The sequence below is a fragment of the Streptomyces novaecaesareae genome (assembly GCF_000716875.1).
In the GTDB taxonomy this organism is placed as follows: Bacteria; Actinomycetota; Actinomycetes; order Streptomycetales; family Streptomycetaceae; genus Kitasatospora; species Kitasatospora novaecaesareae.
Genome location: NZ_JNWQ01000085.1, coordinates 1 through 56,748, shown reverse-complemented (window position 1 = coordinate 56,748; position 56,748 = coordinate 1). Strand labels below are relative to the sequence as shown.

The 56,748-nt window shown below is 73.9% G+C and carries 45 protein-coding genes, 3 tRNA genes and 3 pseudogenes (1 of these 51 only partly in view); 19 read left to right on the top strand and 32 right to left on the bottom strand.

Annotated features, from left to right (window positions below):
* Positions 1-707, bottom strand: partial view of an ABC transporter permease gene (locus OP86_RS26715; RefSeq protein WP_030060231.1) — the 5' portion only. The gene continues 274 nt to the left of window position 1, outside the view; only the first 707 of its 981 coding nucleotides appear in the window; it begins with the start codon at positions 705-707; the stop codon falls past the left edge of the window.
* 373 nt (positions 708-1,080) lie between these two features.
* Between OP86_RS26715 and OP86_RS26710 the strand changes: the two genes are divergently transcribed.
* Positions 1,081-2,787 carry an ABC transporter family substrate-binding protein gene (locus tag OP86_RS26710; protein WP_030060230.1) on the top strand — a complete coding sequence of 569 codons (1,707 nt, stop codon included), beginning with the start codon at positions 1,081-1,083 and terminating at the stop codon, positions 2,785-2,787.
* Between the two features lie 472 nt (positions 2,788-3,259).
* Positions 3,260-4,489: a low temperature requirement protein A gene (locus OP86_RS26705; RefSeq protein ID WP_051830704.1), complete on the top strand. Its 1,230-nt coding sequence runs from the start codon at positions 3,260-3,262 to the stop codon at positions 4,487-4,489.
* Here OP86_RS26705 and OP86_RS26700 read toward each other — a convergent pair.
* Positions 4,486-5,460 (bottom strand): LysR family transcriptional regulator, encoded by a 975-nt coding sequence (locus tag OP86_RS26700; protein ID WP_234435093.1) that lies wholly within the window; start codon positions 5,458-5,460, stop codon positions 4,486-4,488. The genes OP86_RS26705 and OP86_RS26700 overlap by 4 nt on opposite strands.
* Positions 5,461-5,787: 327 nt before the next feature.
* Here OP86_RS26700 and snpA (OP86_RS26695) point away from each other — a divergent pair, with 327 nt between their 5' ends.
* The 4 genes from snpA (OP86_RS26695) (at position 5,788) to OP86_RS26680 (ending at position 10,417) form a co-directional block, all read left to right on the top strand.
* Positions 5,788-6,438 carry a snapalysin gene (gene snpA, locus OP86_RS26695; RefSeq protein ID WP_030060226.1) on the top strand — a complete coding sequence of 217 codons (651 nt, stop codon included), beginning with the start codon at positions 5,788-5,790 and terminating at the stop codon, positions 6,436-6,438.
* Positions 6,439-6,753: 315 nt separating this feature from the next.
* Entirely contained in the window at positions 6,754-7,380 is a 627-nt protein-coding gene (gene snpA / locus OP86_RS26690; protein WP_199815236.1) for a snapalysin, read from the top strand.
* A 120-nt stretch (positions 7,381-7,500) separates the two neighbouring features.
* A complete protein-coding gene (locus tag OP86_RS26685; RefSeq protein WP_030060224.1) occupies positions 7,501-8,160 on the top strand; it encodes a pentapeptide repeat-containing protein in 660 nt (219 codons plus the stop codon).
* 199 nt (positions 8,161-8,359) lie between these two features.
* On the top strand, positions 8,360-10,417 hold the full coding sequence (locus OP86_RS26680; RefSeq protein ID WP_030260359.1) for a phosphocholine-specific phospholipase C: 2,058 nt from the start codon (positions 8,360-8,362) through the stop codon (positions 10,415-10,417).
* A 150-nt stretch (positions 10,418-10,567) separates the two neighbouring features.
* Here the strand turns inward: OP86_RS26680 and OP86_RS39270 are convergent.
* The 8 genes and pseudogenes from OP86_RS39270 to OP86_RS26645 form a co-directional block, all read right to left on the bottom strand.
* Positions 10,568-10,963, bottom strand: a pseudogene (locus tag OP86_RS39270) (GNAT family N-acetyltransferase); the annotation flags it as partial.
* Positions 10,960-11,781, bottom strand: coding sequence for a serine/threonine-protein kinase (locus tag OP86_RS26675; protein WP_234435092.1), 822 nt, complete (start codon positions 11,779-11,781; stop codon positions 10,960-10,962). The pseudogene OP86_RS39270 and the gene OP86_RS26675, both read right to left, overlap by 4 nt.
* Positions 11,769-12,425 carry a hypothetical protein gene (locus OP86_RS26670; RefSeq protein ID WP_030060221.1) on the bottom strand — a complete coding sequence of 219 codons (657 nt, stop codon included), beginning with the start codon at positions 12,423-12,425 and terminating at the stop codon, positions 11,769-11,771. The genes OP86_RS26675 and OP86_RS26670 overlap by 13 nt, the downstream gene beginning before the upstream one ends.
* Entirely contained in the window at positions 12,422-12,841 is a 420-nt protein-coding gene (locus tag OP86_RS26665; RefSeq protein ID WP_234435091.1) for a hypothetical protein, read from the bottom strand. The genes OP86_RS26670 and OP86_RS26665 overlap by 4 nt, the downstream gene beginning before the upstream one ends.
* Positions 12,842-12,965: 124 nt before the next feature.
* Positions 12,966-13,814: a helix-turn-helix domain-containing protein gene (locus OP86_RS26660; RefSeq protein WP_030060219.1), complete on the bottom strand. Its 849-nt coding sequence runs from the start codon at positions 13,812-13,814 to the stop codon at positions 12,966-12,968.
* Between the two features lie 16 nt (positions 13,815-13,830).
* Positions 13,831-14,349, bottom strand: coding sequence for a DUF6879 family protein (locus OP86_RS26655; RefSeq protein ID WP_033333517.1), 519 nt, complete (start codon positions 14,347-14,349; stop codon positions 13,831-13,833).
* Positions 14,330-14,599 (bottom strand): hypothetical protein, encoded by a 270-nt coding sequence (locus OP86_RS26650; protein ID WP_030060217.1) that lies wholly within the window; start codon positions 14,597-14,599, stop codon positions 14,330-14,332. Before OP86_RS26650 ends, OP86_RS26655 begins: the two co-directional genes overlap by 20 nt.
* A gap of 125 nt (positions 14,600-14,724) precedes the next feature.
* A complete protein-coding gene (locus OP86_RS26645; RefSeq protein ID WP_051830702.1) occupies positions 14,725-15,516 on the bottom strand; it encodes a phosphoribosyl-dephospho-CoA transferase MdcG domain-containing protein in 792 nt (263 codons plus the stop codon).
* A gap of 147 nt (positions 15,517-15,663) precedes the next feature.
* Here OP86_RS26645 and OP86_RS26640 point away from each other — a divergent pair, with 147 nt between their 5' ends.
* Positions 15,664-15,894, top strand: a complete 231-nt coding sequence (locus OP86_RS26640) for a hypothetical protein (RefSeq protein WP_030060215.1) — start codon at positions 15,664-15,666, stop codon at positions 15,892-15,894.
* Positions 15,895-15,978: 84 nt separating this feature from the next.
* Here the strand turns inward: OP86_RS26640 and OP86_RS26635 are convergent, their stop codons facing one another.
* Positions 15,979-19,185: a S41 family peptidase gene (locus OP86_RS26635; RefSeq protein WP_030260353.1), complete on the bottom strand. Its 3,207-nt coding sequence runs from the start codon at positions 19,183-19,185 to the stop codon at positions 15,979-15,981.
* Between the two features lie 170 nt (positions 19,186-19,355).
* On the opposite strand from OP86_RS26635, the gene OP86_RS26630 reads away from it, so the two are divergent.
* Complete coding sequence (locus OP86_RS26630) at positions 19,356-20,555, top strand: MFS transporter (RefSeq protein WP_033333514.1); 1,200 nt, start codon at positions 19,356-19,358, stop codon at positions 20,553-20,555.
* A 22-nt stretch (positions 20,556-20,577) separates the two neighbouring features.
* Here OP86_RS26630 and OP86_RS26625 read toward each other — a convergent pair whose 3' ends face one another.
* From OP86_RS26625 to OP86_RS26610, 4 genes are all read right to left on the bottom strand, one after another.
* The gene (locus OP86_RS26625) at positions 20,578-21,213 is read right to left on the bottom strand and encodes a DJ-1/PfpI family protein (protein WP_030061943.1); all 636 of its coding nucleotides are present in this window, start codon (positions 21,211-21,213) and stop codon (positions 20,578-20,580) included.
* Positions 21,213-22,214, bottom strand: coding sequence for a GlxA family transcriptional regulator (locus OP86_RS26620; RefSeq protein WP_030260351.1), 1,002 nt, complete (start codon positions 22,212-22,214; stop codon positions 21,213-21,215). Before OP86_RS26620 ends, OP86_RS26625 begins: the two co-directional genes overlap by 1 nt.
* 64 nt (positions 22,215-22,278) lie before the next feature.
* Positions 22,279-22,352, bottom strand: a tRNA-Lys gene (locus tag OP86_RS26615).
* 113 nt (positions 22,353-22,465) lie between these two features.
* Entirely contained in the window at positions 22,466-23,374 is a 909-nt protein-coding gene (locus OP86_RS26610; protein WP_030260350.1) for an NADP-dependent oxidoreductase, read from the bottom strand.
* A gap of 241 nt (positions 23,375-23,615) precedes the next feature.
* On the opposite strand from OP86_RS26610, the gene OP86_RS26605 reads away from it, so the two are divergent.
* A complete protein-coding gene (locus OP86_RS26605) occupies positions 23,616-25,199 on the top strand; it encodes a Na+/H+ antiporter (RefSeq protein WP_030260348.1) in 1,584 nt (527 codons plus the stop codon).
* Between the two features lie 195 nt (positions 25,200-25,394).
* The gene (pgi, locus tag OP86_RS26600) at positions 25,395-27,056 is read left to right on the top strand and encodes a glucose-6-phosphate isomerase (protein ID WP_030061949.1); all 1,662 of its coding nucleotides are present in this window, start codon (positions 25,395-25,397) and stop codon (positions 27,054-27,056) included.
* 41 nt (positions 27,057-27,097) lie between these two features.
* Here the strand turns inward: pgi and OP86_RS26595 are convergent.
* From OP86_RS26595 to OP86_RS26585, 3 genes are all read right to left on the bottom strand, one after another.
* Positions 27,098-27,171, bottom strand: a tRNA-Lys gene (locus OP86_RS26595).
* Positions 27,172-27,239: 68 nt separating this feature from the next.
* Positions 27,240-27,797, bottom strand: a complete 558-nt coding sequence (locus tag OP86_RS26590) for a bifunctional DNA primase/polymerase (RefSeq protein ID WP_033333534.1) — start codon at positions 27,795-27,797, stop codon at positions 27,240-27,242.
* A gap of 114 nt (positions 27,798-27,911) precedes the next feature.
* Positions 27,912-28,268 (bottom strand): hypothetical protein, encoded by a 357-nt coding sequence (locus tag OP86_RS26585; RefSeq protein ID WP_030061951.1) that lies wholly within the window; start codon positions 28,266-28,268, stop codon positions 27,912-27,914.
* A 234-nt stretch (positions 28,269-28,502) separates the two neighbouring features.
* On the opposite strand from OP86_RS26585, the gene OP86_RS26580 reads away from it, so the two are divergent.
* Positions 28,503-28,817 (top strand): hypothetical protein, encoded by a 315-nt coding sequence (locus tag OP86_RS26580; RefSeq protein WP_030260339.1) that lies wholly within the window; start codon positions 28,503-28,505, stop codon positions 28,815-28,817.
* 8 nt (positions 28,818-28,825) lie between these two features.
* Here the strand turns inward: OP86_RS26580 and OP86_RS26575 are convergent, their stop codons facing one another.
* The 3 genes from OP86_RS26575 to OP86_RS26565 are packed head-to-tail and all read right to left on the bottom strand — an operon-like array spanning position 28,826 to position 33,071.
* Positions 28,826-30,193, bottom strand: a complete 1,368-nt coding sequence (locus OP86_RS26575) for an AAA family ATPase (protein ID WP_030260338.1) — start codon at positions 30,191-30,193, stop codon at positions 28,826-28,828.
* Positions 30,193-31,809, bottom strand: a complete 1,617-nt coding sequence (locus tag OP86_RS26570; RefSeq protein ID WP_030260337.1) for an ATP synthase subunit B family protein — start codon at positions 31,807-31,809, stop codon at positions 30,193-30,195. The genes OP86_RS26575 and OP86_RS26570 overlap by 1 nt, the downstream gene beginning before the upstream one ends.
* The gene (locus OP86_RS26565) at positions 31,806-33,071 is read right to left on the bottom strand and encodes a hypothetical protein (RefSeq protein ID WP_033333512.1); all 1,266 of its coding nucleotides are present in this window, start codon (positions 33,069-33,071) and stop codon (positions 31,806-31,808) included. The genes OP86_RS26570 and OP86_RS26565 overlap by 4 nt, the downstream gene beginning before the upstream one ends.
* A gap of 233 nt (positions 33,072-33,304) precedes the next feature.
* Between OP86_RS26565 and OP86_RS26560 the strand changes: the two genes are divergently transcribed.
* Positions 33,305-33,961 (top strand): histidine phosphatase family protein, encoded by a 657-nt coding sequence (locus tag OP86_RS26560; RefSeq protein ID WP_030061957.1) that lies wholly within the window; start codon positions 33,305-33,307, stop codon positions 33,959-33,961.
* A gap of 16 nt (positions 33,962-33,977) precedes the next feature.
* On the opposite strand, the gene OP86_RS36130 is transcribed toward OP86_RS26560, so the two are convergent.
* A complete protein-coding gene (locus OP86_RS36130; RefSeq protein ID WP_030260333.1) occupies positions 33,978-35,615 on the bottom strand; it encodes an NsdA family TPR-like regulatory protein in 1,638 nt (545 codons plus the stop codon).
* Positions 35,616-35,880: 265 nt separating this feature from the next.
* On the opposite strand from OP86_RS36130, the gene OP86_RS38390 reads away from it, so the two are divergent.
* Together OP86_RS38390 and OP86_RS26545 are read left to right on the top strand one after the other, a co-directional pair.
* Positions 35,881-36,393 (top strand): hypothetical protein, encoded by a 513-nt coding sequence (locus tag OP86_RS38390; protein ID WP_234435090.1) that lies wholly within the window; start codon positions 35,881-35,883, stop codon positions 36,391-36,393.
* Positions 36,394-36,531: 138 nt separating this feature from the next.
* Entirely contained in the window at positions 36,532-37,440 is a 909-nt protein-coding gene (locus tag OP86_RS26545; RefSeq protein WP_030061960.1) for a spermidine synthase, read from the top strand.
* Positions 37,441-37,594: 154 nt separating this feature from the next.
* On the opposite strand, the gene OP86_RS26540 is transcribed toward OP86_RS26545, so the two are convergent.
* The 5 genes and pseudogenes from OP86_RS26540 to OP86_RS26520 form a co-directional block, all read right to left on the bottom strand.
* Positions 37,595-38,488, bottom strand: coding sequence for a hypothetical protein (locus OP86_RS26540; RefSeq protein WP_030061961.1), 894 nt, complete (start codon positions 38,486-38,488; stop codon positions 37,595-37,597).
* Positions 38,489-38,597: 109 nt separating this feature from the next.
* The gene (locus OP86_RS26535; RefSeq protein ID WP_030061962.1) at positions 38,598-39,044 is read right to left on the bottom strand and encodes a DUF4442 domain-containing protein; all 447 of its coding nucleotides are present in this window, start codon (positions 39,042-39,044) and stop codon (positions 38,598-38,600) included.
* Positions 39,045-39,187: 143 nt separating this feature from the next.
* Positions 39,188-39,263, bottom strand: a tRNA-His gene (locus OP86_RS26530).
* A 176-nt stretch (positions 39,264-39,439) separates the two neighbouring features.
* The gene (gene orn, locus OP86_RS26525) at positions 39,440-40,042 is read right to left on the bottom strand and encodes an oligoribonuclease (RefSeq protein WP_030061963.1); all 603 of its coding nucleotides are present in this window, start codon (positions 40,040-40,042) and stop codon (positions 39,440-39,442) included.
* Between the two features lie 686 nt (positions 40,043-40,728).
* Positions 40,729-41,898 (bottom strand): annotated as a pseudogene (locus OP86_RS26520) (helix-turn-helix domain-containing protein); the annotation flags it as partial.
* 529 nt (positions 41,899-42,427) lie between these two features.
* Here OP86_RS26520 and OP86_RS36920 point away from each other — a divergent pair.
* Positions 42,428-42,709, top strand: coding sequence for a hypothetical protein (locus tag OP86_RS36920; RefSeq protein WP_157849851.1), 282 nt, complete (start codon positions 42,428-42,430; stop codon positions 42,707-42,709).
* Between the two features lie 244 nt (positions 42,710-42,953).
* A complete protein-coding gene (locus OP86_RS26515) occupies positions 42,954-43,754 on the top strand; it encodes a GNAT family N-acetyltransferase (protein ID WP_051830700.1) in 801 nt (266 codons plus the stop codon).
* A 124-nt stretch (positions 43,755-43,878) separates the two neighbouring features.
* Here OP86_RS26515 and OP86_RS33975 read toward each other — a convergent pair whose 3' ends face one another.
* Positions 43,879-44,991, bottom strand: coding sequence for an HAD family hydrolase (locus OP86_RS33975; RefSeq protein WP_158707035.1), 1,113 nt, complete (start codon positions 44,989-44,991; stop codon positions 43,879-43,881).
* Positions 44,992-46,240: 1,249 nt separating this feature from the next.
* Between OP86_RS33975 and OP86_RS26505 the strand changes: the two are divergent.
* A pseudogene (locus tag OP86_RS26505) lies at positions 46,241-46,666 on the top strand (universal stress protein); the annotation flags it as partial.
* A 126-nt stretch (positions 46,667-46,792) separates the two neighbouring features.
* On the opposite strand, the gene OP86_RS26500 reads toward OP86_RS26505, so the two are convergent.
* The 4 genes from OP86_RS26500 to OP86_RS26485 form a co-directional block, all read right to left on the bottom strand.
* Positions 46,793-47,983, bottom strand: a complete 1,191-nt coding sequence (locus tag OP86_RS26500) for an acyl-CoA dehydrogenase family protein (RefSeq protein WP_030061969.1) — start codon at positions 47,981-47,983, stop codon at positions 46,793-46,795.
* A gap of 181 nt (positions 47,984-48,164) precedes the next feature.
* Positions 48,165-49,151, bottom strand: coding sequence for a hydroxymethylglutaryl-CoA lyase (locus OP86_RS26495; protein ID WP_051830696.1), 987 nt, complete (start codon positions 49,149-49,151; stop codon positions 48,165-48,167).
* Positions 49,148-51,451 (bottom strand): acetyl/propionyl/methylcrotonyl-CoA carboxylase subunit alpha, encoded by a 2,304-nt coding sequence (locus tag OP86_RS26490; protein ID WP_033333509.1) that lies wholly within the window; start codon positions 51,449-51,451, stop codon positions 49,148-49,150. Before OP86_RS26490 ends, OP86_RS26495 begins: the two co-directional genes overlap by 4 nt.
* A 139-nt stretch (positions 51,452-51,590) precedes the next feature.
* Positions 51,591-53,300, bottom strand: coding sequence for a carboxyl transferase domain-containing protein (locus OP86_RS26485; protein WP_030061974.1), 1,710 nt, complete (start codon positions 53,298-53,300; stop codon positions 51,591-51,593).
* 134 nt (positions 53,301-53,434) lie between these two features.
* Between OP86_RS26485 and OP86_RS26480 the strand changes: the two genes are divergently transcribed.
* Both OP86_RS26480 and OP86_RS26475 read left to right on the top strand, forming a co-directional pair.
* Positions 53,435-54,091 (top strand): TetR/AcrR family transcriptional regulator, encoded by a 657-nt coding sequence (locus OP86_RS26480; protein WP_030260312.1) that lies wholly within the window; start codon positions 53,435-53,437, stop codon positions 54,089-54,091.
* A 370-nt stretch (positions 54,092-54,461) separates the two neighbouring features.
* On the top strand, positions 54,462-56,748 hold a 2,287-nt coding region (locus OP86_RS26475), incomplete at its 3' end, for an ABC transporter ATP-binding protein (protein WP_245231830.1).

The window sequence follows — 56,748 nt, the reverse complement described above, 5'->3', positions numbered from 1 at the left end:
CGGGTGAGGCCCTTGGCCTCGGCGGTGCGCAGGTAGTCCGAGCCGAGCACGTCGAGCATGGTGCCGCGCTGGTAGCGGCTGTAGGTGGCGAGGCCGCCGAGGGCCAGCGAGATGGTGGGCAGCAGCAGGTGCAGCGCCCAGTCGGCCAGGTGGGTGCCGAGGCCGCCGGTGAGCCCGGGGGTCTCGTAGCCGGTGAAGGGGATCACGTCGTGGCCGGCCGCGTCCTTGGCGGCGATGGCGCCGTTCTTGAGGAACAGCGCGACCAGGAAGACCGGTGTGGAGAGCAGGACGAAGGAGAGCACGGTGAGCAGCCGGTCGGAGATCCGGTACTGGCGGACGGCGCTCCACGCCCCGACGGCGACGCCGAGGAGCATGCCGAGCACGCTGCCGAGCAGCAGCAGCCGCAGTGAGACCCAGACCCGGCGGCCGAAGTCGTCGGTGACCGGGGTGTCGTGGATGGTCCGGCCGAGGTCGCCGTGCAGCAGCCCGCCGGCCCAGTGGCCGAAGCGCTCGGCGACCGGGGTGCGGTCGTTCAGGTTGAGCGCGGTGAGTTGGCGCTCGACCGACTCGGCGGACGGGCGGGGGACCTTGGCGTCGAAGTAAGTGCGCGGCTGCAGGGCGGTCGCGGATATCGCGTACGCCAGGAAGACGGCGGCGATCAGCAGCACCGCGTAGTAGCTCAGCCGCTTCGCCAGGTAGCGGAGCATCAACGGCCGCCCGGGGTGGGGGCTTGGCCGACGCGTCTGGTGGGCATCGGGGTGGTGGCCTTCGGTCGGGGCCCGGTGGTGGGCATTGGACGGCGGTCGGGGCGTCGGATGGCGGTCAGGGCATCGGGTGGCGGGGCGTGCGCGGCGGTTCGGGAAAGCGCAGGTCAGAGTGAAGCACCGTGGCGCGGCCGGGGTGTTGCGGTGGTATTGCCGCGTGTGACTTCTGGATCAGGTGTGCGCTCCTCCCCCTGGTGGCGGATCTGATCCGCTGTTACGTTCTGCTCGCTGGTGCCGACTTGGCTGCCCACGCTCAAGCCTCGCCACACCTCGCGCGGCACAACTCCCGTACCGAAGACCTCACCAGGGGGACCTCATGGACGCTTCCACCACGGCCCGCCGTCTCGGCCGGGCGGCCGCCCTCGCCGTCGCCGTCGCGCTCGCGGTCACCGCGTGCACCTCGGGCGGGGGCGGTTCGGGCGGCGACGTGGCCAAGAGCGAGCCGCCCAGACAGGACTCCCAGGACATCAACGCCAAGCCGCTGGAGCAGGTCAAGGACGGCGGCGAGGTGCGCTTCGCGCTGGACCAGTGGATCACCCAGTGGAACCCGCTCCAGGTGGACGGCGGCTCCTACACCGACACGGTGAACCTCGTCCGCGCCCTGGAGCCCTCGCTGTTCGGCACCGACGCCTCCGGCACCTTCCAGCCGAACCCGGACTACCTGGTGGAGGCCGAGGTCACCTCGACCTCGCCGCAGGTGGTCACGTACAAGCTGAACCCCAAGGCCAAGTGGTCGGACGGCAAGCCGCTGAGCTACCTGGACTTCAAGGCGGACTGGCAGGCGAGCAACGGCAAGGACCCGGCGTACAACGGCTACGACCCGTCCGGCTACGAGCTGATCTCCGCGGTCGAGCAGGGCGCCGACCCGGGCGAGGTGAAGGTCACCTTCTCGGAGCCGTACGCGGACTGGCAGAACCTGTTCCGCCCGCTGGTCCCCGCGGCCGGCATCTCCACCCCGGACGACTTCAACAAGGGGTGGGTGGAGAAGGTCCCGATCACCGCGGGGCCGCTGAAGATCGGCGTGGCCGACAAGACCGCGCAGACCATCACCTTCGTCCCGGACCCGGCCTGGTGGGGCACCCGGGCCAAGCTCGACAAGATCACCTTCCGGGTGATGGACAAGGCCGCGAGCATCCAGGCGTACCTCAACAACGAGATCGACCTCGCCTCGGCCGGTACCGCCACCGCGTACGGGCAGCTCAAGGGCGCCAAGGACACCGTGATCCGGGCCGCCAGCCCGTGGGACGAGGTGCACATCTCCTTCGGCGGCACCGGCGCGCTGGCCGACCAGCGGGTGCGTCAGGCGCTGGGCAAGGCGATCGACCGCTCGGCGCTGATCAAGATCGCCAACAACGGGGTGCCGGTGGAGTTCAAGCCGCTCGGCAACCACATCATCATGCCCAACCAGACCGGCTACCAGGACAACTCCGGCGACTGGGCCACGTTCGACCTGGCGGCGGCGAAGAAGCTGCTGGACGAGGCCGGCTGGAAGGAGGCCGGCAGCGGCCAGCCGCGCACCAAGGACGGGCAGCAGCTGGAGCTGCACTGGGTGCTCAGCGACGGCACCGCGCAGGCCCAGGTCGACCTCGCCACCGCGGCGGCCGCGATGTGGCAGACGGCCGGGGTCAAGGTCGACCTGGACAAGGTCGCCGCCAACGACTACTTCGCCAAGTACGTGACCCCGGGCAAGTTCGACATCGCGAGCTGGCGCAACACCGACTCCTTCCCGAACTCCAAGGCCCTCGCCAACTTCCGCCTGCCGGTGGGCGACAACACCTTCAGCAACCCGTCCCGCCTGGGCACCCCGGAGATCGACGGCCTGCTGAAGAAGGCGGCCGGGACGGTCGACCCGGCGGAGGCCGCGAAGCTCTACAACCAGGCGGACGCGAAGATCTGGGAGCTCGGCCACACCGTCGAGCTCTACCAGCGGCCCGCCGTGGTGGCGGTTCGCAAGGGCCTCGCCAACTACGGTGCCTTCGGCCTCGCCCAGGAGGACTACAGCAAGGTCGGCTGGGAGAAGTAGCGGCCGCGGACGGCACCGGGCGGGCCGCACGGCAGGCGCTGGCGAGCAGCGCGGTGATCACGAGGCCGGTGGCGCGGACACGGGAAGGTCGGCTCTGCCGCCCCCGCTGTCCCGCCACCCGCCTTGACCTTCCGCGTTGCCCGCAGGCCGCCCGTGTCATGGGCCCCGCAGGGCCCGCTGTCATGGGCCCCGCAGGGCCCGCGCTCTTCCAACCGGGGACGAATCTAGCGGCGCGTTCCGGCGCCCCGCGGCGCAGCGCGCGGGGCGCGCCCGGAAACCCGCCGGGCTGTCACCCGGTTCGCGCACCGCAGCGTCAACTACGGCTGACGGCAAGGAGAAAAGGGACATCCAGGGACATCGCGACCCGGGGCCGTACGGGGTTCCCGGGCCGCGCCGGTGCGTGCGCCGGGCCCGGGCCACTGCCAGGATGCGCGGGACGACCAGCCCCTCCCGACCCCCCGGAGCAGCTCCGATGGCCAGTGATCCCGCCGCCGCGGCATCCCGTACGCGCCACCACGTCGACCCGCTGCCGGTCCGTCGGATGGTCCCGCGCGACCGCCACGAGCCGCACCGGGTCGCCACCCCGCTGGAGCTCTTCTTCGACCTCTGCTTCGTGGTCGCGGTCGGCCAGGCGGGGCGCGAACTGGCCCACTCCCTCGCCGCCGGGCACTACGGGGAGGGCCTGCGCGGCTACGTGCTGGCCTTCTTCGCGATCTGGTGGGCCTGGATGAACTTCACCTGGTTCGCCTCCGCCTACGACTGCGACGACGTGCCGTACCGGCTCACCACGCTGGTGCAGATCGCCGGGGTGCTGATCCTCGCCGCCGGGGTGCCGCGGCTGTTCGCCACCCAGGACATGGCGCTGTCGATCACCGGGTACGTGGTGATGCGCCTGGCGATGGTGACCCAGTGGCTGCGCGCGGCGGCCAGTGAGCAGGGCGAGGCGCGCCGGGTCGCGCTGCGCTACGCGCTGGGGATCACCCTCTGCCAGGCCGGCTGGGTGGTCCTGCTGTTCCTGCCGCACGGCGCACGTCCGTACGTCATCCCGATCGGCGCGCTGTGCGAGCTGGCCGTGCCGGTGATCGCCGAGCTGCGGACCCAGACCTCCTGGCACCCGCACCACATCGCCGAGCGGTACGGGCTGTTCACCCTGATCGTGCTCGGCGAGACGGTGGCGGCGGCGACCGTCGCGGTGCAGTCGGCGGTGGACGAGCACGAGGGGCTGGGCCGGCTGGTGCCGGTGGCGGTCGGCGGCCTGCTGATCTGCTTCGCCGCCTGGTGGATCTACTTCGCCCGGCCCGTCCACGAGCACCTGCGCTCCAACCGGCAGGCCTTCGCCTGGGGTTACGGGCACTACCTGGTGTTCGGCTCGGCGGCGGCGATCGGCGCCGGGCTGGAGGTGGCGGTGGAGTCGGCCGCGCACAAGGCGGAGATCTCCGAGCGGGCCGCCACCGCGACGGTCACCGTGCCCACGGCGGTCTACCTGGTCACGGTCTGGTTCCTGCACGCCCGGCACACCAAGCGGGGCGCGGCCGCCCAGGCGGTGGCGCCGACCGGAGCCGTCCTGGTGCTGGCCTGCACCGCGTTCGGCGGCCCCGGGGTGCTCGCGGCGGGCCTGGTCTGCGCGCTGATGGTGGCGGTGGGGGTGCTGATCCACGGCCGGGAGAGCCGGGCCTCGATCCGGGCCTCGATCCAGGCTTAGCCCCGCCCCAGCAGCAACGGTTGGTGCCGCGCCAGCCAGGCCAGGTAGGCCGGGTTGACCTTGGCCAGATCCAGGTAGGCGGCGCGCAGTTCGCCGTACAGCGCGTCCAGTGCGGGCGGGCTGAGCGCGCGCGGGCGCCAGGTGAAGAGCAGCCGGACGGCCAGCGGGTCCCCGTGCACCGGGCGGACGACCGTGCCGGGCCCGGGCGGTGCGGTCGGCTGGCAGGGGCGGACGGCCTCGCCGGAGGCGACCAGCTCGGCGGCGGTGGCGTTGTCCCGCACCTGCAGCACCCGGGGGTTGAGCCCGGCCCCGGTGAACACCCGGCGCATCGCCGCGTACTCGTGGTCGGCACTCGGGTCGACCATCCAGGTGTCCCCGGCGAGGTCGGTGAGGTGGACGACCGGGCGGGCGGCGGCCGGGTGTCCGGCGGCGAGTTCGACGAACTGCGGCTCACGGTCCATCAGCACCCGCTGCTCGGCCTCGGCCGGCACCCGCAGCGGGAAGCCCTCGCTCTCGTACACGAAGGCCACGTCCAGCTGGTCGGCGGCGACCATCCGCAGCAGTGCGCTGGCGGAGATGTCCACGTGGATGGTGGTGTCGGTGTCCGGCAGCCGCTCGTGCACCCGGCGCAGCCAGGCGGCGACCGCCCGGCTGCCGACGCTGCCGATGCGCAGCCGGCGCTGCCGGCCGGGCCCGGTCGCGTCGCGGGCCTCCTGGCGGGCGGCGGCCACCAGCGCGGCCATCTCGGTGATCACCGGCCGGGCGCGGGAGAGCACCGAGTGGCCGAGCGCGGTCGGTCGGCTGCCGGTCTGCTCGCGGGTGAACAGGGTGCCGCCGATGGCCCGTTCGATGCGGTGCAGCTGGGTGGTGAGGGAGGGCTGGGTCATGCCGAGTCGGAGCGCGGCCTTGCGGAGGCTGCCGGTGTCGGCGATCGCGCACAGCACCCGGAGGTGTCTCACGTCGAGCTCCACGTCCGGGAGCATAGACGCAGCCGAGCCGCCTCGCCAAGGACATGACATTCAATCAAGGGTGGTACGGCGAACGCGAGGCGAACGCGCAGCGGCGTGCGGCAGGCCGTAGGCACAGGCCGTACGGCGGGGCACTCTGCAGATCACCGCCGGTATGCGGCGGTGCTATCGCCGGTTGACATCATCCGCGACGGGCCCGGTCGGGTCGAAGCTCGGGGGCAGCAACCCGCCCCGGCCACCGGCCGAGGCGGCCCCCACCGTGCGCCGCCGCCGTTGCCCGGCCCCCACCGGCCCCGGCGAGCCGGCGCACCGCGAATCCGGAGCCCCCACATGAAGCGATCCGTGCTGTCCGCCGCCCTGGGCCTCGCCCTCGCGGCCGGCCTCGCGACCTTGCCCGCCACCACCGCCGTCGCCGCGCCGGCCGCCCAGGCCGCCCCGGCCATCCAGGGCTACATCCCGGCGGCGTACGCCGGTTCGGCCGCGGAGACCGCGAACAACCGGGCCTTCTTCCAGGCCGTGGTGGCCTCGGTCAAGGCCAAGCGGGCCGCCAACCCGTGGCTGCAGACCGTGACCGTCACCTACGACACCGCCAACGCGCCCTCCTTCACCAGCCAGATAGCCAGCGCCGCGCAGATCTGGAACGGCTCGGTGCGCAACGTCCGGCTCCAGGAGACCGGCGGCAACGGCGACTTCTCGTACTACGAGGGCAGCGACAGCCAGGGCTCCTACGCCAGCACCGACGGGCACGGCCACGGCTACGTCTTCCTCGACTACCAGCAGAACCAGGAATACGACTCGGTGCGCGTCACCACCCACGAGACCGGCCACGTGCTCGGCCTGCCTGACCACTACTCCGGCCCGTGCAGCGAACTGATGTCGGGCGGCGGCCCCGGCCCCTCCTGCACCAACCCCTACCCCGACGCCAACGAGCGCAGCCAGGTCGACTACCTCTGGGCGAACGGCCTTGCGGCAGTGAACTGAGGAGCCCCGTAGCCGAGTTGTGGCGCGGCGGACCGCCCGGCCGGAATCGGGCGGCCCGCCGCTCCGGGTACTTCCCCGCTCGGGAGCCTAGCCGCCACCGGAACGGAATGCCAGGGGCACGGTTGGGTCAAGGCCGGGAAAAGACAGCCCGAATCGGCGGCACGGCACGGGTATTGCACGGAGCTATCGCGGGTTGACATCATCCGCCCGCCCGCCGGGCTGCCCGAAGCTCTGGGGACATCACCCGTTGACCAGGTGTCCCCCAGGGCCGGTCCCCAACCGGCCACGGCACCACAGGAATCGGAGCACCCCCACATGAAGCGATCCGTGCTGTCCGCCACCCTCGGCCTCGCCCTCGCGGCCGGCCTCGCCGTGCTGCCCACCACCGCCGCCGCCGCCGCGGCACCGGCCGCCCCGGCCGCCCAGGGCTACACCGCCGCGACGTACGCCGGCTCGGCCGCGGAGACCGCGGACAACCAGGCCTTCTTCCAGGCCGTGATGGCCTCCGCCAAGGCCAAGCAGGCCGCCAACCCCGGCCTGGCCACCGTCGTGGTCACCTACGACGCCAGCTCGGCCCCGACCTTCCGCAACCAGATATCCCAGGCCGCGCAGATCTGGAACGGCTCGGTCTCCAACGTCCAGCTGCGCTCCGGCTCGGCCGCCGACTTCAGCTACTACGAGGGCAACGACAGCCGCGGCTCCTACGCCAGCACCGACGGGCACGGGCGCGGCTACATCTTCCTCGACTACCAGCAGAACCGGCAGTACAACTCGGTGCGGGTGACCGCCCACGAGACCGGGCACGTGCTCGGCCTGCCGGACCACTACTCCGGCCCGTGCAGCGAGCTGATGTCGGGCGGCGGCCCCGGCACCTCCTGCACCAACCCCTACCCGAACAGCACCGAGCGCAGCCGCGTCAACTCCCTGTGGGCGCGCGGCTGACACGCCCCTGACCCCCGGCCCGGCTGCACACCGCTGCGGCCGGGCCGCGGAGCGTGTGCCACGGAACTGTCAGTGCCGCGTGCGAGCATGCGGGGCGAGACCGTCCCGAAAGGTTCCGCCATGCCCCGTTCCGCCCCCGACCGGCTCACCGACCTGCCGTACGCCGAGCTGCTGCGCCCGCACACCGGGCCGCTGCGCAGCGACGCGCGGTACGACACCGCGCACTTCGACGGCGGCGAGCACACCGACGAGTCGGGCGCCGGTGCGGCCTTCCTGGAGTGCGCCTTCACCGGCGTCGCACTCAGCGGCGTCAAGCTGCGCCAGGCCCGCTTCAACGAGGTGTGGGTGCAGGCCGGCCGCTGGGTGGCCTGCGACCTCAGCGACACCGAGTGGCAGGACAGCTCCTTCGTCGGCGGCGTGCTGGCCGGGGTTGCCGGGTACGGTTCGGCGCTGCGCCGCGTGGTGTTCCGCGGCTGCAAGCTGGAGGCGGTCAACCTGCGGGCGGCCGTCCTGCGGGACGTGGTCTTCGAGGACTGCCTGCTGCGCGACGTGGACTTCGGCGAGGCGAAGCTGACCGGGGTGTCCTTCCCCGGCTCGACGCTGGAGGAGGTCCGGCTGCGCGGGGCGACCCTGAGCAAGACCGACCTGCGCGGCGCCGTCCGGCTCGGCCTGGCCGACGGCCACCAGGGGTTGCGCGGCGCGGTGATCAGCTCCACCCAGCTGCTGGAACTGGCACCCCAGTTCGCCCAGGCGCTGGGCATCGACGTGAAGGACCGCTGACCACCTCCCGTCTCCGTCCCTCCCCGGCGTTTCCGTCCTGCGTTCAGCCCGGCGTCGTTCGGTGACCCCCGGACGAACAGTCCGCCAAACCTGGTGCACGCATCTGGTGGCCCGCTCCACGCGCGGTGGAGACTTCTCCGCGATCGATGAGCCCCGACTTGTGTACACAACATCGCCAGTGAAGGGACGGGTTGGGCTGATGGCCGAGCTGAGTCGCAGGAAGTTCGTCACGCTGTCCGGGGCCGCCGCGGCCGGCCTCGCCGTTGCCGGCACCGGCACGGCGGGAGCCGCCCCGAGTGCGGCCTCCAGCACGGGGCTCAGTGCCACGGGCACCATGACCGACGTGCAGCACGTGGTGATCCTGATGCAGGAGAACCGCAGCTTCGACCACTACTTCGGCATGCTGCGCGGTGTGCGCGGCTTCGCCGACCGCAGCGCCATCCAGATCGCCGGCGGCTACAGCGTCTTCAACCAGCCCAACGGCCTGTTCAGCCGCCAGTACCCGTGGCAGTTCAGCCAGACCAAGCCGGCCGGCGGCGCCGACCCCGAGCGCCTCGCCCAATGTAATGGGGATCTCTCCCACGGGTGGAGTGATCAGCACAGCGCGTGGAACAGCGGCAAGATGGACAACTGGGTCGCCGCCAAGGGCAACGTCCGCACCCTCGGCTTCCTCACCCGCCAGGACATCCCGTTCCACTACGCGCTGGCCGAGAACTGGACCGTCTGCGACGCCTACCACTGCTCGGTGCTCAGCGCGACCGGCCCCAACCGCACCTACCACTGGTCCGGCCAGATCGACCCGGCCGGCACCGCGGGCGGCCCGGCCTACGACGGCGGCGACGAGAAGGGCCTGCGCTGGCAGACCTACGCCGAGGCGCTGGAAGGTGCCGGGGTCAGCTGGAAGGTCTACCAGAACGCCGCCGACAACTACGGCGACAACGCGTTGGCCTACTTCAGCCAGTTCTCGGGCGCCCCGGCCGGCAGCCCGCTGGCCGTCAAGGGCATGGGCTCGGTGCCCAAGGTCACCGGCCGGACCCCGGACGACATCGCCGCCGCGATCAAGGCCGACGTACTGAACGGCACCCTCCCGCAGGTGAGTTGGATCGTCCCCGACCAGGCCTCCTCCGAGCACCCGTACGCCACCCCGGCCGACGGCGCGCACTTCGTCCACATGGTGATCGACGCGCTCAACGCCGACCCGAACGTCTTCAACTCCTCCGTCCTGTTCATCAACTACGACGAGAACGACGGCTTCTTCGACCACGTCCCGCCGCCGGTCGCCCCGGCCGGCACCCCGGGCGAGTTCTACAACGGCACCAACATCGGCCTCGGCTTCCGCGTGCCGCTGATCGCCGTCTCGCCCTGGACCCGCGGCGGCTGGGTCAACTCCGAGACCTTCGACCACACCTCGGTGCTGCGCTTCCTGGAGACCTGGACGGCCGCCCTCGGCACGCCCGCGCAGTGCGTGAACATCAGCGACTGGCGCCGGCGCGTCTGCGGCGACCTCACCAGCGTGTTCGACTTCGCCAACCCGGTGTACGGCCTGCCCGCGCTGCCCGACACCTCCCAGACCATCGGCCTGTCCGCGTGCGGCCCGCTGCCCAACCCGGCCCCGGTCAACAACCAGCTGCCGGTGCAGGAGTCCGGCACCCGCCCCGCGCGAGCCCTGCCTTACCAGCCGAACGCCAACCTGGACCACCTGGAGTTCGGCTCGGCCGGGGTGATGAAGGTCTGGATCGGCATGGCCAACGGGGGCACCAAGACCTCGCACTTCGCGGCGTACGCCAACGCCTACCGCAGTGGCGGCCCCTGGCAGTACACGGTGGACCCGGGCGGCAGCACCAGCGACTTCTTCAACTGCGGCACCGGCTTCGGCGGCGGCCCCTACGACCTGACGGTGGTCGGCCCCAACCGCTTCCTGCGCCGCTTCAAGGGCGACGCGACGAAGGCGGGCAAGAACGCCGCCGTCACCGCCTCGTACGCCGTCGAGCCGGGCACCGGCAAGCTCGCGGTGTACTTCAAGCTGGCCAACTCCGGTAGCACGCCGATGACTTTCACCATCGCGTCGAACAACTACCGCACGGACGGCCCCTGGACGTACCAGGTCCCCGCCGGCGGCAGCGTCAGCGACTACTTCAACGCGGTCGCCTACACCAACGGCTGGTACGACTTCACCGTGACGGTCGACGCAGACGCCAGCTGGTCCCAGCGCTTCACCGGCCACCTGGAGACGGGCGCCCCCAGCGTCAGCGGCTGACAACCGCACTCGCCGCGCGGATCGCGAGGCCCCACGACCCGCTCCGGGTCGTGGGGCCTCGGGTACGTGCCGGAGGCCGCCGGCCGTTTGGGGCGGCCCGATCGCGTAGGTGGTGAATCCGGCGTGCTCGCCGATCGGGACGAACCCCGCCTTGAGGAGGACACGGCCGGAGGCAGAGTTGTCCGGGTGGTGCTTGGCGTGGATCTCGGGCAGCCCGAGATAGCCGAAGCCCAGGGCGAGAATCCTGCGGACTGCTTCGGTGGCGTGGCCCTTCCCCCAAGTGTCCGCGCGCAGGATGTAGCTGAGCGCGGCGACCGGGCGGTCCACGTGGAGCTTGATGATCCCGATCAGGTCGCCGTCGAGGTCGAGGCCCAGGGTGTAGACCGTGCGCGGGGATCGAGCAGCGGACGCCGCTGCGTCGCGTGCGGCGCGGCAGGCCTCGGCCGCATCCATCGGCCCTCGACCGAGGAACCTGGTCGATTCCGGGCTGTAGATCCGCTGGAGGGCGATGGCGTCGCCCAGGGTCAGCTCTCGCAGTGCGATCATTCGCCCACCACTTGCAGGAGGTCGGCCAGCTCGGCGGCGGTCGGCCGGTCGTCGGACTCGGCCAGCAGGACGAACCGCAGCCGGGCCTGGAGTGCGGGCCAGGGCATCGCGGCGGACATCGGGGCGGCCTTGGCGGCGATGGTCTCGCGAATTGCCTCCACCGACGCGCCCCGGCCGAGCCCGGCGGACTCGTAGTCCAGCGGCCAGTTGCCCGTGGTACAGGTCCACAGGGTGCCGGCGAGGGCGTAGACGTCGGCGGCCTGTGTCGTGTCGATGGGCTGGGGACCGCTGATGATCCGGGCCGCCAGTTCGGGGGAGGTGAGGTGGACCATCGTGCCGCTGAAGGTCGTCCACGGGGTGGTGCCGACCTGCCGGGACCAGGCGAAGTCGAGGAGACGGACCGTTCCGTCCGAGCCGTGGATGCCGTGCTGGGGCTGGAGGTCGCCGTGCACCCACCCTTCGGCGTGGAGGTCCGCCACGGCGCGGCACACCCCGACCGCGGCGGCGAGGGCTTCGTTCCGCCCTCCTTCGCCCTTGCGCACGGGGCGGAAGACCTGCCAGGTGGACGGCCCGACCAGCCACGGGGTGACGAACCAGATGCCGCCGTCGAAACGACCGACGGTCACGGTGTAGCCGGGGAGTTGGTCCAGTACGGAGGCTTCGCGCGCGGTGACCTCGGCGGCCTCGCCGGTGCCGAGCTTGATGCTCGCGATGCCCCGCGGGCCGGTCGCCTTCCATACCGCCGAGCCGCGCCGGTTGCTGACCTCCTCCAGCTCAAGCGGCCCGCAGATGGTCTCCGCGGCCTTCAGTGCCTGCACGGCTTCAGAAGCGAACTCGCCCACTCTCTCACTGCCTTCCACTCGCAAGGGATGTGCTCGAACACGTCGCGGCCGTCGTCAACGGCCCGGGCTACTGCCACCGCGAGGTCGGGCGTGCTCGTCAGGAACCTCGGGTCCAGGGGGCGGACGGCCGCGCGCACCGGGAGGAACGAGAACGGGGCCGACGGGATGCTGCGCCCGGCCCTGCTGCTCTCGGCGGCTCCCGTGACGAACTTCCCGAACATGACGCCGACCTGGCTGTAGAGGTTCTTCAAGGCCCAGTGCGGCCAGGTCAGCAGCCCGCGATGGTCGGCGTCGGCGCACTGCCCGAGCACCACCACGTTCTCGCACGCCAGCGTGCCGTACGGCCGGGTCATCAGGGGGCGAATCCACTCGGCGGCCTGCATGCCCGCGTAGAACAGCTCTGCTTCAACGGCGTAACGATGCGCGCCGGGCGCGATCTCGTAGACGGTCCACCCGGTCATGCCGTGCGCCGTGGAGGGCTGGAGAAACGGGCAGTGCTGCTGCATGGCAGCCAGATAGCCGCTCACATCCACGCTGGCCGGGTCCGCCGTCCGGGTCTCGGTGAGGCGGAGCGCCCCGGCGGTGGGCCGGGGCGCTCCGCCGGATGGTGCGGTGATCACCGGGTGGTCGTTGCCGGGGTGAGGTCGTCGCCATCGCTGGGCGCGGGCGAGCACCTCCACTCGGCCCAGACCTCGCCCTTCTCCCGGTAGTGGGCCAGGGCCTGGGTGTTGACCGTGCCGTCCGCGTTGGTGAACCAGATCTCCGGCAGGGGGCCGTACGCCTGCTCGTACGCGCTCACCCAGGAGATGAAAGCGACGCCGGCGCTCTCGACGTGCGTCAGCCTGCGTCCGGCGTGCTGGACGGCGAACGCCTCGTGCGCGGCCGGGTCGTCGACGAGCTGGTGCCACGCCGTGTCGATGGCGGCGGAGAACATCTCCGGCGCGGCCTGGCCAGTGTCGATCCGATGCGCGGCGATCGTGAAGAACTTGCCCAGCTCGTCCAGCTCGGTGCCGGACTTGACGGTGGCGGTGCTCACGAGCCTCTCCAATCGGTTGGCTCTGCTCGCCCGGGAGCGGACGAGCAGTGGTGGATCGACCGTAGGGAGGAGGCGAAGGAAACGCCCACGGGCTTCTATGAGATTCCACGCCGGTTTGCGCGGATCACGTGAGTGCGTCGATGGCCGCGGTGATCAACCCGCGTGCGGCAGCCCCGTGAAGTGCCAGTGTGGCCAACTCGGCGAAAGCCTCGGCGTAGAGCGAAATTTCGCTGGGTTGTGTGATGGTCAGATAGCCGGAGATCAGCTCGACGTTCACCTGTGCAGCGTCGTAGATCCAGAAGCCCTCGGTCGGCCAACGCATGCGATCGACGCCCGTGGGCACCACACCGAGACTGACATTGGGCAGCAGGCCAACGGTCATGAGGTGGTGTAGTTGATCCTGCATCACAGCGGCCCCTCCGATTCCACATCTCAGGACCGATTCCTCGATCAGGAAGGCGAATCGTCGATCACCTTCGTGCAGCACCCGCTGGCGCGCCATCCGGGAGGCCACTGCCGCCGCTACGTCGTCGGTCAGCCCTCGCCGCTGCTGGATCGCCCGAAGAGCCGCTGTGGTGTAGCCGGGAGTCTGGATCAGGCCGGGCGCCAGCCACGACGAGTAAGCGCGAAAGCGGTGGGTTCGCTCGTAGAGCGGTAACCGGGCCTCTTGTGCTTGTTTCAGGCCGGTGCGTTCCATCCTCCGCCACTCAACGAACATGCCCGCGACGGTTCGCAGCATGGCGATGAGGTCGGCGATCCGGCTCTCGGCACCACACGCGCGGCACCAGAGCCGGATGTCGTCTTCGGAGGGAGGGGTGTGCGCGTTCAACAGCCGGGACACCTTGGACGGGTACCAGCCGCAAGCGGCAGCCAGCTCAGTGCCCTTGAGACCGGCATCCCGCTGGATCTCGCCGAGGCGATCGGCGAGATCCTGGCGGGCACGTTGGACGCTTGACGACGGTGAGAGGGCCATGGTGTGGAGTGCCGACTCAGACGGGCTGGTACTCCGCGTGCGGAATCGCGCGCTCCCAGGCGGCCTCGTACGCCGCCAAGTACTGCTTCGCCAAGGCAGGGTCGGTTCGGACCTCCATGCGGGGCCCGGCCCACTGCCCATCGCCGGTGAAGTGGTGCAGGATCACGATCTGCTCGTCCATGACCCAGCCGTCCAGACCGGGCAGCAGGAGATCGCCGGCGCGGGAGCGGGGCAGCCAGCGGACGTCCTCGCCCGCTTCGACGTTGGGGAACGTCACGTCGTACTCGTAGCGGATGTAGTCGGTCACCGGCTCGGAGACGACCCGAAGGCGGCGCATGGTGACCCCGCGAGAGGTGGCGTCGACCACAACATCGAGCCACGAGCGCCACCACGACTCGCGGTTCGCGGGGTCGAGCCGCTTGCCGGCCTGCCACGCGATGAACTCGGGGTCGTCCAGCATGTAGCTGTCACGCATCTCCAGATGGACCGCCGAGTGCTGGGCCTTCGCCAGCTGCTCACGAACCGCTGTTACCACCGTCGTTGACCTCACTGTCCGACCGGGGAAGGAACTGGATCATGTTCGCGGGCAGCCGGATCACGGTCTCGTGGTCCGGCACGTCCGTGGAGTGCCCCGGGATGGAACCGACCTCCTGGGCCTCCCTGATGGTGGCCTCGTCCGCCTTCCAGGACTGGATCACCAGATCGCCGTTGGCTTCGTCCAGCCAGATGGTCGGCGAGCCGTCATCGGGGGTATTGGGGTAGATCCCGAGGAACTTGAGAGCCATTGTTGCCTCCGGTGCGAAGGGATTCCACACGGTTCCACGACCATGGCGTATCGGGTGATTCAGCGTCAATAGGCGGTTGCTCAGCGTCACCCGAGTTGGCTGCGATCGACGAAGCAGGAAGAGACTCAGCCAAAGAGTCGCTGAGGATCACGCAACGGGAACCACGGGTCGTGGACCTCCCGGGGGCCGTACGGTGTCAGCAGGGTGAGGGTGTGCTGCCCGGCCGCGTACTCCGTCAGCTGGACCGAGCCGTGCCTGGTCTCCAGTTCGGCCTGCACCGGCACGGGCAGCCTGCTCAGGGCCCGGCGCAGTTGCAGCGCGTCGCGGCGGCTGACCGGCTGCGGGGCGCGCAGGACCAGCCGCAGCGGGCTCAGTGGCCCGGCCACCGGGACTCCGCTGCCCAGCTCGTAGCCGGCGGCGCCGATCGGGCCCCAGGGCATCCGGTGGTCCGCCACCAGGCGGCCGACCTCCGGCAGCAGGGCGAGGGCGGGGATCCTGGTGAGCCGTTCCGGGGCCAGCCGTTCGCGCCGTCCGGCCAGTTGCTCGGGCCGCAGGGTCCGGGCGACGGCCGCCCAGGGCGCCAGCGCGTCCAGCCGCTGCCCGGGGCGCGGGCCGCGTACGGTCACCGGGAACCAGAGTTCGGGTGCCGCCTCCGGGTCCCGGGTGCAGCGTTGCGGGTGCGGCAGGTCCACCGGGGTGCCGACGACGGCGGGCGCCCGGCCGACCGTCACCCAGGGGTGGGCCCGCAGCACCGCCCGTGCCCAGTCCGGGAGCTCCCCGCCCGCGAGGGGCCGCAGCGAGCCGGGGCACTGCATCAGCAGCAGGTCGTGCGTGCCGGGCAGCCGCCCGCCCAGTGCGGCCAGCGGGCCGACCCGCCGGCGCGGTCCGTCGTGCAGTTCCTCGGTCGAGTTCCTCACACCGCCACCCTCCGCCCGCCGCGCGCCCCCGGCTACGGTCCTTCGACGCGTTCCGGCCGGGACCAAGGACTCAACGTGCGTCCGTCCGGAGCCGGTGTGAGAGTGGGGGCAGCCCGGTATCCCGACATTGCCTCCGGAGGAGGAGTCATGGGCATCTTCGACAGGTTGTTCCACCGGCCGCCGCAGCACGAGGCCACCGGCGAGGACGCCGCCCAGCGGGCCGCCCTCGCCCACGACGAGGCCGCCGACGCGTTCGGTGACGACGTCGAGCGCTCCCGCGAGCTGCAGGACCGGGCGGCCCGGGACCGGCTCGCGCAGGAGGAGGCCGACCGGCGCGCCGCCGAGAACATGACCGCCGAGGGAGACCCCTGGGACTGAGCCGTCCCCGAGGAAACCCCTGGGACCGAGACCGGCCAGGGACCGGGACCGGCCCGAGCAGCCCGCCGGGCCCGGCCCGACGGTTCACCGCGCCCGCGGCGGCAGCGGCGGGCGCCGCAGGTCCGGCCGGGGCGTGGACTCCGGCGGCGGCACGGCGGCGGGCGCGTCCTCCAGCAGCTCCAGGGCCAGCTGGACGGCGGTCCTCAGCTCGGGGTGGCGCCCCCGGGCCCAGTCGCGCGGGCTGCGCAGCACGTGCACGTCCGGTTCGACGCCCCGGTTCTCCACCGACCAGCCGAGCCCGCCGTCGAACCAGGAGGCGTTCTTCGGCACCGAGATCTGGGTGCCGTCGCCCAGGGTGTGCCGCCCGGTCATCCCGACCACCCCGCCCCAGGTGCGGCTGCCGATCACCGGGCCGAGCCCGAGCAGCTTGATGGCCGCGATGATCACGTCACCGTCGGAGCTGGTCGCCTCGTCGGCGAGGGCGACCAGCGGGCCGCGCAGCGCGTGCCGGGGCCAGCGGACCGGCTGGCGGTCCCGGGTGAAGTCCCAGGCGAGGACGTGCCGGGTGAGCTTCTCCAGGACGAGTTCGGAGACGTTGCCGCCGGCGTTGCCGCGCACGTCCAGGACCAGCGCGGGCTTGTCGAGTTCGCGCCGCAGGTCCCGGTTGAACTGTGCCCAGCCGGAGCCGCCGAGGTCCGGGATGTGCAGGTAGCCGCACCGGCCGTCGCTGAACTCCCGTACCAGGGAGCGGCGTCTGGCGACCCAGTCCTGGTAGCGGATGGGCCGTTCGTCGGTGAGCGGGGTGACGGCGATCCGCCGGAGGGGCCCGTCCGGGCCGCTGCGCAGGGCCAGTTCGACGGTGGTGCCGCCGGTGCCGGCCAGCAGCGGCAGCGGGCCGCGCACCGGGTCGACGGGCCGGCCGCCGACCTCGACGAACTCGTCTCCGTCGCGCACGCCCTGGGCGGCCAGCGGGGCGCGGGCGCGCGGGTCGGAGGACTCGCCGGGCAGCACCCGGTCGACCAGCCAGCGTCCCTCGGGGGAGCGGTGGGCGTTGGCGCCGAGCAGGCCGAGCGGCTGCTGGGCGAGCGAGGGCCCCTCGGCGCGGCGGGACGGGGTGACGTAGGCGTGCGAGGTGCCCAGTTCGCCGAGGAGTTCGCGCAGCAGGTCGGCGAAGTCGTCGGGTGAGCAGACGCGTTCCAGCAGCGGCTCGTACTGGGCGACCAGGGCGGGCCAGTCCAGGCCGGACATCCGCTCGTCCCAGAACTGGTCCCGGACGATCCGGGCGGCCTCGTGGTAGGCCTGGCGCCATTCGGCGGCCGGGTGGACGGTGTGGGTGATCCGGCGCAGGTCGACGGCGGTGCCGGCGGAGGGGGCGGCGACCGGGACGACCCGGAGCGTCCCGGCCGAGTAGACCGCGATGGTGCCGCCGTCACCGGAGACGGCGTAGCCGTCCAGCTTGTCCACCAGCGTGGTGCGGGTGCCCCGGGCCAGGTCGAAGTGCTCCAGCGAGGGGCGGCCGGAGGTGTCCTCCGGGCTGGCGAAGGTCTGCCCGAGGGTGCCCGAGATCGGCCAGCGCAGCCAGACCAGCCCGCCGCGCACCGCGTCGGTGGCCGAGTACTTGGAGGCGATCACCGGGAACGGCAGCAGCCGCTCGCCGATGCCCTCCGGGTCGACCCGGACGGTGCCGTCGCCGCCGTCCCCGGGAGGGGCGCCGTCCTCGACGGGCGCGGCGAACGGCGAGGGCGTGTCGGCGGTGAGCGGGACGAGGTAGGGGCGGCAGCCGAGCGGGAAGGAGAGGTCGCCGGTGTGCACGTCGTGGACGGGGTCGAAGCCGCGCCAGGACAGGAAGGCCAGGTAGCGGCCGTCCCGGGTGAAGACCGGCTGCTCGTCCTCGAAGCGGCCGTCGGTGACCTCGGTGGTCGGCGCGGGCGCGTCGGTGCGGGTGAGCCGGATGCGGCGCAGCGAGCGCCCGGCGACCGGCTGGGACCAGGCGATCCAGTGCGAGTCGGGGGAGAAGCGGGCGCTGGAGACCGGCCCGTAGCCGGAGGCGGCCAGCTCGCGCACCTCGCCGTCGGCGGCGGAGACCAGCAGCAGCCGTCCGTCGGAGGAGGCGGCGGCGAGGCGGCTGCCGTCGGGGGAGGCGGTGAGTTCCAGGACGCGGCCGAGCCGGCCGGCCGCGAGCACCCGGTGGCGGTGCCGCTCGGTCGTTTCGTGCCCGGGCAGCGGCATCACCTCGATCGCGTCGGCGCCCTGCGCGTCGGTGATCCAGGCCGCCTCGCCGGTGTGGCCGAGCAGCACCGGCAGCCGGGTCCGCACCCCGGGGGTGTCGGCGAGCGCGCGGGCCGGGCCGTCCTTGTGGGTGAGCCAGTACTGGCTGCCGCGCACGGTGACGACCCCGGCCCGGCCGGTCCGGTCGCAGGCGAGGTCCTTGACCTGGGTCGCGGCGCTGACCTGGTACGGGCGGCGGCCGGCCCGGGCGCCGCCGAGCGGGACGTGCAGTCGGCGGGGGGCAGGGGCGTCCAGGCCGTCGAGCAGCCAGAGGTCCCCGGCGTGCTGGTAGACGATCCGGGTGCCGTCGGTGGCGGCCTCGCGGGCGTAGTAGGAGGCGTGGTCGGTGTGCCGGCGCAGGTCGGTGCCGTCGGGGCGGCAGGAGTAGAGGTTGCCGATGCCCTCGTGGTCCGAGAGGAAGGCGACCCGGCCGGCGACGGGCATGGGGGAGGCGAGGTGTCCGGTGTGCTCGGGCAGGATCTGCTCGCCGTCCGCCCAGAGCCGGCCGACGGCGCCGCCCCGGTAGCGCTTCCAGGCGGCGGGCTCGTGCGGGGCGGCGCCGGTGAGCAGGACGGTCCGTTCGCGGCTCATCTGGGCGTCGCCGACCGGGCCCCAGGGCATCCGGCGGCCGGGGGAGCCGTCCGGCGGCAGGGCGTGCGCCCAGGTGTAGTGGCCGAAGGGCTCGTGGAAGGAGGTGACGGCCAGCACCTCGCCGTCCGGCAGCCAGCCGCGGACCCGGGTGTCCTGGCTGCCCCAGAAGCTGAGCCGGCGGGCCTCGCCGCCGTCGACGGGGGCGGTCCACACCTCGGGGGCCAGGCTCAGCCAGCCGGTCCAGGCGAGGGTGGTGCCGTCGGGGGAGAAGCGGGGGTGGCTGACCCGGGTGCGGTCGCAGGTGACCCGCCAGGCCCGGCCGGCGACGGCGCCGGCGGTGTCCAGCGGGGCGATCCAGATGTCGTCCTCGGCGGTGAAGGTGAGCAGGCCGCCGTGCAGGTGGGGGTGGCGGAGGTAGCCGGGCGGGGTCACCCCTCCATCCTTCGACGGGGTGTCACACCCGGCAACCGGGACGGGCTGCGGGGGCGTCCCGAATCGCGCCGGAGCATTGACACCGCAGAGCGGGATCCACACCGGGCCGGGCGCTGACCCGACGTCCACGGCGGCCACGGTTGAACCTCACACCCGTGTCAGGTCCAACCATGGTCCCCATGGCGACCACACAGCTCACCACCCCGGTATCCAGCAGGTCCTTCCCGCTCCCCGCCCTGCTCGCCCTGGCCACCGCCGTCTTCGTCACCGCGCTCACCGAGACCCTGCCCGCCGGCGTCCTGCCGGGGATGGGCGAGGCCCTCGGCGTCAGCGAGTCGGCCGCCGGGCAGACCGTCACCGTCTACGCGATCGGGACCGCCGCCACCGCGATCCCGCTCACCGCGGCCACCGCCGGCTGGAACCGCAAACGGCTGCTGCTCACCGCGATGGCCGGCTTCGCCGTGGCCAACACGGTGACCGCGGCCTCCACCGACTACACGCTCACGATGGCAGCCCGCTTCCTCGCGGGCGTCGCGGCCGGTCTCGCCTGGGCGCTGCTGGCCGGGTACGCCCGCCGGCTGGTGCCGGTCGAGCAGCAGGGCCGGGCGATGGCCGTCGCGATGGCGGGAGTGCCGGTGGCGCTGTCGCTCGGAGTGCCGATCGGCACCTTCCTCGGCCGGATGCTCGCCTGGTGGGTGCCCTTCCTGGCCATGACGGCACTGGCGGTCGGCGTGGTCGGCTGGATCGCGGCGCTGCTGCCCGGCCAGCCGGGACAGTCGGCGGGCGAACGCACCCCGGTCCGCCACGCCCTCACCGTGCCCGGCGTGGTGCCGGTGCTCGGCGTGACGGTGCTCTACGTGCTCGCGCACACCATCCTGTTCACCTACATCGCGCCCTTCCTCGACGGGGCCGGCCTCGGTGACGCCACCGGCACCGTCCTGCTGGTCTTCGGCCTGGCCTCGCTGGCGAGCATCTGGCTCACCGGGGCCCACATCCACCGCCGGCTGCGGCAGTTGACGATCGGCGGCGCGCTGCTGGTCGCGGTGACGGCGGGCGTCCTTGCGGTGTGGTCCGGCAGCGCGCCGCTGGTGTACGCCGCCGCGGCGCTCTGGGGCCTGGGCTGGGGCGGCGCCCCGACCCTGCTGCAGACCGCCCTCGGCGACGCGGGCGGCGAGCAGGCGGACGCCGCCCAGGCCGTGCTGGTGACGCTGTGGAACGTCGCGATGGCGGGCGGCGGGGTGGTCGGCGGCGTCGTCCTGAGCGCCCTCGGCACCGGCGCCCTGCCCTGGACGGTCCTCGCGCTGCTGTTCCCCGCCCTCGCCGTGGTCATCGGCGCCCGCCGCCACGCCTTCCCGCCGGTGCGCGGCTAGCGGGCATCCGGCCGGTGCGGGGTCAGCGCACCTCCAGCGCGTTCGCCTTCAGTCGGGCGATCAGGTCGGCCGACGCGGTCGCGGTGGAACCGGCCGAGTACGGCGGCTGCGGGTCGTACTCGATGACCAGCTGGATCGCCTCCGCGACCGCGTCCCCGGCCACCCGGCCGGTCAGCGACAGCGCGAGGTCGATCCCGGCCGAGACGCCGGCCGCGGTCGCGTACTTCCCGTCCAGCACGACCCGCTCGGTGCCGGTCGGCTCCGCCCCGAACCCGGCCAGCTGCTCCAGGCAGTACCAGTGCGAGGTGGCCCGGCGCCCCTTCAGCAGCCCGGCGGCGCCCAGCAGCAGCGAGCCGGAGCAGACCGAGGTGGTCCAGGTGGTGGTCGCGTCGACGGCCCGCACCCACTCCAGCAGGGCCTGGTCGGGCAGTTGGGCCTCCGTCCCCGGCCCGCCGGGGATCAGCAGCAGGTCCGCCGAGTCCACCTCGTCCAGCGCGAGGTCCGCGGTCAGCGCCAGGCTCTTCATGTCGGTGCGCACCGGGCCGCGCCGGGCGGCGGTGAACACCACCTCGGCGCCGGGTATCCGGGACAGCACCTCGTACGGGCCGACCGCGTCCAGGGCGGTGAATTCGTCGTACAGCAGGAAGGCGATGCGCATCAGTGTCCTCCGTCGTGACTCGGGTGGAAGCGGCGTCGGTACTCGGCGGGCGGGGCGGCCAGGGCCCGGACGAAGGCGCGCCGCATCGCCTCCGGGGTGCCGTAGCCGCAGTCGCGGGCGATCTCCTCGATGCCCTCGGCGGTGTCCTCCAGCCGTCGGCGGGCGGCCTCCAGCCGGACCCCGTCCACGTACCGGCCCGGGGTGACCCCGACCTCGGCGGCGAAGGCGCGGGCGAAGTGCCGCGGGGACAGCGCCGAGCGGCGGGCCAGCGCCTCGACCGACAGGTCGGCCTCCGGGTGTTCGGCGATCCACCGCTGCACCTCGCGCAGCGGCTGCCGGGCCGCCACCTGGGCGGCCAGCTGGGTGCTGAACTGGGCCTGGTTCCCGGGCCGGCGCAGGAAGACCACCAGGTGACGGGCGATCAGCAGCGCGGTCTCCCGTCCGAAGTCCTCCTCGACCAGGGCCAGCGCCAGGTCGATCCCGGCGGTGACCCCGGCCGAGGTGGCGATGTGCCCGTCCCGGACGTAGATCGGATCGGGGTCCACCTCGACGTCCGGGTACCGCCGGGCCAGCGCCTCGCAGTGCGCCCAGTGCGTGGTCGCCCGGCGCCCGGCCAGCAGCCCGGCCTCGGCGAGCAGGAAGGCCCCGGTGCACACCGACACCACCCGCTCGGCCCGTCCCGCCAGCTCCCGGATCCGCGCCACCAGTGCGCCGTCCGGGCGCTCGGTGGTCGGCCCGCCGGGGACCAGCAGGGTGTGCAGCGGCCCGATCCCGGCGGCCCCGGTCCCGCCCGCCCCGACCTCGGCGAGGTCCAGGTCCGGCAGCAGCCGCAGCCCGCCGGAGCTGCGCACCGGCCCGCCGCCCTGCGAGGCCGTGACCACCCGGTACGCGTCCGGCCGCCCGGAGGCGGCGCCCGCGCCCGTGAACACCTCCACGGGGCCGGTCACGTCGAGGCTCTGCACGCCCTCGTAGAGGACGACCAGCACGCTGCGTGCTCTCATGCGGCCAGCCTGTCAGCGGGCCGCGGTGGCAGCAATGACCTGTGCCCGGCCTTCCGGCTGTCTGTGCGCCGCCAGGGACTCGAACCCCGGACCCGCTGATTAAGAGTCAGCTGCTCTAACCAACTGAGCTAGCGGCGCCTGCTGACGTGGAGAACATTACCTGGTCAGCAGCCGAAACACACAATCGGTCCGGAGGAGGCCCGGCAGGGCCAACAGGGCCCGGGAGGTGCCTGTGCGCGGGCCCCGGGGGCTCACATGGTCAGCACCACCTTGCCCCGCACGTGCCCGGTGCCGACCAGCCGGTGGGCCTCGGCGGCCTTCTCCATCGGCAGCGCCTCGGCGACCTCCAGCCGCAGCCCGCCCGACTCCCACAGTCGGACCAGCTCGGCCAGCCGCTCGGCCGTCCGCGGCGCCCGCAGCCCCCGTACGCCCAGCCGCTCGGCGCCCGGGTAGTCGACCACGGTGCCGATCCGGTCCTTGTCGGCGACCAGCTCGACCGAGGCCTCCAGGGCGCCCCGCCCGGCGGCGTCGAAGGCCGCGCTCACCCCCTGCGGCGCCGCCGCCCGGACCCACTCGACCAGCCCGTCCCCGTACGCGACCGGGATCGCGCCGAGCTCGCGCAGGTAGTCGTGGTTGCGCTCGCTCGCGGTGCCGATCACGGTGGCGCCCCAGGCCCGGGCGAGCTGGACGGCCACCGTGCCGACCCCGCCCGAGGCGCCGTGCACCAGCACGGTGTCGCCGGGGCCGACCCCGAGCAGGGTGAGCGCCACGTGCGCGGTCTGGCCGGAGGCGGAGAGCGAGCCGGCCTGCTCCCAGGGCATCCCGGCCGGCTTGGCCACCAGCTGGGCGGCGTCGACCGTGACCAGCTCGGCGTGGCCGTCCAGCACCCGGAAGCCCAGCACCTCGTCGCCGACCGCCCAGCCCCCGCTGTCCGGCCCGAGCCGGTCCACCACCCCGGCGAACTCGTTGCCGAGGACGAACGGCGGCTCGACCGCCAGCCCCGGCGGCCGGAACCCCTCCCGGATCGCGAGGTCCACCGGCTGCACCCCGGCGGCGTACACCCGCACCCGCACCTCGCCCGGGCCGGGTTCCGGGTCGGGCACCTCGGTGACCCGCAGGACCTCCGGACCGCCGGACTCCGTCACGGTGACCGCCTTCATGTCTGCTCCCGCCCTCTCGACCGCTGCTCGGCTGCTCGACCGTTCGACTGCTCGGCCGTTCCACTGCTCGACTGCTCGACCGTTCCACTGCTCGACTGCTCGACTGCTCGACCGCTCCCGATCCTCGGACCTGAAGTGCGCTTGAGGTCAACCCGTCGTTCGGCGAGTCTTCACTAATGGGCGCATTGTCAGATTTATCCTGGACGGCGCTCAGCCGTCCGTCGTCGAGAGGAACCTCCCCGTGGGCCAGCTGCCCCTGTTCTTCCTGGTGCTGCTCGCCTCCGTGGTCACCATGCCGCTCGGGCGAAAGACGGGCGTGCCCCAACCGGTCCTGATGACCCTGCTCGGCATCGTCATGGCGCTCGTCCCGCAGATCCCGGACGTCTCCATCGAGCCCGAGCTCATCCTCCCGCTCGTCCTGCCGCCGTTGATCTTCGCGGTCGCCCGGCGCTCCTCGGTGCGCTACTTCAAGGCCAACGTCCGCTCGATCCTGCTGCTGGCCGTCGCCCTGGTGGTGGTCACCACGGTTGCGGTGGCCGGCACGGTGCACTGGCTGCTGCCCGCTCTGCCGCTCGCCGCCGCCATCGCGGTCGGCGCACTGGTCTCCCCGCCGGACCCGGTCGCCGCCGTCGCGGTGGCCGGCAGTGTCGGCCTGCCCCGCCGCCTGGTGGCGATCCTGGAGAGCGAGGGGCTCTTCAACGACGTCACCGCGATCGTCATCTACTCGCTGGCCATCGAGGCCGTGGTCAGCGGCGACTTCTCGGTCGGCCACGCGGTGCTGCGCTTCGTCCTGTCCGCGGTGCTGGCGGTGATCGTCGGCGTGGTGCTCGGCTGGGTCAACGCCAAGCTCGCCGAGCGCCTGGACGACCCGACCCAGCAGGTCGCGCTCAACCTGCTGGTGCCCTTCGCCGCCTACACCATCGCCGAGGAGATCCACGGCTCCGGCGTGCTCGCCGTCGTGGTCTGCGCGCTCTACCTCGCCGAACGGGCCTCCGACGCCGACGCGGTCTCCTACCGGCTGGTGGGCAACGCCTTCTGGGAGGTGGTCGAGATCCTGATCACCGGCGTCGCCTTCGGCCTGATCGGCCTGGAGCTGGCCACCGTGCTCAAGGAGGCCGGCCGGGGCTGGACCGGCTTCATCGGCGACGCCGCCGTGGTGATCGTCGTGGTCGTCCTAGTCCGGCTGCTCTGGCTGCTGCCGGCCGGCTGGCTGTCGAAGAAACTGCGCAGCGGCGACGAGGAGGACACCCCGTTCAGCTGGAAGGAGAGCGTCGTCCTCTGGTGGTCCGGCATGCGCGGCGTGGCCACCGTCGCCCTGGCGCTCGCCATCCCGCTCACCCTGCACTCCGGCGCGGACTTCCCCGAGCGCGGCCGACTGGTCTTCATCGCCTTCAGCGTGGTGCTCTTCACGCTCCTGGTGCAGGGCCTGACCCTGCCCTGGCTGGCCAAGCGGCTGGAGCTGGACATCGACCAGGACAAACACGAGCAGGCCGTCCGTCAGCTCTGGTGGCGGGCCGCCAAGGCCGGGCTCAAGCGGCTCGGCGAGCTGGAGGAGCAGGACCGGCTGCCGGCCGAGGTCGCCGACCGCCTGCGCGACCGTCAGCACGACCGGCTGGCCCGGCTCTGCCCGGAGGACTACGCCGAGGAGGAGGCCGCCGAGGCCAAGCTGCGCCTGGCCCAGTGGCGGGCCGCCCGGGACGTCGAGCAGGAGATGATCGCCGCCTCCCGGCGCGAGATGCTCACCGCCCGCAGCGAACTCGGCGCCGATCCGGAGCTGGTCGACCAGGTGCTGCGCGGGCTGGACCTGCGCTCGGAACGGAAGTGACGAGGGGTTCGCTCACCGCGGCCCGGAATGTGCGCGGCCCCCTCCGGGGTTGCATAGGCTGAACCCGGGCAGGCCGTCAACGGAGTCGGCGCACCACCAGTACCGCCACGACCTCGCACACAGAGACCCTGACTGTTCGGGCCTCACCGCCTGGCCCTGCCGGTTTCTGCACCCAGATGAATCGAGGACCCACCGATGTCGGAGACCCGCGCCGACGCCCGCACCCCGCTGGACCGCACCCCCCAGTGGGCCGCCCTGGCCAAGCACCGTGCCGAGCTGGGCGACACCCACCTGCGCGAGCTGTTCGCCGCCGATCCGGAGCGCGGCCGCCGCTACACCCTGCAGGTCGGCGACCTGCACGTGGACTACGCCAAGCACCTGGTCACCGACGGGACGCTGGAGCTGCTGCGCGAGCTCGCCGCCGCCACCGGGGTCGCCGCACTGCGGGACGCGATGTTCCGCGGCGAGAAGATCAACAACACCGAGCACCGCGCCGTCCTGCACACCGCGCTGCGCGCCCCGCGCGGCGCCGTGGTCGAGGTCGACGGCGAGAACGTGGTGCCCGCCGTGCACGCGGTCCTCGACAAGATGGCCGCCTTCGCCGACCGCGTCCGCAGCGGCGAGTGGAAGGGCCACACCGGCAAGCCGATCCGCACCGTCGTCAACATCGGCATCGGCGGCTCCGACCTCGGCCCCGCGATGGCCTACGAGGTGCTCCGCTCGTACGCCAAGCGCGACCTCGACGTCCGCTTCGTCTCCAACGTGGACGGCGCCGACCTGCACGAGGCCGTCCGCGACCTCGACCCGGCCGAGACGCTGTTCATCGTGGCCTCGAAGACCTTCACCACCATCGAGACCATCACCAACGCGGTCTCCGCCCGCGACTGGCTGCTCGACGGCCTCGGCGCCGGCACCGAGGCGGTGGCCAAGCACTTCGTCGCGCTGTCCACCAACGCCCAGGGCGTGCACGACTTCGGCATCGACACCGCCAACATGTTCGAGTTCTGGGACTGGGTCGGCGGCCGCTACTCCTACGACTCGGCGATCGGCCTCTCGCTGATGATCGCGATCGGCCCGGACGCCTTCCGCGAGATGCTGGACGGCTTCCACCTGGTCGACGAGCACTTCCGCACCGCCCCGCCGGAGGAGAACGTCCCGCTGCTGCTCGGCCTGCTGGGCGTCTGGTACGGCGCGTTCTTCGACGCCCAGGCGCACGCGGTGCTGCCGTACTCGCACTACCTGTCCAAGTTCACCGCCTACCTGCAGCAGCTGGACATGGAGTCCAACGGCAAGTCGGTGACCCGCGACGGCACCCCGGTGGACTGGCAGACCGGCCCGGTGGTCTGGGGCACCCCCGGCACCAACGGCCAGCACGCCTACTACCAGCTGCTGCACCAGGGCACCAAGGTGATCCCGGCCGACTTCATCGGCTTCGCCAAGCCCGTCGCCGACCTGCTCCCGGGCCTGGTCGCCCAGCACGACCTGCTGCTGGCCAACTTCTTCGCCCAGACCCAGGCGCTGGCCTTCGGCAAGACCCCGGAGGAGGTCGCGGCCGAGGGCGTGCCGGCCGAGCTCGTCCCGCACAAGACCTTCAAGGGCAACCACCCGACCACCACGATCCTGGCCGGCGAGCTGACCCCCTCGGTGCTCGGCCAGCTGGTCGCGCTGTACGAGCACAAGGTGTTCGTCCAGGGCGCGATCTGGAACATCGACTCCTTCGACCAGTGGGGCGTCGAGCTGGGCAAGGTGCTCGCCAAGCGGATCGAGCCGGTGCTGCTGACCGGCGAGGGCGCCGAGCAACTGGACAGCTCCACCGCCGAGCTGGTCGCCCGCTACCGCGCGCTGCGCGGCCGCTGAGCCCGACCGGGCCGTCCGCTCCGGGGCCTTCCGGCTGTCTGTGCGCCGCCAGGGACTCGAACCCCGGACCCGCTGATTAAGAGTCAGCTGCTCTAACCAACTGAGCTAGCGGCGCCTGCTGACAGAGAAGACTCTAGCAGCGCCGCGCGGCCCAGCCAAAATCGAATACCGGCCTTCCTCCGTTCACCCGCCGGTCACGACCGCCGCCCCGGCGGGAACCGGCGCGCCCGGCTCCCGCGCCGCCCGTACGCAGGCCCACAGCACCACCGAGGCGCCGGGCAGCCAGGGCTCGCGGTCCTCCGGGGCGATGATCCAGCGGCCGGCGCCCCGGCCGGGGGAGTCCGGGCTGTTCACCATCCGCTGCAGCGGCGGCACGGTCACCGTGTCGCCCTTGCCGTGGCACAGCAGCGGCGGCACGTCCCGGGCCCACTCCTCCCAGGCCAGCAGCCGGCGCAGCCGGGGCGCCGCGCCCGGCTGGACGAACAGCAGGGTCCGCCCCCGGTGGCTCGCGACCGGGCCGCAGCCCGGCCCGGAGGCCCACAGCTCGTCCAGCACCCGGCGGCCGAACAGCGCCGGCATGCTGATCACGTCGAAGGCCCGCCCGCAGGGCAGCACCGAGGGCGCCCACGGGCGGCTCTCCCAGAGGGCTCGCATGCTGCGCGGGTACTCGCTGGCGGAGGCGAGCCAGGCCTCCCCGGCCGCGCTGACGTACTCCACCGACTGGTGCGTCCAGATGTCCACGCGCAGCAGCCTGCGCCGTTCGCCGCCCCGGTGTGGCGGAAAGCGCCGTTCGCCGGACACGGCGGCGTGGCGTCGCGTACCCTCCGCCGCTGGCATATGCCAGCGGCCCGACGGTCAGTCCTCGTGGCGGCGCGGCTGGAGCAGGGTGCGGCCGTACTCGATCATCTTGGCGGCGTAGTCCGGGGTCCAGTCCGCCCGCAGGGCGATCTCGGCGTCCGACAGCGCGTCGAAGCGGCGGGGGTCGGCGAGCTGCGCGGCGGCGACCGCCTGGAAGTCCGTGGCCCGCTCGGCGGCCGCCCGGAAGGCCAGGGCCAGCTCGGTGGAGCGGCGCAGCAGCTCCGCGGGGTCGGCGATCGACTCCAGGTCGAAGAATCGTTCCGGCTCCGGTTCGGCGGACTGCGGCTCGAACAGCAGCTGTGCCGGGCGCCGACGCCTGGTCGGCTCGGTCGACTCTGCAGGGGAGTCGGGCATGGACGGACACCTCCGGGGTCTCGGTGGGCGGGGCGGAGCTGCTCCGGGCTGCGCCGCCCGGGTTGTGGCCGTCGTCCATTGTCTCGCGGCGACGGCCGGTAACGGAACGGTGCGCGTGCGGGCGCTATTCCCCGGCGCGCGCTGGCGGCGCGCTACGGGCGCGACGTGACCTGGTCGCATGCGAACCGGTTGGTCCTGGTGCATCCAGTCACCCCAGACGACCCGGGAGTCCCCGTGCGCCTCCGAGCAGCCCTCGCGGCCCTCACCCTGCCCCTCTCGCTCGCCCTGCCCGTCTCGCTCGCCGCGGCCCCGGCGGCCTTCGCCGCCGAGACGGCGAAGGTGGTCACCGGCCCACCGAGCGCCCCGGGCGGCCTCTCCACGGCGACCTGCCCGCCCGGCACCCACCTGACCGGCGGCGGCTACCGGCTCCGCCCCGACACGGACGGCCCGGTCCGCGTCAACGCGCCGACGGCCGACGCGACCGGGTGGAGCGCCCAGGCGGAGCGAGGCTCCGTGGTGGCCTACGCCGTCTGCGAGACCGAGGACTGACCCGGCGCTCAGCGCAGGTGGACCCGGTGGCCGCTCAGGTGGTGCAGCACCTGGTGGTTGGCCTCCCAGCCGTCCGGGAAGGCCACCGGGACCCCCAACTGCACCGGCTCGGTGGACGGGTGCTCGTCCAGCAGCTCGGCGATCCCGGCCCGGGCCACCACGATGCAGGCGTGCCGGTGCCGGGAGGCGAGCACGCAGAGCCGACCGGTCTCCAGGTGGAAGGCCGTCGCGTCTGGGCGGCCGGAGAGCGGGTGCAGGACCACGGTGACGTCGTACTCGCGGCCCTGCAGTCGGTTCGCGGTGTCCACCGTGACGGCCGGCCCGGCCGCGCCGTCCACCGGGACGCCAGCCCTGAGCAGCGCCGCGCGCACCGCCGCCGCCTGGTCGCGGTGGGCGGTGCCGACGGCGATCCGGTCCGCGGTGAGCGGCGCCTCGCCCTGCTCGGAGTGGGCCGTCAGCCCGCGTTCCAGCAGCCGGCGGACGGTCGCCGCGACCGCGGCCACGGCCTGCGGGTCGGTCCGTACGGTGTGCCGGGCGGGCAGCTCCAGCAGCGCCCAGCCGTGTTCGGCGGCCCGGTCGATCACCGCGTCCAGGGCCGAGCCGTCGGGGCGGACGGCGGCGGTCAGCCGGCGGTCGTCGGGGCCGGTGCCGGAGCGGAACGGGGTGTACGGGTAGAAGGCCCGCGAGATCAGCGGCGCCGCGCTGGCGGGCAGCCGCCAGGAGACCGGCAGCCGGTGCGGCGCGATCTGCGGGTTGTGCGCCAGCATGGTGACCACGGCGCTGCCGGACGGGTCGTACGACAGGCCGGCCCACTGCTCGGTGCCGACCACGGTGAACGGGTCCAGCTGGCCCGGGTCGCCGACGAACAGCGCCCGTTCGAACAGCCGGGCCACCGCGAGCAGGGCGTCCGAGCGCATCTGGTACGCCTCGTCGACGATCGCGTGCCGCCACGGCGCCTCGGTGCGCACCCACTGCCACTTGGCCGACGTGGAGATCACCACGTCGTGCTCGACCAGGTCGGCGACCTTGTCGGAGGGCGTGACGTTGGCGTGCCTCAGCACCTCCGGGCCGGGCCGGGTGTCCGCGGCGTGCAGTCGGCCGATCGTCAACTCCGGGGCCTTCTCGGCCAGTCGGCCGACCAGGTCGTCCACCTGGCTGTTGGTCTGGGCGACGATCATCAGCCGCTCGCCGGCCTCGACCAGCTCGCGGGCGGCCCGCACCACGAGCGTCGACTTCCCGGCGCCGGGCGGCGAGTCCACCACCACGCCGCGCGGGGCGCCGGTCGGCGGGTGGACGGTGGCCGCCAGGATGCGGGCCACGGCGGCGTCGGCGGCCGCGCCGGGGGGCTCGGGCAGGGCGGACGACGGCTCGGCCATCACTCCCACTCCTCGGAGGCGGACGGGTCTTCGGCGGTGGAACGGGCGGGTGCGGGCGCGGCCCCGGGCGGGCCGCCGTGGGTCCACGGGGTGTCGTCCGGCTCGGGCAGCGGCGCGGACTGGCGGACCGTCAACTCGAACAGGGTGAAGGTCACCGGCTCGCCGGGCTCCGGCAGGCTGCCCGGCTCGGGCTCCTTCTTGCGGCCCATGCCGGACAGCACCCGCAGCGTGACGGTGCCCTCGGCGGCGTCGACCGCGACGACCTCGGCCTTCTGTGCGGACGGCCCGTGCACCCGGTGCACCTCCTTGCCGAGGTCCGCGTGCGGGCGGTCGGCGGTGCGCAGGGTGACCAGCGGGCGGGGCTTGGGGGAGCGGCCGGTGGTGTCCCAGTCCGGCACCACCTCGGTCACCACGCCGCTGAACGCCTCGCCGGCCAGCCGGTGTTCGGCCATCGCCAGCGGGTCGTCCAGCGCCTCCTGGACGTCCAGGCGGGCCTGCTCGCGCTCGCGCTGGGCGAGCTTTCGGGCGGCGGTGACGGCGTCGTCCTGCCGGGGCTGCGGCGGCTCGCCGGCCGCCAGGCGGTCCCGGTGGCCGGTGTAGGACCAGCGGTCGCCGGTCCAGCGCTCCTCCAGGTGGCCGGCCGGCGGCAGGGTGCGCAGCAGGTCCAGGCCCTGCCAGACGTCCCGCCAGGTGGGCAGCAGGACGGCCGTCAGCACCGCCTGCAGCTGCTCGACCGCGGCCCGCACGGCCGCGCGGGCGCGCTCGGCGGCGGCCTCGTCGCGCTGCTCGGTGCTGTGCTGCAGGGCGCCCACGGCGGAGTCGTAGCGGGTGATCGCCGGGGCGAGCACGGACTCGTCGAAGCGGGGGTCGGTGGCCGGGCCGGCCGGCGGGTGCAGCAGCTGGCCGTGCTCGTCCCGGGCCGACTCGGCCAGCTCGGCCGCCTCCGCGCCGGTCAGGCCGGGCGGCGGCCGGTGCCAGGCCAGCCGGGCGGCCAGGTGCTGGTCCTCCAGGTGGCTCTGGCCGGTGGCCCAGTGCCGGGCCAGCAGGCCGGTCATCGGCAGCAGCAGGCTGGAGCCGGGCACCTGGGCGCGGTCGGTGAGGTGGGTCAGCCAGCGGCCGAGCAGCGGCACCCGGACCGGCGCCGGGTAGGGGCCCGGCTCGTTGTCCTCGACGGTGCGGCGGAAGCGGGTCGAGCGGCCGATCAGGGCGAGGTGGTGCACGCCCGCGCCGTTGGGCACGATCAGCTGCGGGGCGTCCGCGCACAGTTCGCGGAACACCTGGGTCTTCTCGCCGGTCTCCGGGTCCTTCTCTGAGCCCTCGATCTGCTCGACGTCGTCGGCGAAGGACTCCAGGTAGGGCAGCAGGTCGGCGGCCAGCTCGGCGAGGAAGTCGAACCGCAGGGTGCGGTTGAGCGGCTGCGGCACCAGGTGCAGCCGGGGCGCGTCCCGGTCGGTGCCGAGCATCACCGCCAGCGGCGCGCCGGACTCGCCGGCCGCGGTCAGCGGGACCAGCACCATCGGCCGGTCGGACAGGTGCCGGTGCCGGACGGTGGCCAGCGGTTCGGCCCGGCCGCTGCGGACGGCTTCCAGCCGGGCCAGGGTGGTGAGCAGGCTCATGCGTCCGTCCCCGGTGCTCGCGCGGGCGCCGGGGCGCCGAGCGCCTCCGCGCGCAGGGCCGCCGCGTAGGCCAGGCGCTCCGCCGCGTCGTCCGCGCCGCCGGCGCCGTCCTGGTCGCCCGTGCCGGTGCCGGTGACCGTGCTTGTGCGTGTACTCGGGCCGGCGGCGGCCAGGGCCTCGGCGACCGTACGGATGCTGCCCAGCTCGCCGCGCACGCCCCGGCCGAGCTGCTCGACCCGGTCGCCGCAGCGGGCCTGGGCACGGCAGTGGAAGCCGAGCTCGCAGGTGGAGAGGCAGTCCGGGCTGTACGCGGCGGGCACCGCCTCGACCGAAGCGGCCAGCTGTTCGGCGCTGCGGGCCGGGGCGCCGTCCTCCTCGGCCGCCAGGTCGAAGTCCGCGCCCGCCGGCAGCGCGTCCAGCAGCCGGCCGATGCCGGTCATCCGGCTCAGCTGGCGGCGGGTGGTGGCCAGCTCGCGGCGGACGTCGACGGTGACCGCGGTCGGCCGGTTGCCGAAGTCCTTGGGGCAGACCAGCAGCACGCTCGTCCGGGGGCTGCCCGGCAGCCGCTGCTCGGTGTACGGGTCGTCCGCGAGCGGCTGCCCGGCCGCCGCGGCGGCGGCCTGCTGGAGCGCCAGTACGTACACGGCGGCCTGCCGGGCGGCGGCGCCGACCTTGGCCGGATCCGCGCTGCCGTCCAGCACCGGGAAGGACTTGATCTCGACGACCGTGCACCGCCCGCCGTGCACCACGAGCGCGTCCGGCTCCAGGTAGGCGGTGCTGCCGGCCACGTCCAGGCGCAGCAGCGGGTGGTCCAGCAGCGTCCAGGCCTCGGGGTCGGCGGCGGCCAGGGCCAGCGCCTGGGCCGTCCGGTCGGCGCGGACGGCCGGGCCGGAGCGCTGCAGCAGGTCCGGCACCAGCAGCGGGGTGTGGCCGTCCGCGGGGACGCCGAGGTGGCGGCGGAGCGGTTCCAGCAGCGGGGCGTAGTCGTCCGCCTTCAGCCGGGACTCGAAGATCACGCCGCGGGCGATCGCGAACGGGGACTGGCCGAAGGGGGCGGGGCGGCCGAGCCGGGCGGCCAGCACGGACTTGTCCACCCCGGCCGCGTCGAGCACGGCGCGGCGGTGGCAGCCCGGATTGGCGGCGAGCGCGGCGAGGGAGCGGGCGTTCAGACTGCGCTGCGGGGCCGGTCCGCGCAGCTCGGCGAGCCGCTGGGCGAGCGGCTCAGCGGGCCCGCCGAGCGGGACGTTCGTCGAGACGTTCATGGTGCGGCCCAGTGTCGCATCCGGGTCCGACAACGCGGTGCGGATCGGCTGTTCACGGCCGCCCGGCCCCGGGCCGGCAGCCTTGCCCGGGGTCTTGCCCGGGGCCGCCGGGGCCCGCCCCGGGCCGGCCGCACCGGCCCGCGATCGTGTCCGCCGCCCGGGTGAGGGATCATGGAACCCGGTGCTCAAGGGTGAGACCGACCATTGCCACCGCCCCGCTGCGAGGAGCCCCCATGCCCGCCCGAATCGTGCTGGTCCGCCACGGCGAGACCGAGTGGTCCGCCACCGGCCGACACACCGGCCGCACCGACATCCCGCTGACCGAGGACGGCCGCGCGATGGCCCGGGCCCTCGGCGCCCGCCTCGCCAAGGCCCCGTGGAACGGGCTGCCGGACGCGCTCGTCTACACCAGCCCGCTCGGCCGCGCCAAGGAGACCTGCGCGCTGGCCGGCTTCGGCGACCGCGCGGTGGACCGCCCGGAGCTGATGGAGTGGGACTACGGCCGGTACGAGGGCCGCACCGGCGTGGACATCCGCGCCACCGACCACCCCGGCTGGCTGATCTGGCGGGACGGCGTGCCCGGCGGCGAGAAGCTCTCCGAGGTGGCCGCCCGGGTGGACGCCTTCCTCGCCGACCTCAACCAGGAGCACGGCGTCCCGGAGCCGGACACCACCGAGATGCACTGCGCCGACCGGGACGTCGTCCTGTTCGCGCACGGCCACCTGCTGCGCATCCTGACCGCCCGCTGGCTGGGCCTGCCGCCCGAGTTCGCCCAGCGGTTCAAGCTCGGCACGGCCGCGCTCTGCGTCCTGTCCTGGGAGTACGGCGCCCCGGCCGTGGAGATCTGGAACGACCTCTCCCACCTGGACGGCCTGAACGCCGGGCACTGACGGGCCCGGGCCCGTCCTAGGCGGCGGCCGCCCGGTCGTACTCGGCCAGGAACCGGCGCACCTCGGGCACCACGGCGTGCCGGCGCAGCCGCTCGGCGGTGTCCGCCAGCATGCTCCGGATCCGGGCCGAGCGGACGTCGCCGAACAGTGCGACGGCGCACGAGCCGTGGTGCGCCGCGCCCGCCAGGTCCCCCCGGCCGAGCCGGTCGTGGGCCAGCTCGGCGGTGTACAGCACCCGGTTGCGGACGAAGTGCGGTTTCTGCAGCGCTATGGCCAGCCCGGCCTGCTCGCTGGCGCGGTCCCAGTCGCCGAGCGCGGACCAGCACTGCGACTGGAGGCCGGCGATCTCGGCCTCGCCGAAGAAGGACATCCACTCCGGATCGCCCTCGGCGGTGCCGCGGTCGAACAGTGCGTACGCCCGGCCGAGCGCACGTTCGCAGGAGGTGCGGTCCTGCAGCAGGGCCCAGGCGCCGGCCTCGCGCATGGCCAGCAGCGCGAGGAGCCGGTCGGAGCCCAGCTCCCGGGCGGCGACCTGCCCAGCCTGGGCGGCACGCAGCGCCTCGCGCGGGCGGCCGGCGTCCCGGGCGAGGAAGGCGCTGTTGCAGAAGACGTGCGCCTCCAGCGCGGAGTCCCCGGCCATCCGGGCGGTGGCCAGTGCCTCGGCGTAGAACGAGCGGGCGTCCGCGAGCCGGTTCGAGTCGTGGGCCAACCAGCCCACCGAGATGGCGAGTTCGCCCGCTCCGGCCTGGAGCCGGTGCTCCGTCTCGGCGTTGTACTCGCCCTCGTTGAGCAGGACGTACGCGTTGCGCAGCGACTGCCCGGCGAGCTCGTACAGGGCGTCGGCGCCGTGTGCGTCGTCGGCCAGCCGGATGTCCCGGACGGCCTGTTCGACTCCGAGTACCTCGGCGGCGCCGACCCTGCGCAGGGTCGGCACGGGCCCGGGCCGGCCGGGCACCACCCGGTCGGTGGCGAGCAGTGACTCGGTGGCGAGCAGTGACGGTGCGGCGAACTCCGCACCGGGAAGGGTGCCTTGGCCGGTGAGCGCACCGGAGGCACCGTCGGTACCGGCCTGTCGACCGGCGGCCGCGGCCGGTCGGTCGATGCCGATCACGGTGGCCAGCGCGGTGGTGCCGCCGGCCAGGAACGTACGGCGACGCACGTCGTCGTTCTCCTCGTCGAGATAGGGCGATCCATCGGGCCCCCGGGGCACCGCGCCGGGACGCGGCCATCGGGGCCCGTCCGGAACGGTTGGATCCGCGTACGGCGAGGCAGCGTACGGGAGTTGAGTGGAGAGTGGTGAGCGCGGGGCGGGCAGGGGCGGGAACGGCGGGTGGAGCGGGGGCGGTTCGGCCCGTCCGCCGCCGTCCGCCGGGCGGCGGCGGACGGCGGCGCGGGGGGCGAAGCCGAGGTCGGTGAGCGTGCGGCCCGGCCACATGTGCCGGAACACCCGCTCGTAGGCGTAGTTGGGGCAGCGGATCTCACCGGACTCGACCCGCCCGACGTAGCGGGCGTCGCAGGAGACGTGCTCGCCGATCTCGCGGGCGGCCCGGCGTACCGCCATGGCGAATTCGCCGGGGGAGCGGTCGCCGCGCAGCGCGCGCATCACGGCGTTGGGGGACGGTCGGTTCGGCTCGGCCGGTGGGGTGGCTGCCATGGCGCCGAGAGTACTCGGAGTCACCGGGCGGACACATTGGGTTTGTGGGGGATTTGATGACAAACTCGGGTAAAACGGGCTATGTTGCGGGATATCTGCCATGAAATGCCATGCCTTGCTGTAATGCGCCCCGTGGCCTGACGTGTCTTCGCCGCGTTCTCCTGATACGTGGAAAGCCAAGGCCGTCGCCACCGGCCCGTCCCAGTCCGGTGGCCCCTCCGGGCGGCTGTGCTTCCGGATCCGACGAGGTACAGGAGGGCCCACGATGGCCACCGGACTGCCGAAGTACCGACCCGTCCCCGGGGGAGTGCTCGCCGGCGCCGCCCCTGCCCTGCTCCCCGACCCCGCCGACGACCGGATCCCCGGCCGGGGCCCGGTGGACGGCGGCCGCGCCCCCTGCGGCGGTCCCCGGCGCGAGCGCACCGCCCCCGACGAGGGCACCCTCGTCACCGGCTGCGACACCGTGACGGTCGCCCTGCGGCACGGCCTGGAAGCCGTCGACATCCTGAGACTGCGCCGCGCCTGCGGGGCCGTGCTGCAGAGCCGCAACGGCAGCACCGTCGTCTTCCTCGTCCCGGCCGGCACCTGGGAGACCTGGCACCTGCCCGGCAGCTCCTGTACGGCGGGCGCCCTCGTCCCGGCCCCCACCGACCCCCGCTGGGTGATCCCCCCCTCCGGTGCCGGCCGCGCCGCGCGCCCCACGGACGCCTGGGTGCTCCGCTCCGCCCTCTGCGAGGCCGCCTGCACGCTCACCGCGGGCGGCCTCGGCCCGTTCTAGCGGGCGTGCCGCGCGGATCCCGCCGGGCCGGTGAGCACGGCTCGCCCCTCCGGCCGGATCCCCCCGGCACGCCCCTGACCTGTGGCTCCGCGGCTCCGACCCGCCGGGCCGTCCCGCGCGGCGGCGATAATGGCCGACATGGGACGAAGCAACAGCAGGGCCGCCCGCGGCAGCGAGACGGCGGACACCACCGGCGCGGGCGGACGCACCCACGCCCAGGGCCCGCTCACCCGCCCCGTCGGCTCCGGCCTGGCCGAACTGCGCCCCGACCGGGACCGCCCCGCCGCCTGGTCGCTGCTGATCGACGGCGCCCCGCAGTCCCTGGTCGACCTCGCCGACCCCACTCACCTCGGCTTCGAGTACCAGCGCCGGCTCGGCCACCTGATCGACCTGGTCGCCCCGCCCGGCCGCCCGCTGACCGTCCTGCACCTGGGCGGCGGCGCCCTCACCCTGGCCCGCTACGTCGCCGCCACCCGGCCGCGCTCCCGCCAGCAGGTCGCCGAGATCGACACCGCGCTCACCGAACTCGTCCGCGCCGAACTGCCGTTGGACCGCGGCTGGCAGATCAAGGTGCGTGGCGCGGACGCCCGCAGCGTGCTCGAACGCACCCCCGAGGGCACCGTCGACCTGGTCATCACCGACGTCTTCTCCGGCGCCCGCACCCCGGCCCACTGCACCACCGTCGAGTTCACCACCCTCGCCGCCCGCGCCCTCGCCCCCGGCGGCTGGTACGCCGCCAACATCGCCGACGGCGCCGCCCTGCCCTTCGCCCGCTCCCAGGTCGCCACCCTCGGCGCGGTCTTCCCGGAACTCTGCCTGATCGCCGACCCGGCCGTGCTGCGCGGCAAGCGCTTCGGCAACCTCGTGCTGGCCGCCGCCCACACCCCCCTTCCGACCGCCGACCTCACCCGCCGCGCCGCCTCCGACCCCGCCCACGCCCGGGTCGAACACGGCCGCGCCCTCACCGACTTCGCCGCCGGAGCCACCCCGGCGACGGACGCCACGGCCGCGCCCTCCCCGGAGCCGCCCCCGGGCGTCTTCCGCTGACGGGACGCCCGCCGGCACTCGCCGCCCGCCGCTCGCCGCCTGCTCCGGCCCGCCGTCGACGCCGAGCTGCACACCGAGCCGTACGCCGTGCCGTCCACCTGGTGATGGGGGCCACCCCTGGAGCCGGCCCGCTCAAAGCCCGCTCGGTGCCCGCTCAGTGCCCGCGCGGTAGTCCGCGATGCTTGCACATGGCCGCCCCGGTGAGCAGCAGCCCGGCCGCGATGGGGGCGAGGACGGCGGTCGCGGTGGCGGAGCCGTCGGCCGCGGGGGTGGCGGTGGCGGTGTCGGCGATGGCGAGCGTCTCGGGCGTCCCGTTGCCGCCGGGTGCGGTAACGGTGGCGGGGGTGGCTGCCGCGCCGTCGTGGTCGGCGGTGGCTGCGGTGGCGGTGTCGGTGGTGGCCGCCGCCTCCTGGAGCGGCGGAGCCTCCGCGGTCCCGGGCCCTGGCGGATCGGCGGAGCGGACGGTGCCGGGGTGCGTCCGGCCGGTGGCGGGCAGCCCGGCCGGCTCGCCCTCCCGGCGCGTGCGGGCCTCGGTGGGCCGGCGCTGGGCGGCGGCGGTGCCGGTCAGGCCGGAGGCGATCGCGAAGGCGTCGGGGACGGCCGCCTGCTGACCGGGCAGGGGCAGTTCGCCGGCTCGGATCCGTTCCTGCAGGGTGCCGCCGATCGCGTCGGTGGCCCCTTCGAGCGGTTCGCCGCCGACGGGCGCTCCGTGGAGCACGGGGGAGCGGTCCGGTGTCCCGGTCGCCGACTGCCCCTGGCCGAGGGGGCGTTCGGCCGACTGTCCGTCGAGGGTGGGCCCGTCGAGCGTCGACCGGTCGAGCGCGGGCGCGCCGTGCGGTGCGCGTCGGACGGCGGCCCGGGCCGGCTCCGGCAGCGGGTCGGCCGTCGCCGCGTAGGCGCCCGGGGCGCCGAGGCCCCAGAGTTGAGCGAGCAGGGCCCCGCCGGCCGCGAGGGTCCGGGGCCGGGGCAGCCACCGGGCGATCCCGCGCCGGGCTCCGCCGCCGCGGGGGGCGGGTTCCCGGCGCGTGGTCGCGTGATTGGCTCGCATGTGAGTTGAGAACGAGCGGACGGGGGGTGAGGTCACGCCGACCGTCACGGACAGTCATCGCACGGGCGGCCCCGAGGTGGTGTTCCCGGGGCCACCGGCCGTGCGGCGGTCAGGAGTTGGGGCGCAGGGTCCAGGTGACCGTCATCACACCGGTGACGGCGCCGTCGGCGCGGGTGATCTCGACGGTGACGGGGAACTCGGGGCGGCCGCCCGCGTCCAGCTCGGCGACGACCTCGGCGGCCGGGCGGCCGAGCACGGCGGTGGCGGTGACCTCGCCCATGGCGAGCTTCTTGTACGCGATCTCGGCGTTGACGGCGAGCGGCACGGCCCGGGACAGCTGCTCGCCGAAGGCGGCGAGCACGATGCAGCCGCTGGCGGACTCGGCGAGCGTGAACATCGCGCCGGCGTGCGGGCCGCCGACGTGGTTGTGGTACGCGGGCTGGTCGGGCAGCCGGAGCACGGCGCGCTCCGGGGTGGTCTCCAGGTACTCGAGCTTCAGGGTGTGCGCCATCGGCACGGTGGCGTCGAGCATCTGGCCGATCGTAGGTGTGGTCATGGCGACGATGTTACTAGCCGGTAGCTTCCGGCGGCAGGGGTCGCCCGGAGGTCGACCGGAAAAGCCGGACCACCGGCGGCAGTTGAAGGAACGCGAAAACGCCCGAGGGGCCGACCTCTTGAAGAGATCGGCCCCTCGGGCTCTGGGGTGAGTGACGGGACTCGAACCCGCGGCCACCTGGACCACAACCAGGTGCTCTACCAACTGAGCTACACCCACCATCTGTCCGGTCCGTTCCCGCTCTCGCGTTCCCGTTCCGACAGGAAGAACTCTACAGGATCCGAGAGGGTGCTCGCGCCAGGGTTCCGATCCCGCGGGCGTGGGCACCCTCGCGGACCCTACGGCGGGGTCCCGCCGACGGTCGGTGCGGAGCCGACCGAAGCGGGCCCGCCGGATCAGCCGGCCGGGGGCTGGTACTTCCCGGCGATGGCGCGCGCGGTGTCGGCGTCCGGGCCGGGCTGCGGGACGAACACGGCCTCGCGGTAGTACCGCAGTTCGTCGATGCTCTCCCGGATGTCGGCGAGCGCTCGGTGATTGCCGCCCTTCTGCGGGCTGTTGTAGTACGCCTTCGGGTACCAGCGGCGGGCCAGCTCCTTGATCGAGGAGACGTCCACGATCCGGTAGTGCAGGTGCTTCTCCAGGGCGGGCATGTCCCGGGCCAGGAAACCGCGGTCGGTGGCCACCGAGTTGCCGCACAGCGGCGTCCTCCCGGCCTCCGGCACGTGCTCGCGCACGTACGCGAGCACCCGCTCCTCGGCCTCGGCCAGGGTCACGCCCTGCTCCAGCTCCTCCAACAGGCCGGAGGCGGTGTGCATCGCGCGCACCACCTCGGGCATGTTCGCCAGCGCCTCCGCCGGCGGCCGGACGATGACGTCCACGCCCTCGCCGAGGATGTTCAGCTCGGAGTCCGTCACCAGCACCGCGACCTCGACCAGGGCGTCCCGGTCGAGGTCGAGGCCAGTCATTTCACAGTCGATCCATACCAAACGGTCATTCACGCACCTCACCCTACGGCGCGATCACGCGCCGCGGGCACCGGTGGAGCCGAGCGGGGTGCCGCAGCGGTGGCCTCGGCCTGGTGCTCCTCCGCCCCGTCGTGCGTGCCGGGGCCGTCCGGGTGCTCGCCCTCCCGGCCGGTGCGGACCGGGTGGCCCTCCCGACCGGTCCGGGCCTCGCGCGTCGTCCGGGCACCCTCGGCCGCCGCCCGGCCGCCCTGGGGACGGACCTGCGGCGCCCGCGCCTGCCGACCGCGGAGCTCGCCCGCCCCGGCCGCCGGCTGCCCGGCGGGGGACGGCATCCGTCCGGCGGCCGCGCCGTGGCCGCGTCCGGCCGCACCCGGCTCGTCCGCAGGCCGCTCGACCGCGCTGCGGTGCCCCTGGCCCTGGCCGCGCGCCCCCGGCTGGGGGAGGCCGTCCTCGGCCGCCGCGTGCTCGGCGGTGCGCGACGGACGTCCCGCTCCCGCGCCCGGACCGGCCTGCTGCGGCACCACCGGAGGCCGCACCGGACCGCGCCCCGCCGCACCCTGCTGCCCGGGGTACGACTGCTGCGCGGCCTGCTGGTGCGGGTGCGGCTGGCCCGCCCGGGGGTGGAAGGCCTGGCCGGCCGGCGCCCCGACCTGTCCCGGACCGAACCCGCCCGGCTGGCCGTGCGCTCCCGGCTGCCCGTGCCCATGCTGTCCGTGCACCGGCTGCCCGTGCGGGCCGACCGGCGTCGGAGTGCCCGGCCCGGCCGGGAACGGCTGCGCCGACTGGGCGCCGTGCGCCCCGCCGAACAGCGGCCCGCCCGCCACGCCGGCGGCGCCGGCCGCCGCGTGCGGCAGCGCACCGGGCAGCCGCAGGTCGCCGCCGTGCGCACCGGCCGCCGTGGGCGGCTGCTGCCCGGGACGCCGCGCCCGGTAGCTGGTCCGGTACGCGGCCGGGGAGACCCCGAGCTGGCGGCGGAAGTGACCGCGCAGCGCCACCGGCGAACGGAACCCGCACCGGCGTGCGACGTCGTCCACCGACAGCTCCGAGGTCTCCAGCAGCCGCTGCGCCTGGAGCACCCGCTGGGTGATCAGCCACTGCAGCGGCGCACTGCCGGTGAGCGTGCGGAACCGTCGGTCGAAGGTGCGCCGGCTCATGTAGGCGCGAGCCGCCAGCACTTCGACGTCGAACTGCTGGTTGAGGTTCTCCAGCGCCCAGGTGACCACCTCGGCCAGCGGGTCGTTGCCGATCTCCTCCGGTAAAGACTGATCGATGTACTGGGCCTGTCCTCCGCCGCCGCGGCGGCTCGGCACCACCAGGCGGCGGGCCAGCGCGTTGGCCGCCTCGGCGCCGTGGTCGCTGCGCACCACGTGCAGGCACAGGTCGATGCCGGCGGCGGTGCCGGCCGAGGTGAGCACGTCGCCGTCGTCGACGAACAGCTCGCGCGGGTCGACGTGGACCCGCGGGTAGCGCTTGGCCAGCGTCGGCGCGTACATCCAGTGGGTGGTCGCCGGGCGGCCGTCGAGCAGGCCGGCGGCGGCCAGCACGAAGGCGCCGGTGCAGAGGCCGATGATCCGGGCGCCCTCGTGGTGGGCCTTGCGCAGGGCGGTGATCGCCTCGACCGGCGGAGGCTGGGAGATCGAGCGCCAGGCCGGTACGACGATCGTGCCGGCCCGGGCCAGGGCCTCCAGACCGTACGGGGCGGAGAGGGTCAGGCCGCCGGTGGTGGCCAGCGGCCCCTCCTCACCGGCGCAGACCAGCAGGCGGTAGCGGGGCACCCCGGCGTCCTGGCGGTCCACGCCGAAGACCGAGAGCGGGATCGAGCTCTCGAAGATCGGGGCACCGCCGAAGATCAGCACCGCGACGGTCTCCCGGCGACGCCGACCGGACAGCTTGCGCGGGGCGGAGGTCGTCGCGGTGCTCGCGGAGCCGTTCGCGCCGTGGCTGCCGTGGCTGCTGTGGCCGCTGTGGCCCAGCGGGCCGTGGCCGGGGGCGGTGCCGAGCGCGAGTCCGCCGAGCGGGCCGCCGGTGGCACCCGGGGCGCCGTTCGGGCCCGGAACGCCACCGGGGTAGGCGGGGTGGCCCGCGTAGCCGGTGTAACCCGTGTAACCGGGGTAGTCGCCGCCATGGGCCGGGGCGTGGCTGACGAGGCCTCGGCTGATGGGCTGTCCGCCGACCGGCTGCCCGCCGCTGACGGGGTGTCCGCCGGTGGACTGCCCGCCTCCGTACGGCTGGGCTCCGTGGGACTGGCCTCCGTGGGGCTGGGCTCCGTGGGGCTGGCCTCCGTGCGGCGTGGCCGCGCCGTGTTCGGCGCCGCCCGGGACGGTGCCCGGGCCGGCCGTGGGGGAGTGCGCCGCGGGCGAGTGCACGGCGGGGTAGGAGGGGTGCGCGGCGGCGCCCGGGGCGCCGGAGCTGCGGGTGGTGGCGATCGCGGAGGTGCCAGCGCTTCTCGCGGATCGACCCGCGGTGCCGGCCACCGCCTGGCCGCTGTCAGGACCCGCGTCGCTCCTGCTCACCCTGCTCAAGGCGCTCAAGCCCCCTCGGTGGTGTGGTGTGGGTGGTGCGGCACTGCTAGCCAAGATCGAAATCTATCGGGTGGACCATTGCCGTTGTGACAAGTTCACCATCCGACGCTATGTCGACATGGCAATTTGGCGTGATGCATTCGATCACGAAGCGTGGCACCCGTCGACCCTTCTGTGAAGAGGGCCGAGGCAACGGTGGCTGGTTGTCGCAGGGCCGTTCACGGAGCGTTCGGCCCCCGTGTGCCCGGTGGGCGGGTCTGGGCTGCGGATTTGCCCAAGCGGGAGGGAGCGGTGCGAAATTGACCGAAAATCGTCGGTGCACGGGAGGGCGCACAGAAGCCTGATGTGCGCCTCCCAGGCTTCATCCGGCCAAGCCTGACGCGGCGGAACCGGCATTCGGGCCGCCGGGTTACGGTCCTGCCGTGAATGCCGACAGCCGGCTCGAACGGGCCAACGACAACGCCGCCGCCTTCTGGCTCAGCCAAGCCCGCGTCCACGGTTGGCGGTTCCGCGCCGGCCCGGGGCTGACGGCAGTCCGCTGCGCCCGCACCCCGGATGACGCGCACCGGTTCGTGGTGACCCGCCCCTACGCCGAACCAGGCCTGGTGGAGCGGGAGTTGGATGGCCTTCTGAGCGAGTGGTCGACCATCCGCTTCACGCTGGAGGACCCGTACGGAGGGCTCGACCTCACCCGCCTCGGAGCCGCCCGGCTGCCGATCATGCCGGTGATGGTCCGGGACCCCGGCCCGGTCGAGGGCGTGACGAACGCCCTGCCCGCGGTCTCGGAAGCCGCCGGGGGCGGCATCCTGACGGTCGATGAGGCCCGGGACGGCGACGGCCTCGCACAGGTCGAACGGGCGATCGTGGAGGGCTTCCCGCTGCCCGCCCGACAGCCCTGGGTCCGCGGCGCGGCCCTCCCGGGGCAGCTGCTGCGCGAGCCCGGCTGGCGGGCTTGGCTCGGCCGCGCCGACGGCGCCGTGGCCGGCGCCTGCCTCACCTACGACGACGGCCGGGCCACCGGCGTGTACTGGGTCGTGACCCTGCCCGACCAGCGCGGCCGGGGGGTGGCCCGCGTCGTCCTGCAGACCGCCCTGGCCCACGCACACCCGGACCGCCCGGCCACCCTGGTCGCCACCACGCTCGGCGAACCGCTCTACCGCAAGCTCGGATTCACCGAGCAGGCTCGAACCTGCTGGTGGAGCCGCACCTCGGCACAGGCCTGACCGGCAGGGATGACCAGCGGGGAGGACTCGGCAGGGCTGTCCGGCAGGGATGACCCGGCCGGGCTGTCCGGAGGGCGCGCGGGCCGGCCCGGCAGGGCGTGCTTCGGGTGCTTTGCTACGGCGGCTACTGGGCGGCGGCGACCGCGGCGGCGACCGCGGGGGCGGCAGCCGTGACGGCCGTCGGCAGGGCGGGTGCCGCGGCGAAGGCGGTCCGGGCGGGCGTGCGGTCCTCCGTGAGCGGCTCCGGCGTGGCGCCGGCCCCCGTGCCGACGGCCGCACCGGTGCCGGAGACCGCTCGGGAGACCGCTCCGGAGCCGGTGCGGACGTCGGCGATCACGGCAAACCCGCCGGATCGGTTTCGGACACCGGAGTCGGCTCCCGGCCCCGACCCGCCGCCCGCCCTGGCGTTCGCCCCAGCGCCCCCGGGAACGGGCGCACTCGGACTCTCCGGGGCGGATGTTGACGCACGCGCGCCGGACCGCGCGCCGAGCAGCGCCGCCGCCCGTACCGGAACCCCGGCGGCCTGCCGCCGACCCGATCCGGCGGTCCGGACCCCCGGCCGGGGCGAGGGCGCGTTGCGTGCCGCGAGCACCTGGCCGACGGCCTCGGGCAGACCGGCCGCCTTCAGCGTCGGCCGGTAGCCGCTCTCCGCCCACGGCCGACCGTGGTGCAGCCAGACGCTGCGCAGCCCGGCCAGCTCGGCGCCGGCGATGTCGGCGGGCGCGTGGTCCCCGATCATCCAGGTGTGCGCGGCCCATTCCCCGGTGGGCGCGATGCCGCACCGCTGGGCGGCTATCTCGAAGATCAGCGGGTCCGGCTTGACGCAGTCGGCCTCCTCGGAGATGACCCAGCCGTCGACCATCGGCCCCAGCCCGGTCCGCCGGATCTTCTCCAACTGCGGCCGGGTGCCCCCGTTGCTGACGATCCCGAGCGTCCACCCGGCCGCCCGCGCCACCCGCAGCGCCTCGATGTGCCGCGGCGGGCAGTGGATGTGGGAGTTGATGCCGCGTCGGTAGTGGGCGAGCAGGAACTCGGTGGAGCCGTCCAGGCCGTAGCGGCGCCGGACCGCGGACAGTACGGTGCTGCGCGGCACGTAGCCGCCGCCGTCGATGGTGACGAACCAGTCGACGTCGCCGGGCGGGAGGTCGCGTTCGGACAGGAAGTCCTGTGCCCAGGCCCGGAAGGCGGCGTCCCGGGGGAGCAGCGTGTTGTCGAGGTCGAACAGGAGCAGGGGCATGCCGAGCATGGTGCCAGCGCCCGCGCCTATGCATCTGGCAAATGCCAGAGCGCGACCCGAAGCCGTACGAAGTGGCTGAAACGGGCTCCGGCAGCTGACGTACGGCACCAGCACCGGGTGGCCCCAGGAGGGGCTGCCGGGGCAGCAGGGAGTAACGGTTCGCGACGTGTCGCAACGGATCGTCGCCGATCCATGACAGTCCGGTCACGGTGTCCCGGGGGCCTGTTGCGCCGCCCGGTCCGCTCAGTCAAGCTCCAGGGAACCTCCTCTCCGGAGGGGGCGTGACCGCCTGCGGGCAGGGCGCACTGCCACGGCGGGCGCATCCCCCTTTCGCGGGAACAACGTCGCTCCGGGGCTCCGCCGCTGGGCTGGGCCCCACGCCCGTCGTACTCTGAAAGGAACAGGTCCATACGGTGCTGCGCGGCTCAGACCGACGTCATCCCGTGGGCGGGCCTGCTGCCCGGGCAGCGTTGTCCTCTCCTGTCGGCCCCTCTCCATCGAAGAGCCGTGAGCCATGGCTGGTTTTGAGCCTCCCCGACCGGTCGAACCGGACGCGCCCCGCAGCGCGGGCGCAGGGACCGGGGGAGACGGAGTCCGTACGAACCCAGGCCCGGCCGACGGGCACGCTTCCGGGCGCGCCGACGGCCCTGTGGGCGCGCCCGGCGACAGCCCTGCGGACGGACGTGCGGACAGCCACCCGGACCGTCACGCCGACCGGACCGACGGTGCCCGCGTTCCCGACCGCACCGCCGAGCCCGCCGACGGGTGCACCAGCAGGCACCCCGACAGGCACGGCGACCAGCGCGCCGACGGGCACGGCGACCAGCGCGCCGACGGGCACGGCGACCAGCGCGCCGACGGGCACGGCGACCAGCGCGCCGACGGGCACGCGGACCCGCGCGCCGAGGCCGCGGGCCGCATCCCGGCCGGCCGGACCGGCCATGAGCAGCGAGCCGATGCCGCCGAGGCGGCCCGGCCTGCGGAGCCGGGCCTGGACCCGGACCCCGGAAACGACGGCCCGCAGAGCCTCGCGCGCGCTCTGCGCGGCCTCGCTCGCCGCGGCAACCTCTCCCGCCGCGACCGCCCGGGGCCCCGTGAGCGGCGCGGCGAGCCCCCGGCCGGCCCTGCGAGGCCTCCGGTGACGGGCCGCCTGGGCCCGGGCGCCGAGCGGCCGGAGACTGCCTCGGGCGCGGCCGACGCGTTCGGGAACGTCGAGCCGTCCTCGCAGGAGGCGCCCGCGTCTTTCCTCGACCCGGTGTTCCAGCACGGCGTGGTGGTCGGCTTCGACGGCTCGCTGTCGAGCGAGCGCGCCCTCGCCTACGCGGTCGGCATGGCGCGCCGATCGCAGTGCGGTCTGGTGATCGTGCACGTCGCCAACCGCCTGCCCGCCACGGTCTGGGCGGGCTGCGAGCCTCCCGTCTTCGTCGACCTCCCCGACCACCGGACCGAGGTCCTCGGCCTGGAGCTCGCGTGTGCGGACTTCCTCGCCGGGGTGCCGTGGATCCTGGTCGAGCGCGGCGGCGACATCTGCCACGAGATCGAGGAGGTCGGCCGTGAGTACGCCGCCGACGCGATCGTCGTCGGCACGACGCACGGCCTGCTCGGCAAGATCTTCGGCTCGGTCTCCGGGCGGCTGGCGCGGCGGGCCAACCGCCCGGTGATCGTGATCCCCTGACGGTCCGTCGGGACTCTTCCCCGGGCGTCTCCTCCTGGTGCCTCCTCCACCGTGGGCCGCTCCCCGGTGCCGGTCGTGAAGCTCAACACCGGTCGTGGAGCGGGGCGTTGCCCCGGTGGGCTCGGCTCAGGACGTGACGCCGAGCTCCCGGGCGATGAGCATGCGCTGGACCTCCGACGTGCCCTCCCCGATTTCCAGGATCTTGCTGTCGCGCCAGAAGCGGGCGACCGGGAATTCGTTCATGAAGCCGTACCCGCCGTGGATCTGGGTCGCCTCGCGGGCGTTGTCGACGGCGGCCTCCGACGAGTACAGCTTCGCGATCGCGGCCTCCTTCTTGAACGGTTCACCGTGCAGCATCCGGGAGGCGGCGTCCCGCCAGGCCAGGCGGGAGGTGTGGGCGCGCAGCTCCATGTCGGCAAGCTTGAACTGGATGGCCTGGTTGGCGCCGATCGGCCGGCCGAAGGCCCGGCGCTCGCCGGCGTACTTCACGGATTCGTCGACGCAGCCCTGGGCCAGGCCGGTGGCCAGGGCCGCGATCGCGATGCGGCCCTCGTCGAGGATCCGCAGGAACTGGGCGTAGCCTCGGCCACGCTCGCCCAGCAGGTTGGCCGCGGGAACGCGGCAGTCGGTAAAGGACAGTTCGCGGGTGTCGGATGCGTTCCACCCGACCTTCGAGTACTTCTTCGATACCTGGAACCCCGGGGTCCCGGTGGGCACGATGATGGAGGAGATTTCCCGGGTGGGCGAGCGGAATTCGCCTTCTTCACTCGAACGAGCGATCGGTTCGGTGAGCGCGGTGACGGTGACCAGACCGGTGATGTCGGTGCCGGAGTTGGTGATGAAGCATTTGGTCCCGTTGATGACCCACTCGTCGGTGGCCTCGTCGTACCGCGCGGTGGTGCGGGTGGCCCCGGCGTCCGAGCCGCCCTCCGGCTCGGTGAGGCCGAAGGCGCCGAGGAGTTCGCCCGAGGTCAGCCGGGGCAGCCACTCGCGCTTCTGCTCCTCCGTGCCGAAGCGGTGGATCGGCATCGCGCCGAGCGAGACGGCGGCCTCCAGGGTGATCGCCACCGAGGAGTCGACGCGGGCGAGTTCCTCCAGGACGAGGCCGAGGGCGAGGTAGTCGCCGCCCATGCCGCCGTACTCCTCCGGGAAGGGCAGGCCGAAGAGCCCCATCCGTCCCATCTCGCGGACGATCTCGTAGGGGAACTCCTCCCGCTCGTAGAACTCGCCGATCTTCGGCGCCACCACGTCCTGGGCGAACTCGGCGACGGTGCGCCGCAGTTCCTCGTACTCGCTGCTGAGTCGGTGGTCGAGCATGGTGATCCTCCTGGTGCCCGGCCGGGGTGGCCGCGGGCGTGAGCGGGATGACCGGCGTCCGTCTGACGGTGTGACGGTCGTACGGTGTGGTCGAGGGATGAATGCGATGGGATGAACGTGGTGCCTGGCGCCGACCGGACCGAAAGGGGCGCGGCCGGCGCCGGGGCCGGCGCGGGGCGGGTCAGCCCCGGGTGGTGCCGAGCAGGGCCTGGACGGTGCGGGAGGGGCTCGGGCGGCCGAGGCGCTCGGCCATCCAGCCGCTGGTCGCGACCAGCGCGCGCAGGTCGACGCCGGTGCGGATGCCGAGGCCGTGCAGCATCCAGACCAGGTCCTCGGTGGCGAGGTTGCCGGTGGCGCTCTTCGCGTACGGGCAGCCGCCCAGGCCGCCCGCCGAGGCGTCCACCGTGGTGACGCCCTCGCGCAGCGCAGCCAGGGTGTTGCTGAGCGCCTGCCCATAGGTGTCGTGGAAGTGCACGGCGAGCCGGTCGGCCGGCACCCCGGCCGAGGCGAAGCCCGCCAGCAGGGCGCCGACCTGGCCCGGGGTGGCCACCCCGATGGTGTCGCCGAGGCTCAGCTCCGAGCAGCCCATCTCCAGCAGTCGCACGCCGTACCGGACCACCTGGGGGACCGGGACGGGCCCCTCCCACGGGTCGCCGAAGCACATCGAGAGATAGCCGCGGACCGCGATCCCGGCTTCGGCGGCCCGCGTCACGACCGGGCGGAACATCGCCATGGCCTCGTCCGCCGAGCGGTTGAGGTTGCGTCGGGCGAAGGTCTCGGTGGCACTGGCGAAGACCGCGATGTCGGTGGCGCGGTGGGCGAGCGCGCGGTCCAGGCCGCGCTCGTTGGGCACCAGCACCGGCAGCCGCAGGCCCGGGTGGCGCTCGGGCAGGTCGGCGAGCCTGGGCATCAGTTCCTCGGCGTCGGCCAGCTGCGGTACCCATTTCGGGTGAACGAAGCTGGTGGCCTCGACGGTGCGCAGGCCCGCGGCCGCGAGCCGGGCGATGAACTCGGCCTTGACCTCGACCGGCACCAGGGAACTCTCGTTCTGCAGTCCGTCGCGCGGCCCGACCTCGTGGATCCGGACCTCCTCGGGCAGGCCGGGGGCGCGGACGGGGTCGGGCAGGCCCAGGTCGAGCGCGTCGGGCTCGCGGGCGGGGGCGGTCACGACCGCACCTGCGCGGGCTCGGCGGGAGCGGCGGTCGGCTCGGCCGCGGACTCCCCGGCCGGGGGTTCCCCGGCCGCGGCCTCCTCCGCCGGGGTGACCACGACCAGCAGGTCCTCCATCGCGACGGTGGCGCCCGCGGCGACCCGCAGTTCGGCCACCACGCCGTCGTGCGGCGCGGCGATCACGTGTTCCATCTTCATGGCCTCCAGCACGAGCAGGGGCTGGCCCTTGCGGACGGTCTCGCCCGCCGTGGTCTTGACGACCGTGACGGTGCCGGGCATCGGGGCGGTCAGGGCGCCGTGGTGCGCGCCGGCCCCGGCGGCGCTCTCGACGGCCGGGTCGTAGCCGTGCAGGGGCCAGGCGTCGCCCTCGACGCCGAGCCAGGTCACCGGGCCGGCGGCGAGGCCGGGGGTGGCGTCGGTGGCCAGCGAGAACGTGGTCTGCAGGCCGTCGACGGTCAGGTGCAGCCGGTCGCCCGCCAGGGTCGCGCGGGCGCGGTGCGCCGGTCCGCCGTCGAGCCGGAGCTCCACCTCGCGGGTGGGCCCGGCGGGATTGTCAGTGGCATCGGCTACGTTGCCCGCAGTGATCGAACGGATGCGCACCGAGACCGGGTCCTGGCCGGGGGTACGGAGTCGGTGGGTGGTCCAGGCGGGGGTGCCGCCCAGGCGCCAGCCGGAGGGAAGGGAGAAGGGGTCGGTCCAGTCGCCGGGGGCGGCGGCCGGAGTGAGGTCCAGGTGCCGTGCCAGCGCGGCCGCGTAGTAGAGGAGGTGGGAGGGCGACGGCGATTCGGTCGCCGGGTCGGTTCCGTTCCCGGGGTGGGCGGGCGTCGCGGTCCCGGCCGGGGCGGTCGCGTTGGCGGGGGAGTACGGCGTGGTGAGCAGGGCCGGCTGCTGCTGGGCCGTCTGCTCCACCAGGCCGGTGTCCAGTCGGCCGGCGACGACCTCGGGGTGTGCGAGGAGCCGGCGCAGGAAGCCGGTGTTGGTGGTGACGCCCAGGATGCGGGTGTCGGCCAGCGCGGCGCGGAGCCGGCGCAGCGCGGTCGGGCGGTCGGGCCCGTACGCGATGACCTTGGCGAGCATGGGGTCGTAGGCGCTGGTGACGACGGTTCCGGGGGCGACTCCGGAGTCGACACGGATGCCCTCGCCCCGGGGCTCGTCCAGGGTGAGGATGCGGCCGCCGGTGGGCAGGAAGTCCCGTTCCGGGTCCTCGGCGCAGATGCGGGCCTCGATGGCGTGGCCCAGGAAGGAGATGTCGGACTGGGTGAAGGTGAGTGGTTCGCCGGCGGCGACGCGCACCTGCCACTCGACCAGGTCGAGCCGGGCCGAGTCGGCGCCGACGGCGACGGCGAGCTCGGTGACGGGGTGTTCCACCTGGAGACGGGTGTTCATCTCCATGAAGAAGAAGTCCCGCACCCCCTCGGCGGTGAAGGGGGCGTCCGGGTCGATGCCGGGGACGATGAACTCCACGGTGCCGGCCCCGGTGTAGCCGCAGGACTCCGCGGCACGGACGGCCGCAGCGCCCATCGCGGCGCGGGTCTCGGCATTGAGGAGAACGGAGGGAGCCTCTTCGATCAGTTTCTGGTGGCGGCGTTGGAGGCTGCACTCGCGCTCGCCGAGGTGGACGGTGGTGCCGTGGGCGTCGGCCAGCACCTGCACCTCGATGTGGCGCGGCCGGTCGACCCAGCGCTCCAGCAGCAGGGTGTCGTCGCCGAAGGCGGTGCGGGCTACGCGGCGGGCGGCGGCGATCTCGGTGGGCAGCTCGGCCCGGTCCCGCACGAGGCGCATGCCCTTGCCGCCGCCGCCGGCGGACGGCTTGAGCAGGACGGGGTAGCCGATCTCGTCGGCGGCGGCGACGAGTTCCTCGTCGGTGGGCGCGGTGGCCTGGCTGCCGGGCACCACCGGGACGCCGGCGGCCCGGACGGCCTCCTTGGCGTTGATCTTGTCACCCATCAACTCGACCGCACCGGGAGGTGGTCCGATGAAGACGAGGCCCGCGTCGGCGCAGGCGCGGGCGAAGCCGGGGTTCTCGGCGAGGAAGCCGTAGCCGGGGTGGACGGCCTGGGCGCCGGTGCGGCGGGCGGCGGCGAGGATCTGGTCGGTCCGCAGGTAGGTCTCGGCCGCCGAGCTGTCACTGCGGTCGGCCGGGCCGAGCCGGACCGCGACGTCGGCCTCGCGGACGTGCGGAGCATCGGCGTCCGCGTCGCTGAACACGGCGACCGAGCGGACGCCGAGGCGCCGCAGGGTGCGGATCACCCGGAGGGCGATCTCGCCGCGGTTGGCGACCAGAACTGTGTCGAACATGGGAGGCGTTCCTCCGGGTCGAGGGGAGCCGTACGAAGGAGGTGGCGGTGGGTGGTCGGCGCCGGCCCGGGGCCGGACCGGCGCCGCGGGTGTCACACCCGGAAGGGAGGGGTCACGGCGCGGGAGCGACGGGGCGGTGTCACATGCGGAAGACGCCGTACGGCGCGGGCGGCGCCAGCGGGGCGTTGGCGCAGGCGGTGAGGGCGAGACCGACGGCGGTGCGGGTGTCCATCGGGTCGATCACACCGTCGTCCCAGAGCCGGGCGGTGGCGTAGTAGGCGTTGCCCTGGCGCTCGTACTGCTCGCGGACGGGACGCTTGAACTCCTCCTCCGCGTCGGCCGGCCACTGCTCGCCGTGCGCCTCCAACTGGTCGCGGCGGACGGTGGCGAGGACGGACGCCGCCTGCTCGCCGCCCATCACGGAGATCTTGGCGCCCGGCCACATCCACAGGAAGCGGGGCGAGTAGGCCCGGCCGCACATCGAGTAGTTGCCGGCACCGTACGAGCCGCCGATCACCACCGTCAGCTTCGGGACGCGGGTGCAGGCGACGGCGTTGACCATCTTGGCGCCGTGCTTGGCGATGCCGCCCGCCTCGTACTGACGGCCGACCATGAACCCGGTGATGTTCTGCAGGAAGAGGAGGGGGATGCCGCGCTGGTCGCACAACTCGATGAAGTGGGCGCCCTTGAGGGCCGACTCGGAGAACAGCACGCCGTTGTTGGCGACGATGCCGACGGGGTGGCCGTGGATCCGGGCGAATCCGGTGACCAGGGTCGCGCCGTACTCGGCCTTGAACTCGGCGAAGCGGCTGCCGTCCACCAGCCGGGCGATCACCTCGCGCACGTCGTAGGGCGTGCGCGGGTCGACCGGGACGGCCCCGTACAGGCCCGCCGGGTCCACGGCGGGCGGCTCGACCGGGGTGAGCGGCCAGGGCTTGGCCGCGCGCGGGCCGAGCCCGGCGACGATCGTGCGGACGATCGAGAGGGCGTGGGCGTCGTCCTCGGCCAGGTGGTCCGTCACGCCGGAGGTGCGGGAGTGCAGGTCGCCGCCGCCCAGCTCCTCGGCGGTGACCACCTCGCCGGTGGCGGCCTTCACCAGCGGCGGCCCGCCCAGGAAGATCGTTCCCTGGTTGCGGACGATCACGGCCTGGTCGCTCATCGCCGGGACGTACGCGCCGCCGGCCGTGCAGGAACCGAGCACGGCGGCGATCTGCGGGATGCCCGCGGCGGAGAGCCTGGCCTGGTTGTAGAAGATCCGGCCGAAGTGGTCGCGGTCCGGGAAGACCTCGTCCTGCATCGGGAGGAAGGCGCCGCCGGAATCCACCAGGTAGATGCAGGGCAGCCGGTTCTCCAGCGCGACCTCCTGGGCGCGCAGGTGCTTCTTCACCGTCATCGGGTAGTAGGTGCCGCCCTTGACGGTGGCGTCGTTGGCGACGACCACCACCTCGCGTCCGGCGACCCGGCCGATGCCGGCGATCACACCGGCCGCGGGCGCCGCCCCGTCGTACATCCCGTCGGCGGCCAGCGGGGCCAGCTCCAGGAACGGCGAGGCCGGGTCGAGCAGGGTGTCCACCCGGTCGCGGGGGAGGAGCTTGCCGCGTGAGGTGTGCCGGGCGCGGGCCTTGGCGCCACCGCCCAGCGCGGCCGCGTCGAGCTTCGCCCGCAGTTCGGCGACCAGCGCCCGGTGCGCCTCGGTGTTGGCGAGGTAGGCCGCCGAGCCCGGGTCGGCGGAGGTGCCGAGCCGGGGCGCCGGTGCGGCGGCTCCGGGCGGTACGGGGCCGGCCGCCGCGGCGCCGTTCGCTGCGCTGAGCCGAACGCCGGTTGGTGTGCCGGCGGTTGAGATGACCATTCCCAAGAGCTCCCTTGCCCTCGGCACCGAGTGGGCGGCCAGGTACGGTGCGCCCATGGAATCCCACGTTAATTAACGTTAACTTACGCCGCCCAGGTTAACGGCCGATAACCCGACTGTCTACGATGGGCAGCATGCCGAACGTCCCCACAGCCTCCGCGCTCCCACGCCGCGACCAGATCCGCCGGGAGGCAGCGCGGCTGTTCGCCGCCCGCGGCTTCCTCGGCGTCGGTGTGGACGAGATCGGCAAGGCCGTCGGGATCAGCGGCCCCGGGCTCTACCGCCATTTCGCCGGCAAGGACGCGATGCTCGCCGACCTGCTGATCGGCATCAGCGAGCGCCTGCTGGAGGAGGGGCGCCGCCGGGCGGGCGGTGGCGACGGGCCGGTCGCGGCGCTGGACGCGCTGATCGGCGGCCACGTCGACTTCGCCCTGAACGACCGCGACCTGATCACCCTGCACGACCGCGAGCTGCTGAACCTCAAGGAGGAGGACCGCCGCACCGTCCGCCGGCTCCAGCGCGGTTACGTCGAGCTGTGGGTGGAGGTGGTGCGGCAGGCCTACCCGCCGCTGGCCGATCCCGCCGCCGAGCCGGTGGCCCGGGCCACCGTGCACGCCGTCTTCGGCCTGATCAACTCGACCCCGCACAGCCTCGGCTCGAACCCCGGCCAGGGCGAGCGCTCGGGGCTTCAGCGCGACGGCATGGCCACGCTCCTCCACACCCTCGCGCACGGGGCGTTCGCCGCTGCCGCGAACGCGGCGTCCGCGGGTTCGGCCTCCACGGGCGCCTGAGTTCGGCCTGATCCCGCTCGCACGCCTGCCTGATCCCGCCCGCACGAACACCCGATACCGCTCGCTCGCGCACCCGATCCCGCCCGGCTGCCCGGGGCGATCGCCCCGCCCGGAGGCCTAGGCCCAAAGGACGGCGCCCGCCCACCCCCGGTCGCTGGGCGTTCGACGGGTCGTCGGCGACCCTGGAGGCGGGCGGCGGTCGACCGGTGCCGCGCGGGGGTGCGGTGGTTCGATCGGGAATCACCGCAGGCCGCACGCTGTTGGCCAGTCCGCCGGACCGGACGATCCGGGTCGTCCCGGCCCGCCCCGAACCCATCGGGGCCGGAAACGCCGTGGCGGCCACCCGACGAAATGGTTAGCATCCCTAAATATGCCTGAGACTCACGGATCCACGGTGGAGCAATCCCCGAGCGGCCCACCGGCCCCCGGCTCGACTCCGGCAGCCGAGCACACGGCAGCCGAGCACACGGCGGCCGAGCACACGGCGGCCAAGCACACGGAGGCCGAACGCGCGGCTGCCCAGCACACGGCTGCCCAGCACACGGCTGCCGAGCACACGGCTGCCGAGCACACGGCTGCCGAGCACACCGCCGGCGGTCCCGCCGAGCCCGCAGGGTGGCTGCGCCGCCTGGTCGGTTACAGCTGGCGGTCCCGCCGGAGCCTGCTGTTCGCATTCGGCGCCTCGCTCCTCGGCATGGCCGTCACCGCGCTGGTGCCGCTGGTCACCAAGCTGATCATCGACGACGTGATCATCGCCCACACCCGCTCGCTGACCCCCTGGGCGGTGGTGCTGCTGCTGGCCGCCGTCGTGGTCTTCGGCTGCACCCAGGTCCGTCGCTACTACGGCGGTCAGCTGGCCCTCGACGTCCAGCACGACATGCGCAGCGACCTGTTCCGCTCGCTCGGCCGGCTCGACGGCCACCGCCAGGACCGGCTGGACACCGGCCAGGTGGTCGGGCGTGCGACCTCCGACCTCCAGCTGGTCAACGGTCTGCTCTCGATGCTGCCGATGATGACCGGCTACCTGCTGATGTTCGTCATGTCGCTGGTCGTGATGGTCTGGCTGTCTCCGCCGCTCACCCTGGTCGCGCTGGTCATGGCCCCTGCGCTGTGGTGGGTTTCGGTGCTCAGCCGCAAGCGCCTGTTCCCGGCCACCTGGGCCGCCCAGCAGGAGGCGGCCGCAGTCGCGGGCGTGGTGGACGGCGCGATCGGCGGCGTCCGGGTGGTCAAGGGCTTCGGCCAGGAGGCCCAGGAACGGGGCAAGCTGGAGCGGGCCTCCCACGACCTGTTCGCCGCCCGGCTCCGGTCGATCCGGCTCAACGCCCGCTACAACCCGGCGATGCAGGCGATTCCGGCCCTGGCCCAGGTTGCCGTCCTGGCCTTCGGCGGCTGGCTGGCCGTCGACGGCCGGGTCACGCTCGGGACCTTCGTCGCCTTCTCCACCTACGTCGCGCAGATGACCGGCCCGGTGCGGATGCTGACCATGGTCATCACGGTCGGCCAGCAGGCCCGGGCGGGCGTGGAACGCGTCCTGCAGCTGGTCGACGAGCGCCCGCTGGTCCAGGAGCGCCAGGACGCGCGCACCCTGGACCTCGACCTCCCGTGCGACGACGCCGGGAAGGGCGCCACCCCGCCGGGCAGCACCGCCGAGGAAGCCGGCCCGTACGGCAGCACCGTCGGCCCCCGGGCCCTGGACGTCGCCCTGGAGTTCGACCGGGTCGAGTTCCGCTATGACCCCGAGCACCCCGCCCCCGTCCTGCACGGCCTGAGCCTGAGGCTGGCCCCCGGTGAGACGCTCGCCCTGGTCGGGGCCTCCGGCTCCGGCAAGTCGACGGTGGCCCAGCTGGTGCCCCGCTTCTACGACCCGGCCGCCGGCACCGTCCGCCTCTACGGTCACGACCTGCGCGACCTCACCCTGGACTCGGTCCGGGCGGCGGTCGGCATCGTCCCCGAGGAAAGCTTCCTCTTCTCCGAGTCGGTCCGCACCAACATCGCCTACGGCCGTCCGGACGCCACCGACGAGCAGATCGTCGCCGCCGCCCGCGCCGCGCAGGCCGACGAGTTCGTCCGCGCCCTCCCGGACGGCTACGAGACCAAGGTCGGCGAGCAGGGCCTGACCCTCTCCGGCGGGCAGCGCCAGCGCATCGCCCTGGCCCGGGCGATCCTCACCGACCCCCGGATCCTGCTGCTCGACGACGCCACCTCGGCGGTGGACCCGCAGGTCGAGGCGGAGATCCACGACGCGCTGCGCTCGGTGATGACCGGCCGTACCACGCTGCTGATCGCCCACCGCCGTTCGACGCTCCAGCTCGCCGACCGGATCGCCGTCCTGGAGCGCGGACGCCTGCTGGACATCGGGACGCACGAGGAACTCGAAGCCCGATGTCCCCAGTACCGGGCCCTGATCACCGACCCCGAGGCGGGACGCACCGCCCCGCACCCGGAGCCCGGGACGCCGGCCGAGGCGGACGCCGAACCCCAGGCAGGACCCCACGCCGAACCCCAGGCCGAGCCGCAGTCCGCCCCGTCCGCCGGGCCGACGCCGGAATCCGGAGCCCCCACAGCCGGAGCCCCCACGGCCGACGTCCCCACCCCCGACCTCCCCACCCTGTCTCTTATACACATCTCCGAGCCCACGAGACAGGCAGAAAAATCGT

Excerpts from the sequence above, each read along its gene's own strand:
- OP86_RS36130 (WP_030260333.1), bottom strand. The coding sequence starts at position 35,615 with ATGGCAGCCACCCCACCGGCCGAGCCGAACCGACCGTCCCCCAACGCC.
- OP86_RS26485 (WP_030061974.1), bottom strand. The coding sequence starts at position 53,300 with ATGGTCATCTCAACCGCCGGCACACCAACCGGCGTTCGGCTCAGCGCA.
- OP86_RS26610 (WP_030260350.1), bottom strand. The coding sequence starts at position 23,374 with ATGAAGGCGGTCACCGTGACGGAGTCCGGCGGTCCGGAGGTCCTGCGG.
- OP86_RS26575 (WP_030260338.1), bottom strand. The coding sequence starts at position 30,193 with ATGGCCGAGCCGTCGTCCGCCCTGCCCGAGCCCCCCGGCGCGGCCGCC.
- OP86_RS26705 (WP_051830704.1), top strand. The coding sequence starts at position 3,260 with ATGGCCAGTGATCCCGCCGCCGCGGCATCCCGTACGCGCCACCACGTC.
- OP86_RS26650 (WP_030060217.1), bottom strand. The coding sequence starts at position 14,599 with ATGGCTCTCAAGTTCCTCGGGATCTACCCCAATACCCCCGATGACGGC.
- OP86_RS26565 (WP_033333512.1), bottom strand. The coding sequence starts at position 33,071 with ATGAACGTCTCGACGAACGTCCCGCTCGGCGGGCCCGCTGAGCCGCTC.
- OP86_RS26680 (WP_030260359.1), top strand. The coding sequence starts at position 8,360 with ATGGCCGAGCTGAGTCGCAGGAAGTTCGTCACGCTGTCCGGGGCCGCC.
- OP86_RS26620 (WP_030260351.1), bottom strand. The coding sequence starts at position 22,214 with ATGAGAGCACGCAGCGTGCTGGTCGTCCTCTACGAGGGCGTGCAGAGC.
- OP86_RS26630 (WP_033333514.1), top strand. The coding sequence starts at position 19,356 with ATGGTCCCCATGGCGACCACACAGCTCACCACCCCGGTATCCAGCAGG.
- OP86_RS26710 (WP_030060230.1), top strand. The coding sequence starts at position 1,081 with ATGGACGCTTCCACCACGGCCCGCCGTCTCGGCCGGGCGGCCGCCCTC.
- OP86_RS26490 (WP_033333509.1), bottom strand. The coding sequence starts at position 51,451 with ATGTTCGACACAGTTCTGGTCGCCAACCGCGGCGAGATCGCCCTCCGG.
- OP86_RS26545 (WP_030061960.1), top strand. The coding sequence starts at position 36,532 with ATGGGACGAAGCAACAGCAGGGCCGCCCGCGGCAGCGAGACGGCGGAC.
- OP86_RS26625 (WP_030061943.1), bottom strand. The coding sequence starts at position 21,213 with ATGCGCATCGCCTTCCTGCTGTACGACGAATTCACCGCCCTGGACGCG.
- OP86_RS26685 (WP_030060224.1), top strand. The coding sequence starts at position 7,501 with ATGCCCCGTTCCGCCCCCGACCGGCTCACCGACCTGCCGTACGCCGAG.
- OP86_RS26500 (WP_030061969.1), bottom strand. The coding sequence starts at position 47,983 with ATGCTCGACCACCGACTCAGCAGCGAGTACGAGGAACTGCGGCGCACC.
- OP86_RS38390 (WP_234435090.1), top strand. The coding sequence starts at position 35,881 with ATGGCCACCGGACTGCCGAAGTACCGACCCGTCCCCGGGGGAGTGCTC.
- OP86_RS26585 (WP_030061951.1), bottom strand. The coding sequence starts at position 28,268 with ATGCCCGACTCCCCTGCAGAGTCGACCGAGCCGACCAGGCGTCGGCGC.
- OP86_RS26570 (WP_030260337.1), bottom strand. The coding sequence starts at position 31,809 with ATGAGCCTGCTCACCACCCTGGCCCGGCTGGAAGCCGTCCGCAGCGGC.
- OP86_RS33975 (WP_158707035.1), bottom strand. The coding sequence starts at position 44,991 with ATGCCCCTGCTCCTGTTCGACCTCGACAACACGCTGCTCCCCCGGGAC.
- OP86_RS26540 (WP_030061961.1), bottom strand. The coding sequence starts at position 38,488 with ATGCGAGCCAATCACGCGACCACGCGCCGGGAACCCGCCCCCCGCGGC.
- snpA (WP_199815236.1), top strand. The coding sequence starts at position 6,754 with ATGAAGCGATCCGTGCTGTCCGCCACCCTCGGCCTCGCCCTCGCGGCC.
- OP86_RS26535 (WP_030061962.1), bottom strand. The coding sequence starts at position 39,044 with ATGACCACACCTACGATCGGCCAGATGCTCGACGCCACCGTGCCGATG.
- pgi (WP_030061949.1), top strand. The coding sequence starts at position 25,395 with ATGTCGGAGACCCGCGCCGACGCCCGCACCCCGCTGGACCGCACCCCC.
- OP86_RS26640 (WP_030060215.1), top strand. The coding sequence starts at position 15,664 with ATGGGCATCTTCGACAGGTTGTTCCACCGGCCGCCGCAGCACGAGGCC.
- OP86_RS26480 (WP_030260312.1), top strand. The coding sequence starts at position 53,435 with ATGCCGAACGTCCCCACAGCCTCCGCGCTCCCACGCCGCGACCAGATC.
- OP86_RS26560 (WP_030061957.1), top strand. The coding sequence starts at position 33,305 with ATGCCCGCCCGAATCGTGCTGGTCCGCCACGGCGAGACCGAGTGGTCC.
- OP86_RS26660 (WP_030060219.1), bottom strand. The coding sequence starts at position 13,814 with ATGGCCCTCTCACCGTCGTCAAGCGTCCAACGTGCCCGCCAGGATCTC.
- snpA (WP_030060226.1), top strand. The coding sequence starts at position 5,788 with ATGAAGCGATCCGTGCTGTCCGCCGCCCTGGGCCTCGCCCTCGCGGCC.